This window comes from Lacticaseibacillus baoqingensis (assembly GCF_003946165.1).
Classification (GTDB): Bacteria; Bacillota; Bacilli; order Lactobacillales; family Lactobacillaceae; genus Lacticaseibacillus; species Lacticaseibacillus baoqingensis.
In genome coordinates, this window is record NZ_RHOI01000021.1 from 1 (window position 1) to 48,827 (window position 48,827).

The 48,827-nt window shown below is 49.3% G+C and carries 41 protein-coding genes and 1 other RNA gene; 5 read left to right on the forward strand and 37 right to left on the reverse strand.

Going from position 1 to position 48,827, the window contains the following annotated elements; genetic code table 11:
• Window positions 1-275: 275 nt before the first annotated feature.
• Complete coding sequence (locus tag EKM91_RS09070; protein WP_125753046.1) at window positions 276-479, forward strand: hypothetical protein; 204 nt, start codon at window positions 276-278, stop codon at window positions 477-479.
• Between the two features lie 187 nt (window positions 480-666).
• On the opposite strand, the gene EKM91_RS09075 is transcribed toward EKM91_RS09070, so the two are convergent.
• From EKM91_RS09075 to EKM91_RS09140, 15 genes are all read right to left on the reverse strand, one after another.
• Window positions 667-1,263 (reverse strand): hypothetical protein, encoded by a 597-nt coding sequence (locus EKM91_RS09075; RefSeq protein ID WP_125753049.1) that lies wholly within the window; start codon window positions 1,261-1,263, stop codon window positions 667-669.
• A gap of 30 nt (window positions 1,264-1,293) precedes the next feature.
• Window positions 1,294-1,737 carry a MarR family winged helix-turn-helix transcriptional regulator gene (locus tag EKM91_RS09080; RefSeq protein ID WP_164508520.1) on the reverse strand — a complete coding sequence of 148 codons (444 nt, stop codon included), beginning with the start codon at window positions 1,735-1,737 and terminating at the stop codon, window positions 1,294-1,296.
• Between the two features lie 16 nt (window positions 1,738-1,753).
• Window positions 1,754-2,728 (reverse strand): amidohydrolase family protein, encoded by a 975-nt coding sequence (locus tag EKM91_RS09085; RefSeq protein WP_125753055.1) that lies wholly within the window; start codon window positions 2,726-2,728, stop codon window positions 1,754-1,756.
• An 82-nt stretch (window positions 2,729-2,810) separates the two neighbouring features.
• Complete coding sequence (locus EKM91_RS09090) at window positions 2,811-3,686, reverse strand: SDR family NAD(P)-dependent oxidoreductase (RefSeq protein WP_125753058.1); 876 nt, start codon at window positions 3,684-3,686, stop codon at window positions 2,811-2,813.
• A 162-nt stretch (window positions 3,687-3,848) separates the two neighbouring features.
• Window positions 3,849-5,033 carry an RNA-guided endonuclease InsQ/TnpB family protein gene (locus EKM91_RS09095; RefSeq protein ID WP_125753061.1) on the reverse strand — a complete coding sequence of 395 codons (1,185 nt, stop codon included), beginning with the start codon at window positions 5,031-5,033 and terminating at the stop codon, window positions 3,849-3,851.
• Between the two features lie 736 nt (window positions 5,034-5,769).
• The gene (locus EKM91_RS09100) at window positions 5,770-6,579 is read right to left on the reverse strand and encodes a DUF2399 domain-containing protein (protein ID WP_125753063.1); all 810 of its coding nucleotides are present in this window, start codon (window positions 6,577-6,579) and stop codon (window positions 5,770-5,772) included.
• A gap of 832 nt (window positions 6,580-7,411) precedes the next feature.
• Window positions 7,412-7,852, reverse strand: a complete 441-nt coding sequence (locus tag EKM91_RS09105) for a MarR family winged helix-turn-helix transcriptional regulator (RefSeq protein ID WP_125753066.1) — start codon at window positions 7,850-7,852, stop codon at window positions 7,412-7,414.
• 12 nt (window positions 7,853-7,864) lie between these two features.
• Window positions 7,865-8,620 (reverse strand): ABC transporter permease, encoded by a 756-nt coding sequence (locus EKM91_RS09110; RefSeq protein WP_125753069.1) that lies wholly within the window; start codon window positions 8,618-8,620, stop codon window positions 7,865-7,867.
• Window positions 8,613-9,521, reverse strand: coding sequence for an ABC transporter ATP-binding protein (locus EKM91_RS09115; protein WP_125753072.1), 909 nt, complete (start codon window positions 9,519-9,521; stop codon window positions 8,613-8,615). The genes EKM91_RS09110 and EKM91_RS09115 overlap by 8 nt, the downstream gene beginning before the upstream one ends.
• Window positions 9,518-9,652 (reverse strand): hypothetical protein, encoded by a 135-nt coding sequence (locus EKM91_RS14185; protein WP_274379981.1) that lies wholly within the window; start codon window positions 9,650-9,652, stop codon window positions 9,518-9,520. The genes EKM91_RS09115 and EKM91_RS14185 overlap by 4 nt, the downstream gene beginning before the upstream one ends.
• Window positions 9,653-10,045: 393 nt before the next feature.
• Entirely contained in the window at window positions 10,046-11,245 is a 1,200-nt protein-coding gene (locus EKM91_RS09120; RefSeq protein ID WP_125753075.1) for an MFS transporter, read from the reverse strand.
• Window positions 11,246-11,616: 371 nt separating this feature from the next.
• Window positions 11,617-12,753 carry a THUMP domain-containing class I SAM-dependent RNA methyltransferase gene (locus EKM91_RS09125; protein WP_125753078.1) on the reverse strand — a complete coding sequence of 379 codons (1,137 nt, stop codon included), beginning with the start codon at window positions 12,751-12,753 and terminating at the stop codon, window positions 11,617-11,619.
• Window positions 12,754-12,833: 80 nt separating this feature from the next.
• An RNA gene (gene rnpB / locus EKM91_RS09130) (RNase P RNA component class B) lies at window positions 12,834-13,193 on the reverse strand.
• Window positions 13,194-13,205: 12 nt separating this feature from the next.
• Window positions 13,206-13,607, reverse strand: coding sequence for a cell division regulator GpsB (gene gpsB, locus EKM91_RS09135; protein WP_125753081.1), 402 nt, complete (start codon window positions 13,605-13,607; stop codon window positions 13,206-13,208).
• A 55-nt stretch (window positions 13,608-13,662) separates the two neighbouring features.
• Entirely contained in the window at window positions 13,663-14,232 is a 570-nt protein-coding gene (locus EKM91_RS09140; RefSeq protein WP_125753084.1) for an SLOG family protein, read from the reverse strand.
• 78 nt (window positions 14,233-14,310) lie between these two features.
• On the opposite strand from EKM91_RS09140, the gene recU reads away from it, so the two are divergent.
• Together recU and EKM91_RS09150 are read left to right on the forward strand one after the other, a co-directional pair.
• Window positions 14,311-14,925 carry a Holliday junction resolvase RecU gene (recU, locus tag EKM91_RS09145; RefSeq protein WP_125753087.1) on the forward strand — a complete coding sequence of 205 codons (615 nt, stop codon included), beginning with the start codon at window positions 14,311-14,313 and terminating at the stop codon, window positions 14,923-14,925.
• Window positions 14,918-17,242 (forward strand): PBP1A family penicillin-binding protein, encoded by a 2,325-nt coding sequence (locus EKM91_RS09150; RefSeq protein WP_125753090.1) that lies wholly within the window; start codon window positions 14,918-14,920, stop codon window positions 17,240-17,242. Before recU ends, EKM91_RS09150 begins: the two co-directional genes overlap by 8 nt.
• Before the next feature lie 1,129 nt (window positions 17,243-18,371).
• On the opposite strand, the gene EKM91_RS09155 is transcribed toward EKM91_RS09150, so the two are convergent.
• From EKM91_RS09155 to parE, 7 genes are all read right to left on the reverse strand, one after another.
• Complete coding sequence (locus tag EKM91_RS09155) at window positions 18,372-19,298, reverse strand: manganese-dependent inorganic pyrophosphatase (protein ID WP_125753093.1); 927 nt, start codon at window positions 19,296-19,298, stop codon at window positions 18,372-18,374.
• Between the two features lie 47 nt (window positions 19,299-19,345).
• Window positions 19,346-20,314, reverse strand: coding sequence for a LysR family transcriptional regulator (locus EKM91_RS09160; protein ID WP_125753096.1), 969 nt, complete (start codon window positions 20,312-20,314; stop codon window positions 19,346-19,348).
• 100 nt (window positions 20,315-20,414) lie between these two features.
• Window positions 20,415-21,248 carry a pyruvate formate-lyase-activating protein gene (gene pflA, locus EKM91_RS09165; protein WP_125753099.1) on the reverse strand — a complete coding sequence of 278 codons (834 nt, stop codon included), beginning with the start codon at window positions 21,246-21,248 and terminating at the stop codon, window positions 20,415-20,417.
• Window positions 21,249-21,361: 113 nt separating this feature from the next.
• The gene (pflB, locus tag EKM91_RS09170; protein ID WP_125753102.1) at window positions 21,362-23,623 is read right to left on the reverse strand and encodes a formate C-acetyltransferase; all 2,262 of its coding nucleotides are present in this window, start codon (window positions 23,621-23,623) and stop codon (window positions 21,362-21,364) included.
• 327 nt (window positions 23,624-23,950) lie between these two features.
• Window positions 23,951-25,120: a 2-isopropylmalate synthase gene (locus EKM91_RS09175; RefSeq protein WP_125753105.1), complete on the reverse strand. Its 1,170-nt coding sequence runs from the start codon at window positions 25,118-25,120 to the stop codon at window positions 23,951-23,953.
• Window positions 25,121-25,564: 444 nt separating this feature from the next.
• The gene (gene parC / locus EKM91_RS09180; protein WP_125753108.1) at window positions 25,565-28,015 is read right to left on the reverse strand and encodes a DNA topoisomerase IV subunit A; all 2,451 of its coding nucleotides are present in this window, start codon (window positions 28,013-28,015) and stop codon (window positions 25,565-25,567) included.
• 3 nt (window positions 28,016-28,018) lie between these two features.
• Window positions 28,019-30,031, reverse strand: coding sequence for a DNA topoisomerase IV subunit B (parE, locus tag EKM91_RS09185; protein WP_125753111.1), 2,013 nt, complete (start codon window positions 30,029-30,031; stop codon window positions 28,019-28,021).
• Window positions 30,032-30,200: 169 nt separating this feature from the next.
• Here parE and plsY point away from each other — a divergent pair, with 169 nt between their 5' ends.
• Window positions 30,201-30,824 carry a glycerol-3-phosphate 1-O-acyltransferase PlsY gene (gene plsY, locus EKM91_RS09190; protein ID WP_125753114.1) on the forward strand — a complete coding sequence of 208 codons (624 nt, stop codon included), beginning with the start codon at window positions 30,201-30,203 and terminating at the stop codon, window positions 30,822-30,824.
• Between the two features lie 218 nt (window positions 30,825-31,042).
• Here the strand turns inward: plsY and EKM91_RS09195 are convergent, their stop codons facing one another.
• The 12 genes from EKM91_RS09195 to EKM91_RS09250 all read right to left on the reverse strand — a co-directional run bounded on the left by EKM91_RS09195 (window position 31,043) and on the right by EKM91_RS09250 (window position 44,868).
• Entirely contained in the window at window positions 31,043-31,924 is an 882-nt protein-coding gene (locus tag EKM91_RS09195; RefSeq protein ID WP_125753117.1) for an aldose 1-epimerase family protein, read from the reverse strand.
• Window positions 31,925-31,946: 22 nt separating this feature from the next.
• On the reverse strand, window positions 31,947-33,347 hold the full coding sequence (gene hslU / locus EKM91_RS09200; RefSeq protein ID WP_379896497.1) for an ATP-dependent protease ATPase subunit HslU: 1,401 nt from the start codon (window positions 33,345-33,347) through the stop codon (window positions 31,947-31,949).
• A gap of 283 nt (window positions 33,348-33,630) precedes the next feature.
• On the reverse strand, window positions 33,631-34,155 hold the full coding sequence (hslV, locus tag EKM91_RS09205; protein WP_125753123.1) for an ATP-dependent protease subunit HslV: 525 nt from the start codon (window positions 34,153-34,155) through the stop codon (window positions 33,631-33,633).
• Window positions 34,156-34,231: 76 nt separating this feature from the next.
• On the reverse strand, window positions 34,232-35,128 hold the full coding sequence (gene xerC / locus EKM91_RS09210) for a tyrosine recombinase XerC (protein ID WP_125753126.1): 897 nt from the start codon (window positions 35,126-35,128) through the stop codon (window positions 34,232-34,234).
• Window positions 35,129-35,189: 61 nt separating this feature from the next.
• Window positions 35,190-36,518: a methylenetetrahydrofolate--tRNA-(uracil(54)-C(5))-methyltransferase (FADH(2)-oxidizing) TrmFO gene (gene trmFO, locus EKM91_RS09215; RefSeq protein WP_125753129.1), complete on the reverse strand. Its 1,329-nt coding sequence runs from the start codon at window positions 36,516-36,518 to the stop codon at window positions 35,190-35,192.
• 528 nt (window positions 36,519-37,046) lie between these two features.
• Window positions 37,047-39,128 (reverse strand): type I DNA topoisomerase, encoded by a 2,082-nt coding sequence (topA, locus tag EKM91_RS09220; protein ID WP_125753132.1) that lies wholly within the window; start codon window positions 39,126-39,128, stop codon window positions 37,047-37,049.
• 177 nt (window positions 39,129-39,305) lie between these two features.
• A complete protein-coding gene (gene dprA / locus EKM91_RS09225; RefSeq protein WP_125753135.1) occupies window positions 39,306-40,145 on the reverse strand; it encodes a DNA-processing protein DprA in 840 nt (279 codons plus the stop codon).
• A 38-nt stretch (window positions 40,146-40,183) separates the two neighbouring features.
• On the reverse strand, window positions 40,184-40,945 hold the full coding sequence (locus tag EKM91_RS09230; protein WP_125753139.1) for a ribonuclease HII: 762 nt from the start codon (window positions 40,943-40,945) through the stop codon (window positions 40,184-40,186).
• Window positions 40,926-41,792: a ribosome biogenesis GTPase YlqF gene (gene ylqF / locus EKM91_RS09235; protein ID WP_125753142.1), complete on the reverse strand. Its 867-nt coding sequence runs from the start codon at window positions 41,790-41,792 to the stop codon at window positions 40,926-40,928. The genes EKM91_RS09230 and ylqF overlap by 20 nt, the downstream gene beginning before the upstream one ends.
• Before the next feature lie 136 nt (window positions 41,793-41,928).
• Window positions 41,929-43,188: a tyrosine-type recombinase/integrase gene (locus tag EKM91_RS09240; RefSeq protein WP_125753145.1), complete on the reverse strand. Its 1,260-nt coding sequence runs from the start codon at window positions 43,186-43,188 to the stop codon at window positions 41,929-41,931.
• Between the two features lie 88 nt (window positions 43,189-43,276).
• Window positions 43,277-43,528 carry a DNA-binding protein gene (locus EKM91_RS09245; RefSeq protein ID WP_125753148.1) on the reverse strand — a complete coding sequence of 84 codons (252 nt, stop codon included), beginning with the start codon at window positions 43,526-43,528 and terminating at the stop codon, window positions 43,277-43,279.
• Between the two features lie 119 nt (window positions 43,529-43,647).
• The gene (locus EKM91_RS09250; RefSeq protein ID WP_053069018.1) at window positions 43,648-44,868 is read right to left on the reverse strand and encodes a replication initiation factor domain-containing protein; all 1,221 of its coding nucleotides are present in this window, start codon (window positions 44,866-44,868) and stop codon (window positions 43,648-43,650) included.
• Between the two features lie 433 nt (window positions 44,869-45,301).
• Here EKM91_RS09250 and EKM91_RS09255 point away from each other — a divergent pair, with 433 nt between their 5' ends.
• Window positions 45,302-45,856, forward strand: coding sequence for a helix-turn-helix transcriptional regulator (locus EKM91_RS09255; protein WP_003678446.1), 555 nt, complete (start codon window positions 45,302-45,304; stop codon window positions 45,854-45,856).
• 24 nt (window positions 45,857-45,880) lie between these two features.
• Here EKM91_RS09255 and EKM91_RS09260 read toward each other — a convergent pair whose 3' ends face one another.
• The 3 genes from EKM91_RS09260 to EKM91_RS09270 all read right to left on the reverse strand — a co-directional run bounded on the left by EKM91_RS09260 (window position 45,881) and on the right by EKM91_RS09270 (window position 48,615).
• Window positions 45,881-46,495, reverse strand: coding sequence for a CadD family cadmium resistance transporter (locus EKM91_RS09260; RefSeq protein WP_003678449.1), 615 nt, complete (start codon window positions 46,493-46,495; stop codon window positions 45,881-45,883).
• A gap of 1 nt (window position 46,496) precedes the next feature.
• Window positions 46,497-46,865, reverse strand: a complete 369-nt coding sequence (locus tag EKM91_RS09265; protein ID WP_003678450.1) for an ArsR/SmtB family transcription factor — start codon at window positions 46,863-46,865, stop codon at window positions 46,497-46,499.
• 349 nt (window positions 46,866-47,214) lie between these two features.
• Window positions 47,215-48,615, reverse strand: a complete 1,401-nt coding sequence (locus tag EKM91_RS09270) for an FAD-dependent oxidoreductase (RefSeq protein WP_125753151.1) — start codon at window positions 48,613-48,615, stop codon at window positions 47,215-47,217.
• Between the last annotated feature and the right edge of the window lie 212 nt (window positions 48,616-48,827).

A 48,827-nucleotide genomic window follows, 5' to 3' on the forward strand; every position in this document is an offset into this window, starting at 1 on the left:
GAAGACATACTGCGACACCAGCTGGCAGCCCAATGCAAACTGGCGCATCGTTTCTTGTAACAACAGCGCATCCTCTGAAGTAAGTGTGATGCGCAGCTTTAGGGTGACGGCTTGTTTCATGGCTATCCCTCCACAGAAATTATAACAAACATACGTTCTCGTGCAAAGATGCTAAATCAAGAAAGGAGAAGCAGGTACAGGACAGCATTCCTCCCCTAATTAAAATCAGGTGTTTCCTGCTAAAACACTATCATGAACCAGAAATTGCCGGCCCGTTGCCTTCAGACCCACCAGAATCTGATGTCGATATCCTCCTAACCGAGTTTATCAATAACGCAGAAGTTTACATGGCGAATCCGGATATTCCCGTTGGGGCGATTTTATCTGGAGAAGAAGCGGATCTCTTTGCGGATGATCTTGGTACCAAGATCATCCAGAAGACTGGCCGGATGAATGAGCAGTGCTTGATCAGCCAGTGACACTTTTTCCATGTTGCAAAATTGTCTCTGCGATAAAAACAGCAAAGCTTTTTTACTGCTGATCAAAAGCATACGACAAAGGCCCTTCCCAACAAAATTCAATGTTGGCAAGGGCCTTTTTTAGCCGAACCAATAGTGCTGCTCACAACCTGGGGCTCGCCCAGTCTATGGATTCAACATAGTCAGCTCACGCGACGGGCCACGGGGCTGGCAGCTGTGGTCCCAACCCGCGATGGGCCAGGATCCAGTCATCCCCGTTCCACATTTCAGTTTCCTGGCGATCAGTGTCAAAATCCCAAAGGTTCTGTCGTTCGAACTCGATGATCTGGCCAGTCGGACCGAATCCGACCCACTCATAGCTGCCTGCGACGACAGTGTTCATATATTTGGCCCACTCGACCGGCACTGTCACCGTCTGCCCTGCCGCGTTTACATAAGTTCGCGTCAGCCCCGTCAAAAGGCGCAACGGGGACAACTGTTTCCGATATTGCGGCGCCACTTGCTGCCAGATGCGCTCTGCTGCGGCAAAGGCCTCCTTTTCCTTGGGCAGCGGCCCGCTCAAGGGTGACGTTAACGCGTTGTAGGAAATCAACGCATCGTCTTCGCCGGATATCACGGTCACATGTTCGCGATTCAAGGCTTCTTGCGGCAATTCGGCCGGTTGATAACGACGTAAATGCACTGGTTGGCCATTGCGAAAAACGCGCTTGTCAACTACAAGTTGATAGCCTGTTGGTATGGTCAGATCCGGGTAGTGATGCTGATTGATCACTAATTCTGGCATTTGTTTCACTTCCTTGCTGATTGGTTCTGATTAAGGGGTATCCAACTGTGCGATTTGGTGCAACACCGCCATAAAGTCAGGCTGAGACCCCTGACCAGCCGCGGTCGCCAGACACTCATGCAAGACTGCTTCTTGCTGATCCAAGGCAGCTTTGACTTGGGGATACAACGCTGCACCTGCTGCCGTCAAAAACAGCTCATACCGCCGGCCATCAGTACGCGACTGCTGCTTAACCACGAGGCCTAAAGCGACCAGCCGTGAAATTTCCCGATTCACATTGCTTTGATGTCGCGTATCTGCTTGGACGAGTTGATCTTGTGTGACGCCTGGATTATCGTGCAATTTCAGCACAAAAAAGTACTGACTGCTGCTGACCCCAAGCGGCTTTAATCGGCGATCCAGCATGCGCAGCGCGGTGTTTGAAGCGAGGTGCAATTGCTTGATGATGGTTTGATCGTTTTGATCTGGAATCATGGCGGCCTCCTCAAGATCAGAGCAAGTTAAACACGGTTTCAGCCGTGCCATGCGCGATCGCTTCACGCTGGGCATCAGTGAGGTCCGCTTGTTCCAAGAATTGACGCGTCTGCTCGCCAGCTTGAACATACGGAAAGTCCTCTGACCACATGATGTGATCAGCGCCCATTTCCTTGAGCACCAGCTGCATCTGCGGAGCAGTGTACATCCCCGATGGTGACAAGTAGACTTGGCGCTTGTAATAGTCTGAGTACTTCAGGGGCAAGTCCGAGATCATCCCGCCAAAGCCGTCAATGCGTTCCAAGAACATCGGCATGAATTCGCCCCAGTGCCCGGAGGCAATTTTAACATGCGGGTATTTTTCAAACACGCCAGCCGTCAGCAGCCGCAGCATTTGAATGCCTTGTTCCATGTGCCAACCCCACATCGCACCAGCCATCATAGTCGCGCTAAGCGCGTTGTAGGCCTTGCTGTCATACAGCATGGCTTTTTGGTCGTTGGTGATCACGCCAGGGTGTAGGTACAACGTGGTGCCCAGCCGGTCTGCCGCAGCAAAAATCGGTTCAAAGCGCGGGTCGTCCAAGAACTGGCCGTTGACGCTGCCGGAGATGATCCCGCCTTTCAAGCCAAGTTTGGTCACGGCATACTCGAGTGTTTGTGCCGCCTGGTCAGGCGTGTTCACCGGCAAGGTCGCCAGCCCGGCAAAGCGCGTTGGGTACTGACTAATGTTTTCCGCCAGCGTTTCGTTTTGGGCGTGCGCCCCATCAACGGCGTACTGATCAGGCAGGACTTGCGCCGAGTTGCCTGCGTCGGAAATCACTTGCATGTCGATGCCGTGCTGGTCCATATAAGCGACCTTCTTAGCAAAATCGACCAGGTCCGGCCGCAACTGATCCTGGCGCGGATTATTGTTCTTCACTTCAGAGTACTGCTTGAATTCCTTGATATTTTGGTCGGTATCGTAATGCTCTTCAACGGTAATAAGTTTCATTGATAATTGCTCCTGTCATTTGAGTTCACCACACGGCCTTAATTTGCATGCGACCGCATAGATTGGGGTAAAAAACATCGGGCTAATTGGCCAGCCCGACTGCCTTCATGCTGAAGTCCCACAGCTCTTTTTGAGCCTGTTCATCATAAGACAGCTTCGACGAATCAACAGGCCGGTCGCTGCGCCGGTCAAAATACTGAACCGGGCCAGCGGCGAACTGCGCGGCCGTCATCAAATCAGTGATCATTTTGGCGGAATCTTTGGCGGTGCCGATCAAGTTGGCAAAACGCGCCTTCATTGCCGGGGTGAAACGAGATTTATCCTTGGAAAGGCCGGTTTCGACCATCAATCCGGGATTGACCGTATTCACCGCAATACCCCGCCCGGCAGCATTTAACTGCCGCTTGAGCGCATAGGCGAACATGATCATGCAGAGTTTAGAAAAGGAATAACTCAGCGGGTCGATCGCAGCATCACGGCCGACATATGCCAATGCCTCTGCCCCAGGCCAGGCCACACCGGCTAACGGCGCGTCGTGGCGCTCGCTGGTGACCGTCACAATACGCCCATCATCTGTCATCAGTGGCAAGAGCAGCTGCGTGAGCAGAAAATGGCCGAGGTAATTCGTCTCAAAAATATTATTGAACCCATCGGCAGTTGTAGCCACCGTACGGCCAGCAATCCCAGCGTTGCAAATCAACCCAGCCAGCGGCAAGCCCAACTGTTTGAACGCCGCCACAAAGCTGCGAACACTGGCTAGCGAAGAGGTGTCCAGCGCTAGACACACAAGCTGCGCCGCTGGTACGGCCTGCAAGATCTCATCGCGCGCCGCATTGGCTTTCGTCAGATTGCGGCAAGCCATGATCACTTGATAATCAGACGGCAGCGCAACCAGCTGCTTCGTCGTTTCAAACCCAAGACCGGAGTTAGCCCCAGTCACGATAACGGTTTTTGTCATTGATAAGTCTGCTATATAAAATGTGGAAGAATGTCTAATGACACTAGTAAAGGATTATATTTTTCCTTTCATAGTTGTACATTCATTATTTTATTCGGTCCCGTTAACACCAGTATGCTTACGTCGGTAGTCACCTTGCAACATTGACTGGCTCTTGAACCTTTAGGACATAGCCTGCCCCTGAGCATATTGAATCAAGTTCTGTACGGCATTCTCGTCACGCTCAAGTTGAGCACCACAGCCGTAACAATGAAACTCGTGATGTTTCGTGCCGTGAAGGACATTACCAGCTAAGGTCAGTTTATCGTCGCCGGTTTTCACTAACCCACAACGACTGCACCGCTGTGTGCTAGGGTAGAACCGATCAACTATAATCAGCTGGCGGCCGTACCATTGCGCCTTGTCCTTCATCAGCATTCTGAAACGTCCAAACAACGAGCGATGTAAATTCTTCGCCAATTGCTTGTTCATCTGCATGTGCTTGACGTCCAAGTCCTCAATGGTAAGCGTGCCATTGGTTTTCACCAACATCGTCGTAAACTTCTGCAAGAGGTCGTTTTGAATCCGTGTCACTTTCTGATAGGTCCGCTGCAACTTGGTTTTCGTTGCGCGATAGTTGTTAGAACGAAAGTGTTTGGGATTCGCTAGACGTTTGCGGGCGAGTCGCCGTTGGTACAAGGACACGCGGTTGTACAAACTGACCAATTGCTCGGTCAATACGCGGACTGCAGAAATTGCCTCACCATCGTTATAAACGTATTTGCCAACATTGGCATCAACGCCACATACGTGTTGGCTTGCCGGCAACAGCTCAGGCTGACTGACATCGATACTTAGGCAAACATAATAGCCATCAGCTTCTTTGACAACAGTGGCAAGTTTAACACTCCCTGGCCAGCGTAGTTTCTCAGCCAAGCGGATATCGTACCATCGATCACGATAGCCATGCGGTTTATCCAACCGCAGCTTACCATTAACAATGGTTGCCCGATCAGTTTTAAAACTGCAGCGACTGCGCCTCTTCGACTTAAATCGTGGCTTACGATGGTCTGGCATCTCAGGGTTAAAGAAATTCGCCCAGGCATGCGCTAGGTCATTTACTGCCAATTGCAAGATCCGTGCTGAACGACTGTATTGCCAGTCTGCTTTGTTGTTAACTAACTCATTGCGGACTTGACGTTCGTTAGGCCGCGCCGTCTTATCTGCCAAAACGACTGACGCGTCATACAGCTCATTCCACGTGGCAAGCGCCAGATTGTAACAATAGCGGCGATAATCGCATGCTTGAGCCAATACGCGGCGCATCGTCGCGTTCGGGTAGCACCGGATCTTGTGCGTTCTCAACATGTTTTCACCTCCAACTTGCTTATAGATATCATAGCAAATTAAGATAAGGAGACCCTGTCGAGACATGATGAAAACCGTCATCATCTGTCCATGCATCAGTCAGCGATTTTTCACGAGTTTATCATTTCGCAGCACTTGGTCATCCTGCCTTCCACTTGATTACCGCAGAACGACTAATTACTACAAATTAACACAGTATTCTACGTTATTGATTACTGTTAATAACCTCCTTTGACTGCGCTGATCAGTCGCGCAAACGCCCCTTGAGTCGGGATGCCCAACGGTTGCGGGGCTGTGATTGATCAGCGGTGCGCACCCGCCTTTTCGAACTGAAACAGTGTACCACATTTTATATGCGTATGCATACTTTTCCTCAGATTACTTTGGCTCACGCGCTTTTGGCTCTGCAGCTCTATGAGGAAAAGACCCCGAGCAGCCCAAACCTGCGAATGCTCAGGGCAAAAGCCGTGAAAATGCCTGCCCGGCTTGGACGCTTTAAGTAAAAAACCAGGCACTGGCGGCCGCATAAACTTTTACGACCGTTTCAGGCTTGTCATCACCTGGCAACTCGGCACTGCTTTTGGGACCCAGTGCGGGCCAATACATCGCACCAACCTCGTGTTAAGAAGCCAGCTCTTGCAGTCGAGCTTGGAGGACTGGCCTGAGGCCATCGGGACTAGTTCATTCGTGACAAAAAAATTCATCGCGCGGCGGCGATGAATTTTTTTGTGCGTCCTCACTGAATAAGCCACTGGTCAATTAACACTTCATACTCCCCCAGCAGCTGTTCTTGCTCAACAAATCCGGCATTGACTCGCAATGTTTGCAGCTCCGCTTGATAAACACTCGCCGTCAACTTGACTGCACGAAAGCGGCTGGCAGGGGTACTTTGCTTATAAAGCACTACCCAGTCACGGACGTTATCTGGAGTCTGAATCGCCGTTACCACAGCCGCTGACGTATGCTGCAACAAGCCTAGAAAATGATCAGCCATTTGCAGCCCCCGACTGTCCAGGTCTCCCAGGTAAGTCAGCGCTACCCCACGAGCTTCGAGTTGTTGGATGATGGCTACATAGGCACTGGTGAACCCGTTGCCAGCCTGCAAGATCAGCGGCCAGTCAGGATGCAATTCATGGAGTAAAATAAACGTCCCGTTGTTTTCGATGACCACTGCACGCTGCGTTAATAGCGGCGCTTGCAGCATCGCATTGATCTGCCAAGGATTGATCGTGATCGGCTGTGGCAGATCCGTTTGAAAAATGTTTGCGATGGTGATGGTCGACCCGATCAGCTGTGCGGTGACCTCGTTAAGGGCCTTTGACCCCAGCGCGTGCAGCAATACCCAGCGATAATAAGCAAATAGCGGCGGATCAACGGTTGAATCGCTCAGCGCATGTGCGGTCAAGCCCAAGTCTACGGCCTGTTGACTGCGCGGCGGCAATGGCTGCCCACTGGCAATTTGCTCAAATAACGGCGTCAGCAGCGCCGCATTCGCCGGCGCCTGACGTCCAGTTGCTTGCGAATATTGTGCTTGATAATCAATCATTCGGCACCGCCTTTTGCCAAACCACTGCCGGGGTCACTTGGTTTTCATGAAGTGACCCCGGGACATACTTTGAGCTCAGAAAAGAAGCAGTCAACTTGAGTTTCCAGTCAAAGACCCTCATCAACGATATTTATAGTTGATGAGGGTCTTTTGTTAGAGCTGACGGGCTAACGAGCGGGACCCAAATCGAGGCTGATTGGGATAGTCGCGTATTTTGGACTATCTAAGGCCGGGATATCGACACCTTTAGCCCCTATTTAGGCGCCCGTTGTGCCCAGTATTGGAAGTACCCTTGCTTTATGCTAACTGAATGCCGTTAAATCAACGGTTCCTACGATCACATACGTGTTAAATAATACTGTTAGGAAACTATGGGAGCGAATTGGGGACTACGCGGAGGCGATACATATCTTAAGCAAGATCGCGGATAAACAACGGTTTTCCCAACAAACAATCTTAATGGTGTGATCTGTACTACCAAAAAATGAATCCTTTGGCCGGTTTGTTGATTATCGTCAGATATAGACCTTGTCTCTCTGCTTCTGATCATACGACAAAACACAAAAACGGCTTCCCATAAAAAAGAGCAGTGTGTCACCATGCAAACAGATCGTGAATTTAGACAATAGGTTTTGCTGAACTTGGGCGGCCATCACTTAGCTAGGCAACGACAGGACGCCACTAATGAGCCTATCTCGCAAACAGCGACTTTTCGACCATACGTGAGTGGCTTAGAGAGCTTGGAGGTACGTCGATTAATTGGTTGTAAGGTTCTAACGTCTGAGACACTGACAGCACTCGGCACAAGAAATCAAAAAAACGTCTTACACGCTCAAGCATCTTCATTTTCCAAATATTGCCAAAGCTTGGAACCAATCTTCGCCAGCAGTGCAAGTTCCTCTGGGGTAAATAAAGCCACAATTTGCTGATTTGCGGACTCATTTTGCGCTTGAATCAAGCTTGCAACTTCATGTCCTTGTGATGTCAATTCAACCTTATATTTAAATTCCAGCTCGCCTTGTGAACGTTTCTGAACATATTTTTTATCAATAAGCTTAGAAATTGCTCGAGAGGTATTGGCCTTGTCAAAGCCCAGAAAATCCGACAGCTCCTTTAACGTCATACCTTCATTGTGCTCCAGCAGTGCCATCAAATAAAGCAGATGTAGCTTACTCAGTCCGTACTGCTTCAGCAACACCTCATTGGCACTATCCAATCTTTTTTTGAGCTTATTGATCATCACCGGGAGCATGATCGCACTCATCTCAGCCATACTATCGTCTCCTTACAGCGGCAGGTCCTTCTTCAGAAACCGCATAATCCCTACCACATATAGTACCAGACCAACGCCAAGCAATGTCGCCGTATCCGCGATAATGTTGTTCCCAGCAATGATATCGGTGGGATTAAACAACGTGTTGAGGGTAAAGTACTTGAAGATCTCGAAGTCGCTGCCAAAACCGGCAATGACATTGAACAGAAAGAAGACCACCGGTATGCCCACGCAAATTGTCAGCGCACTGCCAGTCTTATTGAACCAGCAAGAGGCAAAAAACGAGATTCCGCTAATGGCAAACATGAAACAAAACATGACCCCATTGATGGCCCAAAACGCCCCGTAATCTAGCTTACCTGGCGATATGATGGCATTTGCGGCGCTGCCGACAAGACTCAGCACCAGGATCATCGCTAATAGCGAGGCTACGTAGAAGACGACCTTCGTTAAAATGACTTCCCGGCGGTTCACCGGCGTGTTGAGCGTGTAACTCAAATCGCCGCGATCAACCTCCGTCACTACCAGCCGGATCCCCGTAGCGATCGCGTACACCAGGATCAGCATGAGTCCCATGATGTCGTAAAAAGCACCGGCATAAATCGTGATCAGATCAGTCCCGCCAGGACTACCAGGGAGGTTGAGACTCGGGTTGACCTTCGCCAAATAGGCGACCATACAGGCGAAAAAGCAGACGATCACAGTCATTAGCAGCCATAGCGGATAATTCTTTCTAACGCTCTGCTTGAAAATTGCGATGTTAAACATTGGCGTGATCCTCCGATCCGTAATACTGCATGAAGTGCTGCTCAAGGCTGTACTTAATCTCTGTCAAGGCAAGCACATGCAGTGAGGCCAACGCCTGTAGCAATTGGTTAAGCTGTGAATCCGCCAGCTTGATCCGAACCGTGGTTGGGGCATGGTCAACCAGCTGCACGTCAAATGGTCCTGCAGCCAGCCTGGTTGCATCGTCAACGCTGGCAAACTTGATTTCAAAGGTTTTCCGCTTGGCATGTTTGATTTCATCCATCACGACGGTATCCACGATCTGTCCCTGCCTGATGATGGCAACGCGGTCACACGTCTTCTCGATTTCCTCAAACATGTGGCTAGACATGAAAATGCTCTTTCCGCGGGCCTTCTCGCTGTTGATCAACGCGATGAAGCGCGACTGCATCAGCGGGTCCAGCCCGCTGGTCGGTTCATCTAAAATAATGATCTCAGGGTCATGCATAAACGCTGTCACTAAGGCGATCTTCTGTTTCATGCCTTTGCTCATCCGCTTCAGCTCGCCTCTGGCATCGATCTCAAACATGGCGATCAACTCCCTGGCACGATCCAGCGATTGCATTTGCCGCAGCGCAGAGATCTGTTCCAAAAACTCGTAGCCGGTCAAATGCTCTGGAAAGGCAATCTCACCAGGCACGTAACCGATGTGACGCTGGATCTCCTTAGGCTGGGTCCAACAATCCAGCCCCAAAATTGAACAGCTCCCCGTCTGCGGCTTAGAAAAACCCAGCAGGTGCCGAATCACCGTGGTCTTACCGGCCCCGTTTGGTCCTAGAAAGCCAAATACCTCGCCTTGCCTAGTCTCAAACGACAGATCAAAGACGCCTCGATGTTCACCGTAGTCTTTCGTCAAATGACTCACGCTGATGATGGGCTTCATTTCATGCCCCCTAACGCCATAGGCAAAATGATCAGGGCCAGCACGACCACGCCAATGACGATCTCGATGATCAGCCGCTTCTTACCGCCTGGCTGCTTAGCGCCACGCTTCTCTTCTTTATCAAACTTCATCGTATTTCTCCCTTGCACGAATTGTGTTGAGCACTCAACAGAAATGAGTATATCGTTATTGTGTTGAGTAGTCAACAAAAACGCAAGGCTACGATTGCCTGCACCCGATAAAGTTAATAGAAACAATTCGTGGTATCGTTTTCTATGAGCACATCACTTCTACCAATTTCTCTGGTTACAACTTTCAGCCAGGAATTTAACAGATCAACAAAATTCATTGACTCCTTTGTTGTAAATAGAAGGCATCCATCCTTATTGTCGAGGATGGATGCCTTGATTGATATTTTGCTAACCTGTTGGCGATAAGCGGCTGAGGTGGCTGCCTGTATCACCCATTGATTGGGTAATGCAAAACCCTCATCCAACGCGAATCGTGATGAGGGTTTGCATTCTTTAATTTAAGTGTGCGTGCAATTCAGTCTTTTTTTTTTCACCCATTGCAATAAGGTGGTTTAGTATTACGAGCATCGTTAATGCGACTAACGCATAACCAGCCGCTGCAAAGCTGATCCAACCAACTCCTAAAGCCCCGACTAGCAACGATGCGGTAGCAGACCCTAGTGAGGTGCCAAAGTTAAAAAATATCGAACTCAGCGAAGATGCTAATAGCGTTGACTGGGGGTAGTCCTGCTCGGCAACATCCATGAAGTGAAGCTGAATGGACGCGCTAAACAAGGTGATCAACATGGTGATCGCAATCAGCATGACGAAGCCAGTGAATTTACTCATCGTGACCAAAGGCAGCAGGGTCAAAATCACCACATCTGCCACATAATACTTTGGCATTCGCTTCAAACCGCCGCGGCGTGCAATCGTGCCAGAGAATCGGTTGCTCAATACACTGGCGATGCCAAGGACAAATAGCAGAAGGTTGATGTGCTGGGTATCAAAGCCTAACACTGTGGTCAGCAATGGCCGGATGTACGTATAATACCCATACTGCGTGGCGGCGGTGAACAGGACCACTGCGATCCCAACGTAAATCCGCGAATCCTTAAGCAGACTTAACTGCTTTAACATGGCGCCTTGAACCTGCATAATGTGGTGGGGCAAAAGCCAACTCAGCAGCCCAATCGTGAGCAATGAGATGAGCGATACTGCAAAGAAGGCGTCGCGCCAATCGTAATGTGTGCTGATGATGGTGCCGATCGGGACGCCAATGACAGAGGCAATGCTGAATCCGGCATAGATCCAGGAAATCAGATTCGCCCGTTGATCTTTAGGCGCGATTTGATTGGCAAAGGTCATGATAATCGAGATGATGGCCCCCGAGACACTGGCGGCGATCACCCGTGACGCGATCATCATCCAATAGGTCGCTGCCAGCCCACTAAGCGTGTTGCCGACTAAGAAGACAACCATTAGCACCAGCAGTGTTTTATAGCGGTTATACTTGCTGGTCAGCATCGTGATGATTGGCGTGCTGATGGCATAGACAGTAGCGAAGATCGTGACTAAGTATCCGACCATTGCAATTGAGACACGCAAATGGCTGGCAATGTCGGGCAGGATACCAACCACCATAAATTCGTTGCACCCTGACATAAAAGCGACCAAAACAAATACAAATGCTTGCAGACGATATTTATTCAAAAAAATTCTCCTTTACGGATATTGTTCTTACTTACCACCTCCCATCAAATTTGAAGCGTTGATTTTTTTGCATTGTTTGATTGTCATGATTGTGTCCTCCGAGCTGAATGTACCAAATACGATGTAATTGTACCACTCCTAGGAGATCACCTGCCCTCACACACGGTTGGCTAATATTTTCATAACGCCGTCCAAGTGACTTTTCAGCGAATTAATCTCAGTGATTGATTGGCCGCGTCGGCAACCGGTTTGTACCATCGCAGGCTAAATCACGAGTAAAAAAAAGCCGCATCAACGTTGAATGTCGTTGATGGGCTCTCTTTTTGGAATAGCAAAGCTTTTGTGTGCACTGTTTCGACAACTTTGATCTGTTATTTTTGCTTGGGCGCCCGCTGTGCCCAAAACTGGAAGTAATCCGTCCGCAGCGCCCCGTTATATAACTTGCGGCGCTTGGTGGCCTTGCTGCCATAAGCTTTTTCAAAGCCTAAGTCAGCAGTCAAGATGTATTTGCTCCAGCCAGTCAGCGGCGCGTAGGTCTCGCCCATTTCGCGGTAAAGCTTGCGAGCGGCTTCAAGTTCGCCCAGCCGCTTCCCGTATGGTGGATTGGCAACGATGACCCCGCGCGGTTTGTCGGTTTTGAAGTCTTTGACGGCCAGCTGTTTGAAGCTGATGTCATTGCCCAAGCCGGCTTGCTTGGCGTTTTCCTGGGCGATCTCGATCATTTCTTGGTTGATATCATAGCCGGAGATGTCGAGTTCGACATCCCAATCGGCCGCATCCATCGCGTCGTCTTTGACTTTTTGCAAGATCTCCGGATCGATGAAGCGGAAGTCTTCAAAGGCAAAGTGGCGTTGTAGTCCTGGGGCGATATGGTGGCCGATCAACGCGGCTTCGATCGGCAGCGTCCCGGAACCAGTCGTCGGGTCGACAAACGGCATGTCAGGATGCCAATTCGTCAACATCACCAATGCGGCGGCGAAATTTTCCTTCAACGGCGCATCCCCTTTGGCCACCCGATAACCGCGTTTGAACAGACTGGAGCCGGTGGTATCGATGGTCAATGTGGCGATATCTTTGAGGATCGAGACTTCAAGCGGATAAGTCGCCCCAGTTTCTGGCAAACGGCCGCGGCGATGATAAACTTCACTGAGCTTTGAAACGATCGCTTTTTTGGTGATCGATTGCACGTCGGGCTCAGAATGCAGGGTTGAGCGCACCGAGCGGCCAGCCACCGGAAACGCTGCATCCATTGGCAAATAATGATCCCATGGCAAGGCCTTGACGCCTTCAAACAGATCATCAAAAGTGGTGGCCTTGAATTGGCCTAAGACGATCTTGATGCGATCGGCCGTGCGCAGCCAAACATTGGCTGTGGCGATGGCGGTTTCGTCTCCTTGAAAATAGACTTTCCCATTTTCGCTGCGGGTCTCATACCCCAAATCCTTTAATTCGCGCGCGACTAAAGCTTCTAAGCCAGCAGCCATATGAGCGACTAATTGATATTGCATGTTTTCTCCTCGTTATTCAAATTACTGTCATTATACCAAAAAACGACCCGGGTTGCCCCGGGCCGTGCCTGTTTGTAAACCTCTATAAGCCATGTTTTGTTCCAGCTCACCTTCAGGCAGGTGAGCCTTCAGTAATCATCTATCTCAGCTTTCACTGTTGAGGGCATCAGTTCAAATTCCCTAGCCCTTGCGCCCCTACCAAAGTTTGGGTTACTCGCTCGCGGGGTTTACCCGTTCCAATCCTAACGTTTCCATCAGGCGTCGTCTCTGTGGCACTATTCAGGCTGACTCACGCATGCCGAAGTTTAGCGCTTTTAGCCGCCGTTACCGTTGCCGGTACCCAGGCTTATTGGGCCTGGCACGAACACTACAAGCATCGCAGCTTGTGCGGGCATGGACTTTCCTCACCAGACAGGTGCCTGGCGCGATTACTCAAGGTTTACAAATGATCATTAATATTGGTCGATCCCACGCCCGGTCGCACCGTTAGAAGGTTGGCTATTGCCACCATCAGACAGCTTGCTGCCAAAGACATGCCGTTCCAGATTGCTCAAGCGCTTCAAAATGTCATAGTTAGTGACATTGGCACTGGGCTGTTGCGGCGTCTGAGACGCGACGTTTTTAGAAACGTTGAGCTGTTTGGTCAGTTCGTCGACACGACTGAACAAGCGGGTATTCTCTTCATTCAAGCGATCGATTTCAGCTGTAAAGCTTTCATAATCGCGAATGATACCATCGAGGAACTCATCGACCTCATCGGGATCATATCCACGGACCTTGTTCTTGAAATTCTTATCCAGAATATCCTTTGGACCGTATTGGATCTTGAAAGTTGACTCGCTCTTGCTATCCATTACCGAACACCTCGTCATTCAAAAGCACAGGATATATTCATCATACCATATGCACCTAATTTTGAAAATCACTATTTTCAGCTTCGGCTAACTCGCGCCCAACGTCTTCAAGATCAGGCATCGTTACCGTGCGCACGGCATAATCGCGCCGGTTAGCTTCTGCTTGGGCTGCTTTGTAGGCATATTGCGGCTTGCCTGGAAAATCTTGGTCGTAATAAAATAACGCTCCATCCGTATGCTGGGCCATAAACCGATTATACCCTGACAGCTGCGCCGGCTGCGTGTACGGCTGGGTGCTGGTTTCGCGGGCAAAATCAACTTGACTGCGCCGCTTGGCCAAGCGCTCTTGATTCTCTGCTTGCCATTGATGCCCAAATTCAGCATACGGCAACATCATGGCAATTTGCAACTCAGGATAATCGGCTTTCAATCCTAGTGCTACTTCGATCCCCCACTGCTCTATGCCTAGTTCGCCGCCGGTGATCAGCCATTGCATTCCTTCATCTAAGGCTTGTTGGAGTTGGATTTTTAAACTATATTTAAGGACTTTCAGCTTCGGGTCATGATCGCCGTAAACGTTCAGTTCCCAGGCCCGATAACCGCTGAGCCACAATCTTTCCCGCATGTTCACCCCACCTTTCTCACAGCCGCATTAGGGGTTTTGCCCACAACTTGGTATAATGTTGGCTAGGAGTGTGATCCGATGCCAATACATTATCCTAATGGTAAGCCATACCAAGCCAAGGCGCAAACCGCACCGGCTGCCGTCGAATATGGCGGTCGCGGCATGACGCTGGAACAAGCGCTTAACCAAAGCAACGACTATTACTTACAGACGCATCAAGCAGTGGTGTACAAAAAGCCCACCCCGATCCAGATCGTCAAGGTCGATTACCCTCAGCGCAGCCAAGCTGTCATTAAAGAAGCGTATTTCAAAACACCGTCGACCACAGACTACAATGGCGTTTATCGCGGTTATTATTTGGACTTTGAAGCCAAAGAAACCAAGAATAAAACCAGCTTCCCGCTGAAAAATTTTCATCCGCATCAGATCCGGCATTTTGCCGACTGTCTGGGTCAATCCGGGGTGTGCTTTGTCGTGATGCGCTTTGTCACCTTGAAGCGCCTGTTCGTTTATCCCGCTAGCGACTTGATCGATGATTGGCAAGCCGCACAAACGACTGGCCGCAAATCGATCACGCTGACGAAGATCAAAGCTGACGGGTTCGAATTGCAACCCAAGCTTCAACCGCCGATCCCGTATCTGCATGGCGTCGACTGGTTAATTCAAACAAAGGTAGGAATCTCTCATGAGTAAAGCAGCCCCTTCTCGGGTAGCGCAGCGCCGCAAGCGTGCGCCTAAATCGAATCGCCCTAAGCGTTGGGTCACCGTGTTGAAATGGTTAGCGATCGCGTTTGTCGTTGCCTTTTTAGCGGGGATCGCCTTATTTGCTTGGTACGCCAAAGATGCCCCGAAAGTCAGCGAATCAGTGCTTCAAAGCGGTGGCAGCTCGATCATCTATGATGCCAAAGGCACCGAGCTGACATCTTTAGGCGTGGAAAATCGCGTGTACGTGACTGCCAATGAGATTCCCCAATCGCTTAAAGACGCAGTGGTATCGATCGAAGACCGGCGTTTTTATAAGGAAAAATTCGGGGTCGACCCGATCCGGATCGCCGGCGCCTTCGTCAACAACGTCACCGGTAAAAGCGATGGCTTGCAAGGCGGTTCGACTTTGACGCAGCAATTGATCAAGCTGTCGGTGTTTTCCACCAAAGCCAGCGACCAAACCATCAAGCGTAAGGCTCAAGAAGCTTGGCTGGCGATGCAAGTCGAACAAAAATACTCTAAGTCGCAAATTCTTGAATATTACATCAACAAGGTCTGGATGGACAACAACCAATACGGGATGGCCACCGCAGCCAAGTACTACTTCAGCAAAGAGCTCAAGGATCTGACCTTGCCGCAAACTGCCTTGCTTGCTGGGATGCCGCAGTCACCTGCCGGCTATGATCCTTACACGCATCCGCAAGCGGCTAAAGAACGCCGCGACGCCGTGATCTCGGCGATGCAGCGCGACAACAAGATCACCGCCGCGCAAGCAACCAGCGCTAAGGCGACGCCGATCAACAGCGGCTTAGTGCCGCAAAAAACCACCACTGCAATCAGTACCAATGATAAGGTGATCGACTCTTACCTCACCTCAGTCATCGCCGAAGTCAAAAAGAAGATGGCCGTCAATCCGTACACCGCCAACCTCAAGATCTACACCAACGTTGATATGGATGCGCAAAAGAAACTTTACGACATCGTCAATACCAACAACTCGGTTTACTTCCCAGACAACAAAATGCAAACTGCCGTCACGATGACCGATCCCAATACTGGGCGCGTTATCGCCCAAATCGGCGGTCGCAAAACGGGTGATGTGCGCTTAGGCTTCAACCGCGCCACCCGCAACACCCGTAGTAATGGATCGACGATGAAACCGATGATGGATTACGGTCCAGCGATCGAATACCTGAACTACTCGACTTATGAACAACTGATGGACACGCCATACACTTATGGCGGTACTGATAAGCAGCTGTACGACTGGGATAAACAATATCAAGGCCGCATCTCGATGCGCAAAGCTTTAGTCGGTTCTCGTAACGTTCCGGCGATCCGCACCTTGGAAACTGTCGGCGTTTCTCGAGCCTTGAACTTCCTTAAAGGCTTAGGGATCACGTTGCCAAAAGATCAACAATTCCTTTCCAACGGGATCGGCGCGGCAGTCACCACTGAACAAGAAGCCGGCGCATATGGTGCGTTTGCTAATGGCGGGACCTATTACAAACCGTATTACATCAACAAAGTCGTCGCAAGTGACGGCACCGTTACCACCTTCAAGGCTACCGGCGCGCGAGCAATGAAGTCCAGTACCGCCTATATGATCACAGACATGCTCAAAGGCGTTTTGACCAGTGCTGAAGGGACTGGGACCGCGGCAAAAGTCAGCGGCCTTTATGAAGCTGGGAAAACCGGGACCACCGACTATTCCGACGCCGAACTGGCAGCTAACCCAGCACTCAGCGGCACCGGGATCTCAAAAGATTCATGGTTCACCGGCTACACCAAACAACGTGTGATCTCTGTTTGGACCGGGTACGACAAAGCCACCACTGCCGGCCTCAATTATGATCAACAAGAAATCGCCCAGAAGATCTACAAGACCTTGATGGCCTATGAATATAACAACGACTCAAATCTCAGCAACTCGGATTGGACCAAGCCAAGTTCGGTCTTAGTCGAACACATCTTGGCTGGCAGCAACCCAGGTACGGCACTGACCGGCTCGACAGCAGGCACGACGCGCGAATTGTATGTGCGCGGGTATGGACCAAGTTCCAAGACTGCCGCACCAGATGCTGAATCAGCCAGCTCCAGTGCTTCCAGCACCACTTCGACCAGCTCCAGCTCAAGTACCGTCAGCTCGAGTTCCAGCAGCATCATCAGCTCCTCAAGCTCCAGCATCGAAAGTGTCATTGAAAGTTCCAGCGCGGCGACGAGTTCTGCTTCCAGTGCCCCAGCTCCGGCTGAGTCTGCAAGCAGCGCGACGGAATCAGCGCAACCTTCACCACCGCAACGCTAGCACGTTAAAAGGGCGTCCACCATTTGATTTGGTGGACGCCTTTTTTTGCGGTTTACGCAGGGGTTATGCTTCTGGGAAATACCATACCGGTGCGGTCTGACAGAGGCTTGAGAAGCCGTATGCCGCATGATGTAAACGCGATCACCCAAGGCAACGGGGGTGCGTGCTAACCAGTCGCGCCGTCCGCCGGCTGTGCCGACTGCCGTCACACCTAATTAGCCCGACCCCCTAAATGCGCCTTGGTTCACGCTCTGATTAAACGCGATCACCCAAGCAACGGGGTCGCGGGTAAGTCATCCCAGTCACGTCGCGTGCCGCGACGCACCCAGGCTGCCTTATCCACACCCCTATGCCCGCTTGGGTTCACGCTCTGCTTTAAACGCGATCACCCAAGCAACGGGGTCGCGGGTAAGTCATCCCAGTCACGTCGCGTACCGCGACGCACCCAGGCTGCCTTACCCACACCCCTAAGTGCGCTTGGGTTCACGCTCTACACGACAAAGACACGTCGGGTTTCCCGCTGACGTGTCCTGGCGGTTCACCTGTTTGGCAGGTGCGCGGTTTGCCGAGCCGCGAATGGCTTTATGCCAAGGTTTAATTACGTTGCCCGTTGCGATTAGCGGGGCTTTTGCAGGTCGCCTTCCTGATGAGGGTTTAGCTCACCTGGTTGGCGACGTTATCTCCACACGTCAGGCCAGTGCCCAAAAAAGTTCTGGGCCATCTTAAGGGTCTACCCTTTAGCGTTTGCGAGGTCCGGTTACCCGGCAGGAGTCCCCGCTGTTAAAGAACGGAAAAACGTATGATGTGTACCAGCACCATATCCGTTCCCATGATCGTGAGGTCAGTATACCATGTTTTTCCGATAATGGAACCCCTTTTTCAAATTATTTTTGCGTTTGATCTAATCATAGACCAATATCCTTGATCTGCCGCCATTTGGCCAACGAAAGTTATTTTTTCACATATACCAAAACAATTTAATTATATAAAATCGCCGCAACCATCAACTACTATATACAAGGATCCGCACCAAGTTGGCAAGCGCTGCGGCACTGACCATCCTCGAGTCCTTTGCCAAGAAATCAAAAAACCGCCACGGTCTAGCGACCGTGACGGTTTGATCAGGAGCTTAAGCTTCAAAAGCCGCCTGTAATGGTGGTACCACTTGCTTCTTGCGGGAAACGACTCCTGGCAATGCTAAGCGGCCATTGGCATCAAATTTCGCGTTGAATGCCGCTTCCAGCTTGTCTTTGCCTTCACCAAACGCTAACCCGGTAGAGTTAGAGTTCAAGATATCTGTCGCCACTAATAAGAACAGATCATAGCCATTCTTTTCAGCTTCTGCTTTCAAGTTAGCTTCAATATCTGCTTGACGAGCGTAGATCTCTTCAAGGTCGACCACGTTGACTTGGCCGATGCGGACGGTTTTGCCACCCATGTCAAAGGACTTGGCATCGCCTTGGGTAATATCAAGATCGGACTTCGCCGCCAAGTTGGTCCCGGCTTTGAGCATCTTCAAACCATAATCTTCCAGATCGATCCCGGCGATCTTAGCCAATTCTGGTAAGATCTTGCGTTCCAGATCTGTGGTGGTTGGGCTCTTCAACAGCAATGTATCAGACACAATCCCAGACAACATCAATCCTGCGAGTTGGGCAGAAATGGTGAAACCTTTTTCTTGGAACATCTCATAAATGATCGAGTTCGTGCTGCCCACTGGTTCTGCGCGAATGAACAATGGTGCAGCCGTTTCAAAATTAGCAAAGCGATGATGATCAACTACGGTCAAAATCGTTGAATCAGCGCGATCAGCAACGGATTGTTGCGCTTCGTTATGATCGACCAGCATCACATCTGCACCGTTAGCGGCGTCGATGACGCGCGGTGCCGCTTGCTTGAAGAAATCCAAAGCGAACTTGGTTTCATCATTGAGACTGCCTAAAGCAACCGCCTCTACATCGGTGTTGCCAGATTGGCGCTGGAATTCCGCCCAGCTCATGGCACTGGTGACGGCATCCGTATCAGGATTTTGGTGTCCAAAAATCAAAGTGGTCATTAGTCTGATTACTCCTTTAGTTGATTGCGCCGCGATTTGCGAACGCTTTACTCATTAAGTGTAACACGGTTCTGCGCGACCCGCGACAAGTAATCTTGATCTAGGAAATATTCGTCGAATGCGTGCAAAAATTGCGCCACGCGCGGGATCTCATCTTTGCCTTTGCGATAAACAAACGCCAACTCAAAATTGATCGCAGGCTCAAAAGCCACCGCATGCGCATGGATCTGATCATGATGGGCCTGATAGAAACTATTCGGCAGTGCCGTGTTTACACCAGTGTGATTCAAAAATTGCGTCAGCTGATAAGGCGTGGTGAATTGGGCGACGGCATGCGGGTAATCGACCATGCGGTTCTTATAGGCTTCTTTGAGTAAATGGCTCAAGAAATAATCTTCTGGATAAGTCACCCAAGGCGAATGCAAGGTGTCTTTGAAATGCACTCGCTTACGGTTTGCCAGCTGGTCATCATGATGCAAAAAGACCAGCTGCTCGTCGATGATCTTCTTGGAAGCATATGGCTTCCAGTTTTTGATCGTATCGTCTGGCAAGTACATGATCGCCAAATCGACTTGGTTATTCTCCAGCTTCTCCCAGATCTCATGGCGGGTCATCATGCGCAGCGCCACTTCCACATCAGGATTTTGCTTGTAGTAATCAGCGATGAATGCCGTAAACGCAGAGTCTTCAACTGACGCCAACAACGCGATCTGGATCTTGCCAGTGGTGGCATCAGTGGATTGTTGGATCTGATCAGTGGCTTGATTCAACACGTCATAGATCTGATGGGTCGCTTTTAACATCGTGCGTCCAGCATCAGACAAGTGCAATTTCTTGCCCACAGAATAAAATAATGGCGCCCCGACCGTGCGCTCAAGCTTCTTGATCTGTTGGGTCAATGCCGGCTGCGTGATGCCTAGTAATTGCGCGGCTTGCGTGTAGTTCATGGTGTCGGCGAGTTGCAGGAAATACGTCAGCGTCTTGGACGAAAAAATGCTTTCTTGCTTGGTCTTCATGGCGAACTCCTTTATTTATCCTTCTCTCACCCAATAATAAGTTAAATTAAAAAAAGAAGCAACTGAAAAGTTGCTTCTTTCTTATAGTAGAGCTAAGAAATTACTTTGTTGGCTTCCAAGTCTTGTAACCGTTATAGTCCGCGGTGTGCAAGAGCTTTTCAGCGTTGCGGATGCGGTCTGGCGTTGGTGGCTCGATGCCATCCAGCGGATAAGCGATCCCTAATTCGTTATACTTTTTAACGCCTAAAGTATGGTATGGCAATACTTCGACTTTTTGGACGTTATTCAAGGTCTTGATGTAATCGCCTAATTCAGTCAGGTAATTATCATAATCGGTCCGCTCAGGGACTAAGACATGGCGGATCCACATGTCACAGTTGTTAGCCGACATCCACTGGATCATATCCAAGATGTTTTCATTACCAAACCCTGTCAGCTTCTTATGCTCAGCAGAGTTGATGTGCTTGATGTCAACCAAAGAAATATCGGTCACTGCCATCAACTTCTTGAACTGGCTAAACCAAGGTTCGTCGCGTGTGAACGGGTTGCCTGAAGTATCCAAGCAAGTTGAAATACCGCGTTGCTTGGCTTTAGTGAACAAGTCCAACAAGAAATCGATTTGGACCAATGATTCCCCACCAGAGCATGTGATGCCACCGGTGTCACCCCAAAACGCTTTGTAGCGTTGGGCATCGTCTAAGACCTGATCAGCAGTCATTTCATCACCGACACCAATATTCCAAGTGTCAGGGTTGTGACAATACTGACAGCGCATCCGACAGCCTTGCAAGAAGACGGTAAAACGGATGCCAGGACCATCAACGGCGCCAAAGCTTTCGACGGAGTGGACGTATCCTTTGATAGGACCTTGCGCTTCAACAGCAGCTTGATCAACGACATTGACTGGTGCATCGGTGTTGTCGAATAGTTTCATGGTTATTCCCCCTATTGCGATTCTGCCTAAAAGCGAGAAGCAACTTCTCGCCTTTAGGCAAAACGGGAGCCACATGGGCTCCCGCTGCATGACTGTGTGGTCGTTAAACCAGATTACATTTCTTCGAAGAAGGTCCGGGAAATGACATCGTCTTGTTGTTCCTTGGTCAGATCTGCGAAGTATACGCAGTAGCCAGAAACACGAACGGTCAATGTAGGATATTCTTCTGGGTGCTTTTGCGCATCGATCAAAGTCTCCTTGTTGAAGACGTTGATGTTCAAATGCATCCCGTTGTTTTCCATATAACCATCGATCATGTTGACCAGAGTATCCTTGCGGGTCTCGTCATCGTGACCAAGGGTGTTAGGGGTAACGCCAAAGGTGTTGGAAATCCCATCAGTTGCATAGTGATAAGGGATCTTCGCGGTGGACATCAAGGATGCCAAAGCACCGTTCTTTTCAGCACCGTAAGCTGGGTTAGCACCAGGTGAGAATGGTTCGCCCTTTTGACGGCCATTAGGTGTAGTACCAGTGTTCTTACCATAAACGACGTTAGACGTGATGGTCAAAACAGAGGTAGACAGCTTAGCGTTGTGATACAGATGATGTGTGTTCATCTTGCCGTAGAACCACTTGATGAGCCACTTAGCAATGTTGTCGGCACGATCATCGTTGTTCCCATAGCGAGGATAGTCGTCGTTTTCAACTTCGAAGTCAACGGCAACACCCTTTTCATCACGAACTGGGTGAACCTTGCCATACTTGATGGCAGAGATGGAATCAACCGCATGGGAGAAACCAGAGATCCCGGTTGCAAAGGTGTAATCGAGGTTGGTGTTCTTCAATGCCAATTGTGCAGATTCGTAGTAGTACTTGTCGTGCATGTAGTGGATCGCATTCAAAGCGTTGACATACACGTCAGCCAGCCAGTCAGCTTGCTTGGAGAACTTCTTCATGAATTCATCATAGTCGATGACGTCAGAAGTAATCGGTTCGGTTTCAGGACCAACTTGGGTTTCACCAATTTCGTCCATGCCACCGTTGATCGCGTATAAGATGGCCTTAGCCAAGTTAGCACGGGCACCGAAGAATTGAACCCCGTCAGCGATCGGTTGTGCAGATACACAGCAAGCAATGCCGTAGTAGTCTGTGCCCCATTCGGTCCGCATCAGATCATCGTTTTCGTACTGGATGGTCGAACTGGAAATGGAAACTTCAGTTGCATAACGCTTGAAACCTTCAGGCAATGCGGAAGACCACAACAAGGTGATGTTTGGTTCTGGTGCAGCGCCCATGTTGTCGAGGGTCTTCAAGAAGCGGAAGGCCGTCTTGGTGATATGATGACGACCGTCAAAGCCGACACCGCCTAAGGACAAGGTTGCCCAGATCGGGTCGCCAGAGAACAGATCGTTGTATTCGGTCGTCCGGATGAAGCGAACCATCCGCAACTTCATAACCAAATGGTCGATCAATTCTTGGGCTTGTTCTTCGTTGATCACACCGCGCTTCATATCGCGTTCGATGAAGGCATCGATCGTGGTATCGATACGGCCAACAGACATCGCAGCCCCGTTTTGGGTCTTAACTGCAGCCAAGTAGCCGAAGTAGATCCATTGGATAGCTTCTTGCGCGTTAGTTGCCGGCTTGGAAATGTCGTAGCCATAAGAAGCAGCCATCTTCTTGATGTCGTTCAAAGCCTTGTATTGATCGTTGATCTGTTCACGCAGACGGATCACATCGTCGGTCATTTCGCCGTCGCCAGTGTGTTCGAAATCGTAGAACTTGTCAGCCATCAACTTGTCGATCCCATAAATCGCGATCCGTGGGAAGTCGGCAACGATACGGCCACGGGCGTATGCATCTGGAAGACCGGTAACGATCTTGTAGTGACGCGCCTTGCGCATATCCGGGGTATAAACATCGAAGACCCCTTGGTTATGTGTCTTATGATATTCAGTGAAGATCTTGTGCATTTCTGGATCTGGCTTGTAGCCGTATGCTTCCAAAGCATCTTCAGCCATGCGGATACCACCAAATGGCATGAACGCACGCTTGAATGGCTTGTCAGTTTGGATCCCAACGATCTTTTCAAGATCCTTGTTCAAGTAGCCAGGGCCATGACTGGTGATCGTTGCGACAACCTTTGTATCAGCGTCGAGGACACCACCGTTAGCACGTTCTTGCTTCTTCAGGTTCAAAACCTGATTGTTCAAGATCGTTGTTGCTTCAGTAGGACCGGCGAGAAAACTCTCGTCCCCATTGTATTGGGTCAGGTTGTTTTGGATGAAGTCACGGACATCAACCTCGTCTTGCCATCGTCCACCATTGAAACCTTCCCAGTAATCTTTGAGCTGGGACTTGTCTAGCTGTTTCATCTGAAATGCCTCCTAAAATGTGATTACCATGTCACAGATTTTACATTCTTAGTATAACACGTCACATGGATCTTGCAAGCACTTTCTTTAGCTTAATATCAATTATTCGATTTCTTTTCACCGCATGGGGTGAAACCGGTTTTCCGTTTGGTTCTTCACAGAATAAAAGGTACACAAGCGCTGTGAAACCGAATCTGTTCCACGAAAGGTATTAATACAGTTTTGCGTTTTTTGTACCAGTACACAGACCCTTGCAAAATGATATAGTCTCATGAAAAGGCTGTCATAGCGCGAAAAAGACGCCCTAGGATCGGACGCCTTTTGGTCTTATGCACGCTTTTGCTGTTGTGTCTTGTACGTATTCATAATATCAATCATATCTGCTTCAGAAACCAGGTCGGTGCGATCGGCCACGTTTTTGAAGATCGGGAAGATCACCTTCATCATATTACGGTCAACAGTGTACCCCATTTCATTGAACTTGTTCATGACCGCATGCGACCCGGACAGCTTGCCCAGCGGCAGCCGTGAGTGCATTCCTACAGATTCTGGGGTGAGGATCTCGTAAGTCTGGTGGTTCTTTAAAAAGCCGTCTTGATGGATCCCTGATTCATGCGAGAACGCATTGGCGCCCACGATCGGCTTATTTGGCCCTACGGCGATGCCAGAAGCGTTTTCCACGATTTCAGACATATGCTTGGTGCGCTTCATTTGGATCCCAGTTTCGGCGTTATAGTAATCACCACGCACCGCGATGGCCGCCGCCACTTCGATCAAATCGACATTGCCGGCGCGCTCGCCTAACCCATTGACGGTGCCTTGGATTTGAGTGGCACCATTTTTGATCGCCGCCATCGCGTTGGCCATCGCCATGCCCAGGTCATTGTGGGTATGCGCAGCCCATTCGATGTCATCGAAGTGCTTGATGTGCGCCTTCAGGTTGGCAAAAATCGCCCCGAATTCTTCCGGATCATCATACCCGACCGTATCCGGAATGTTGATGCAATTGGCCCCAGCATCGATCGCCGCTTGCACCGCTTCCACTAAGAAGTCTGGTTCTGTGCGGGAAGCATCTTCTGGCGAGAATTCAATGAAGTCGACTTTGGACTTGGCATAAGCCACATCACTGCGGATGGCAGCGATCATTTCTGCTTTGCTCATGTGTAATTTGTATTCACGGTGGATCGGGCTGGTGGCGATGAAGGTGTGCAGCATTTGATGCGGTGCCGGGGCGATTGCTTCGGCCACAGCATCGATGTCTTTGCGTACCAGCCTTGCCAAGCCGGTGACGGTGGTTTTCTTGATGGTCTTGGCAATGGCATTGACGGCTTTGAAGTCTTCAGGGCTGGCAATTGGGAAACCGGCTTCAATATAGTCGACACCCCATTCTTCTAGGGCCTTTGCGATCGCAACTTTTTGTTCAACATTGAAGTTGACCCCAATGGTTTGTTCCCCGTCACGCAGCGTGGTATCGAAAAATTTAACTTGTTTCTTCATATTAAAACCCTCCAGATAGATTGTGTCTTATGTAGAAAAACAAAAAAGAGGCTAACTAAGCGTCTTAAGACGCCTTGCTAGCCCCATGGAATGACTAGCCATCGCTTGGTTAACGATGGCATTGCAGCCATCGCTTAGTCGATGGCCGCATCCAAAAATGCCGCGATCGACTAAAGCAACAATCGATCACGCAACAACGCGGAAGCAACTAACATTGATCGGCTAATAATGACTTGATTCATGATAATGACCTCCACTTGTTTGATGAGTCTTAGATTAAATGATTCTCACAATAATGTCAATAGTTTTAACCAATTTCTTTTCAAAACGCCAGACAATTGTGCAAAAGTGCGTTGCGGTTGGTCTTCCGCCGCCAAAAAAACCGCAGCGTGACAACTGTCACACTGCGGTTTCACGCCGCATCTTCCAGGTACCCCGCTGATGTTATTGGGCGTCCGGGATATCTAAAACTGTTTCTGGGTGCACATAAACTGGCGTGCCTTGGGTTTCCACATCGATCACAAACGAGCCATTTGAGTAGCGATCCCCATCTGGGCTTGCATTCGGATCAAGCGGGATCACGGTATCGCTATCAGTGAGCACCTGCAAGGTCGTGTTGGCATCGACTTGCGTCATCGCCACGATCCGATGCGGATTCTTCTTCAACTCGCGCAAGATCATCAAGCCGCGCCGGGCGCGGGTGCTGATGCCCATTTCTTTAAGCTTCATTTTCTTAAAGGCGCCGCGTTGGGTCAAGATCGCTACTTCAGTCGCTTCTGGATCTGCCGCTAAGATGAAGCTGACCACGCGATCGCCGTCTTTGAGATCAACGCTCTTCACGCCAGTCGCGCGGGCACCGATCACGGACACTTCTGCCAATGGGAACTGTAAGCCATAGGCATGGTTGGTCGCCGCAAAGACGGTGAGCTTGTCAGCGGCCGCAACAAAATACGCATTGGTGACGAAGGCGTCTTTGGCTTTGAGTTTCATCCCCACCATCGCGCGGCTCTTATAGTTGCGCTGCGGCTGCATGTCGGCCAAAGCCGTTTGTTTGATATAACCGTCGCTTGACCCTAAGACAAAATGACCCGTCGCAGACAAGTCGTCGAACCCAAAAGCAGCGATCACTTGCTCATCAGTGCTGATCCCGACCGTTTGACTGAGATGCTCGCCGGCGTCTTTCCAGCGCGTGTCGGTGATCTCATGGACTGGTCGGTAAATGACGTTGCCTTTGTTGGTGAAAATGTACAAGTGCTGCAAGGTGCCCATTTCCGCCTTATAAATGGCAAAGTCATTGTCCTTCAACCCATTGTCTTCGGCGTCCACCGCTTGATAACTGCGCAAGGAACTGCGCTTCAAGTAGCCATCGCGCGACACTAAGACCATCACTTGTTCATCAGCCACAGTGACAGTCGTATCGACTTCTAAGGCCTCGATTTCAGCTTGAATGCTGGATTTGCGGTCATCGCCATAGGTTTTGGCGATCGCCGCCAATTCCTTTTCGATCACTTGATCGCGCACTGTAGGGTCATTTAGGATCTGGTGGTAGCCGGCGATTGCTTTAGCCAATTGGGCAGCTTCTGCTTCTAAGGCCGTGATATCCGTATTGGTCAAGCGATACAGCTGCAAGGAAACGATCGCTTCAGCTTGTGCTTCCGAAAAGTCATAGGCGGCCACCAAGTTGTGCTTGGCATCCCCTTTGTCTTTACTACCGCGAATGGTTTTGATCACTTGATCTAAAATCGAGATCATCTTGATCAAGCCTTCAACGATGTGCTGACGCGCGGCGGCTCTTTTCAAATCGTATTCGGTGCGCCGAGTGATCACATTGCGCCGGTGGGCGACATAAGCTTCCAGCATCGGCTTTAAGCCCAGCTGCTTAGGCTTCATATCGGCAATAGCAACCATGTTGAAGTTATACGAGATCTGCAAATCGGTGTTCTTGAAGAGATACGTTAAGATGCCATCAGCATTGGCTTCTTTTTTCAGTTCAATGACCACGCTTAAGCCGAAGCGATCAGATTCATCGCGCACTTCAGCGATCCCATCGACTTTTTTGGCGACGCGCAATTCATCGATCTTCTTGACCAAGTCCGCCTTGTTGACTTCATAAGGCAGCTCAGTGACCACGATCTGCTGCTTGCCGCCGCGGATCTCTTCAGTATGGGTCCTAGAGCGCACCACGATCTTGCCGCGGCCGGTTTCATAGGCTTTTTGGATCCCTTCGACGCCTTGAATGATCCCGCCAGTGGGAAAATCCGGGCCTTGGACGAATTTCATCAACTGCGCCAAGTCAGCGTCCGGATGCTTCAGCAGATATAAGATCGCATTGATCACTTCCCGCAAGTTATGCGGCGGGATATCCGTGGCATAACCTGCCGAGATCCCAGTGGCACCATTGACCAAGAGATTCGGAAAGGCCGCTGGCAATACCGTCGGCTCTTGCGCCGTGTCATCGAAGTTCAACACCATATCCACGGTGTCTTTGTCGATGTCTTTGAGCATTTCACCAGCGATCTTTGCCAACCGCGCTTCGGTGTAACGCATCGCAGCTGGCGGATCGCCATCCATCGACCCGTTGTTGCCGTGCATTTCGATCAGCGGTGCGCGTAATTTCCAGTCTTGGCTAAGCCGCACCATGGCTTCATAAATCGAGCTGTCGCCATGCGGGTGATAATTCCCCATGACATTCCCAACAGATTTAGCCGACTTGCGAAACCCATGATCATAGGTGTTGCCATCTTGATTCATGGCAAACAAGATCCGGCGCTGCACCGGCTTAAGGCCGTCACGGACGTCAGGTAACGCACGTTCTTGGATGATGTATTTCGAATAGCGGCCAAAACGCTCACCCATCACCTGCTCCAGGGTCATTTCTTGTATCTGATTTGCCATGGCCTATTTTTTCCCCTTTCGCAGTTGTTGTTTGATCTTCGCCGCCCCAAATTGCATGTTTGCATGGTCAACGGTTTTGGTTTCCAGGATGCTGCCATCGTCATCCAAGTCGAATTCGACATTGTTTTCGATCCATTCCCGCCGCGGTTCGACGCGATCGCCCATCAAAGTCGTCACGCGTCGTTCGGCTAAGGCCCCATCTTCCACCCGTACCCGGATCAACGTCCGCGTTTCTGGGTTCATAGTGGTTTCCCACAGCTGGTCAGCATTCATTTCCCCTAACCCTTTGAACCGAGTCAAGGTGTAGCCTTTGCCCATTTTTTTGGTTTCAGCTTCCAACTCTTCATCCGTCCAGGCATAGGCGATCTTCACGTTGGCCCCTTTGCCTTTTTGCAGGCGATACAGCGGCGGCAAGGCGATATAGACCTTCCCTGCGTCCATTAACGGCCGCATATAGCGATAGAAAAAGGTCAACAGCAAGACTTGGATATGCGCCCCATCGGTATCGGCATCGGTCATGATGATGACTTTGTCGTAATTGGCCGCCTCCACGTCAAACTCTGCCCCCACACCAGCGCCGATGGTATAGATCATCGTGTTGATCTCGGCGTTTTTGGTGATGTCGGCTAACTTGGCCTTTTGAGTGTTCAAAACCTTCCCGCGCAACGGCAAAATGGCTTGGAACTTCCGGTCGCGCCCTTGCTTGGCGGAACCACCAGCAGAATCCCCCTCGACCAGGTACAATTCGTTTTTCTTCGCATTTTTCGATTGTGCCGGGGTCAGTTTGCCGGATAACAAGCTGGAGTCTTTCTTCTTGCGCTTGCCATGCCGGGAATCATCCCGGGCACGCCGGGCAGCTTCGCGGGCTTCACGGGCTTTGATGGCTTTGCGCACCAGCTCTTGAGCGGCTTCGCCATTTTCCATCAAATAAAAGCTCAGTTGCTCATAGATCACTGAATCAACGACCGAACGCGCTTGTTGGGTGCCAAGTTTGCCTTTGGTTTGGCCTTCAAACTGCAAGATCTCTTCTGGGATCCGCACGGCTAATACACCGGCTAAGCCTTCGCGCACATCTGAGCCTTCGAGGTTTTTGTCTTTATCTTTCAACAAGTTGACTTTGCGGGCAAAATCGTTGAACGCCCGCGTCATCGCGCTGCGCAAGCCGACTTCATGGGTACCGCCGTCGCCAGTGCGCACGTTGTTGACAAAGCTGATCAAATTTTCTGAATAACCGTCATTATATTGGCCGGCAAAATCCACGACGATACCGTCTTTGGTGCCTTCAAAATTAAACACCGGAGATAATGTGTCGCGGTCTTCATTCAGATACTTGACGAAGCTGACCAGTCCATCTGGGTAATGGTATGCTTCAGATCGGTCGGTGCGCTCGTCAGTCAAGGTGATCGTGATGTCTTTTAATAAAAACGCTGATTCCCGCAAGCGTTCCGCCAGCGTATCAAAGTGATAGGTTGTGGTGGTAAAGATCGTCGGATCTGGCTTGAAGGTAATCGTGGTGCCATTAGGTTCGTTGACCTTGCCTAACTTGACCAAGGTGCCGTCTGGATGGCCGCCATCGATGAAGTGTTCTTCAAATGCATGCTTATCCCGCACCACGCGCACCGTTAACGACTCGCTTAGCGCATTGACGACACTGGAGCCGACCCCATGCAAACCACCGGAGGTCTTATAGGAATTCTGATCGAATTTCCCCCCAGCATGCAACACCGTCAAGATCACTTCGATCGTTGGCTTGCCAGACGGGTGCATCCCCGTTGGCATCCCCCGACCATGGTCTTGCACGGTGATCGAGTTGTCGGCGTGGATCGTCACCGCGATGACGTCACCATATCCGGCCAACGCTTCATCTACGGCGTTGTCGACGATTTCATAAACCAGATGATGCAAGCCGCGGGTATCCGTAGAGCCAATATACATCCCTGGCCGCTTCCGCACGGCTTCTAGACCGTGCAGGACTTGGATCGATGAATCCGTATAAGCTGAACCTTGCGTATCCATTCAATTCTCCCTCTCAAAAAAAGCATTATCTCTAGAGTACACCTTGATACCACGCGATTAAAAGCGCAACTTTGCGCACGCCGTGGTCAAACAACCCCAACTATTTTACGCGTTGTCGCCACACCCGTCAAAAAATGCTACAATACAGCTACTGAAAGGAGTGGCACGTTTGCGATTAGCCTTAAGCTTTATCTTGGCTTACTTGATCGGCTCGATCCCCAGTGGGGTCTGGGTCGGCCAGTGGTTCTTCCACCAAGACATCCGTCAAGCTGGAAGCCACAACATCGGCACCACCAACGCCTACCGCGTCTTGGGCCCGGTTGGCGGCACCATTGTTTTGATCATGGACATCCTCAAAGGCACCTTGGGCGCAAGCCTGCCGATACTTTTGGGGATCCCGCAGCACTGGCTGGTTTTGATCGTGGGCTTAGCCGCCGTGGCTGGTCACACATTTTCGATCTTTATCGGCTTCAAAGGCGGCAAGGCCGTCGCCACCAGCGCCGGGATCTGCTTGGCGTATGACTGGCACTTCTTCTTGATCGCCTGCGCTGTGTTCCTCAGCTTGGTCTTATTGACCAGCATGGTCAGCGTGGCATCAACCTTAGGTATGGGAATCATCACGGTGTGGAGCTTGTTTTATCACGACTGGCTGTTGACCGCCGTTGCGACTTGCTTGTGGGTGGTCTTCTTGGTCCGCCACAAAGACAACTTCGCCCGCATCAAAGCCGGCACCGAAAACATGGTGCCCTTTGGCTTAGGCCAGTATTTGCGACAGCGACGACTCCAACATTGATCGATCCAACATACGACCCAGCATAAATTCAACCTGCGAGTGAACTCGCGGCATCAACAAGGGCGTGCGACCAATTGTCGCACGCCCTTTGTTTGGTTGGAATTTATCGTCGAGCTGCGGGGCGCAACGGCATTGCGTCTAAGCCATCCCGGTCACGGTGCGTGCCGCACCCAGGCTACCTTAGTCTCATGCCTAAAACCGCAGAGCTCCGCTTTGGTTTAGAAGATCGCGATGCTGTAGCTGTGGTCGAAGACGGCACCGGGTTCTAAGCGATTGATGCCTAGCTTGCGCGTTAAATCACCGTCAGCGTCGATCGGATCGGCGATGCCCCACCAAGGTTCGATGCAGACAAAATCCCCAGTGGTAGGATACGGGCTCCAAACGCCTAAAAATGGCGCATCTGGAATCGTCACTTCAACCCCATGCCGCGTTTTTTCAGACCGGATCGAAAAAATCGTTTGGCCTTTGAGTTCATAGATGATCGCATCGTTTTTGAACAGCGCATGACTCAATTGTTGGTTGACGTCTGTGGCAGCTAAGGTGCGGTGAACATAATCGATCCCTTCGCCAGCTTTTAACGGAATAGTGACCCGCGACTTGCGCGGCTTGAATTCAAGATAGTAATCATCAAATTCGGTGTCGTCTGTCAAGGGCACGTTAAACCCAGGATGGCCGCCAATACCAAAGTACAGCGGGGCTTGGGTATCCGGGTTGATGACGTTGTAATTCACGCTGACCGCATTATTTTCCAAGGTATAAGTCAACGTCAATTTGAAAGCAAACGGATACTGCTGATGGGTCTGCTCATCATCGGTCAACACGAAGCTGATCGCGGTGGCCGAAACGTTTTCTGCCGTGAATTCGCGATCACGCGCAAAACCGTGTTGGGTCATGTGATACGTCTGCCCAGCATAGGTATACTGATCATCCTTCAAGGCCCCAACGATCGGAAATAGCACTGGCGCATGCCGCTTCCACACAGCGGGATCGGCTTGCCAGTTATATTCTTGTCCAGTGTGGTTGTTGATGATGCTGGTGATCTCAGCGCCTTTAGGCTCGATGGTCACCGTCAAAAAATCGTTTTGCAATGTATACGCCATGCTGAAAACTTCCTTTACGTGATTAAAGTATGAACCGCGTCATGTCCTTATCTGCCGCGATCTCGCCGATTTTATCTTGCACATATTTAGCCGTAATGGTGATGTCGCCCATTTGCATGTCAGGGCCTTCATACAAGATATCTTCCAACAACTTCTCCAAGATCGTGGCCAAACGCCGCGCCCCGATGTTGTCGGTGTCGCGATTGACACGAATGGCGATCTGCGCGATTTCTTCGATGGCTTCTTTGGTGAAAGTGACATGCACCCCATCGGCGCCGATCAACGCCATATACTGCTTGACTAAAGCGTTGTCCGGTTCCGTCAGAATACGCACGAAATCGGTTTCTGTCAAGTCGTTCAGTTCAACGCGAATCGGGAAACGTCCTTGTAATTCTGGGATCAAGTCAGATGGCTTAGCGGTCGCAAACGCCCCTGAGCCGATGAACAAGACATGATCGGTGTTTAACGGCCCGTATTTGGTGTTGACTTGTGAGCCTTCAACGATTGGCAAAATATCGCGCTGGACCCCGTCACGAGAGACTTCTCCGGCGGTTTTCTTGTCGCCGGAAGCGATCTTGTCGATTTCGTCGATGAAAATGATCCCGTTGTTTTCAGCCGCTTGAATCGCATCATGATAAATATCGGCGTGATTGACCAACTTATCAGATTCTTCTTTGATGAAGACTTCACGAGCTTCTTTAACCGTCATGGTCCGCTGCACGCGCTTTTGCGGCATCAGGTTGCCAAGCATCTCACCCATGTCGATGCCCATTTGGCCGTACATGTCATTCATGCCGGAGCCTTTTTTCTCATCGGCAACCGTCACCGTCAATTCGCGGTCTTCCAACAGCCCTTTTTCCAGTTGTTCCGCCACCGACAAGCGCTGGTTGCGAATGTCATCGGTGACCTCTTCATCTTCTTTAGGCGCTTGCGGCAGATTGCCATTTTGCAAACCTTGCAACATGCTCATCATGTCTGCCATCGGGTTGCCGTTTTTCTTTTCTTTCTTGATGGCCGGCACCAGCAGCTTGACTAAGCGCTTGTCCGCTTCTCGCCGAGCACGCGCCCGGACATTGGCAAATTGTTTTTGCTCTTCCATCGCTACTGCCACGTCTGCCAAATCGCGCACCATGGATTCCACATCGCGGCCAACGTAGCCGACTTCGGTGAATTTGGTTGCTTCGACTTTGACAAATGGCGCGTTGACCACATTTGCCAGCCGCCGTGCAATTTCGGTTTTACCGACACCGGTAGGCCCGATCATCAGCAAGTTTTTCGGCGTGATCTCTTTTTGCATCTTATCAGACAGCTGCATCCGGCGGTACCGGTTGTACAACGCCACCGCCACGGCGCGCTTGGCGTCATCTTGGCCGATCACATAACTATCGAGTTCTTGAACGATTTCTTTTGGGGTTTTAACCATATGGACCTCCATGGATCATCTGGATTTTTTTGAATGGGTTTCGTCGAGCTGCGCAAAGCAACGGGGTCGCAGATAAGTCATCGCACCACGCTATGGCTGTCGCCATAACGCGTCACGCTGCCTTATCCTCACCCCTAAAATCGCTTTGCTCCGCTTTGGGGTTATTCGTCGAGCTGCGCATGCCAACGCGATGGCGTCTAAGCCATCCCGGTCACGGTGCGTGCCGCACCGCGCCCAGACTGCCTTACCCACATCGCTAAACCCGGCATGCTCCGCTTTGGGGTTATTTAAAGCTTTCGACGATGATGTTGTGGTTGGTGAAGATGTCGATACTGCCGGCGATGTCGATCGCGGCTTTGGCGATGTCTTCTGCAGCCATGTCGGTGTGTTGGATCATGGCCATGGCCGCGGCTTGGGCGTAGTTGCCGCCAGAGCCGATGGCGACCACGTCTTCGTCTGGTTCGATCACTTCGCCATTGCCAGAAACCAATAAGAGATCATGCTCGTCCATGACGATCATCATCGCTTCCAGTTTTTGTAAAGTCTGATCTTTACGCCAGTCTTGCGCTAATGCCACAGCAGAACGCCGCAGGTTGCCAGCATGCGCTTCCAGCTTTTTTTCAAACCAATCTTGTAACGTGAAGGCATCAGCGACCCCGCCAGCAAAGCCGATCACGACTTTGTTGTTGAAGATCCGGCGCACTTTTTGCGCGTTGCCTTTCATGATCACTTTTTCGCCTAAGGTCACTTGGCCATCGCCGGCAATAGCGGTGCGGCCGTTTTTACGTACTGCTGCAATTGTTGTCATTAATAAGGCTCCTTTTTAAATTAAAGCATGTCCCTAGTTTAACGTGACAAGGTGTCATAGGCATCAGCCTTGGGTCCTAATTATGCTTTGGATAATACTTCATATAGTCAGTTTTAAGGTGTTCGGTGGTCATATGCGTATAGATCTGAGTCGTCGATAAGCTCGCGTGTCCCAATAGGGCCTGCACCGAGCGCAAGTCGGCACCATGATCAAGCAGATGGGTAGCAAAAGAATGCCGTAACATATGGGGATGGATGCCGCTGGTCAGGCTGGTTTTTTTCACCAGTTGATCTAATAAGTACTCGATCCCCCTTGGCGTGATCGGGCGGCCATGTTGATTGACGAAGACGCGATCATGATTTTGATCCAACTTGGCCATCAAGGTTTGGCGGCCGTCGCCAAGATATGTGTGCAAGGCTTGCTTGCAATAGCTGCCAAAGGGCACATAGCGATCCTTGTTGCCTTTCCCATGGACTAATAATAACTCGAGATCAAAATCGATCTGGCTCAAGGTCAAATTGGCACATTCGCTGACCCGGATCCCAGTACCATAAAGCACTTCCAGTACTGCACGATTACGTTGATCTAACGGGGTCGGCCCATCGACCACCGCAAACAGCTCTTGGATCTCTTGTTCATAAAAAAATTGAGGCAAGTGATGGTGGCTCTTGCGCGTTTCGACCAGTTCAAAGGGGTTGACCTTGGCTTGGCCGATGCGGATCAAATACCGATAAAAGCTCCTCAAGCTGCTCATTTTGCGCGCGACTGAGCTGCGTGCCAATTGCTGATCCGCCAGATGCGTCAAATACGTTGAGACATCTAAGTGATCGACGGCTTGAAAACTTGTGAAGCCGCCGTTTGCTCGCAAAAACGCCACAAAGGCATTGATGTCTTCCTCGTAAGCCTTTTTGGTCTCTGGCGAATAGTGCCGCTCAACCAACAAATACTGGAGAAATGCCGTCACATCTTGCATCTGCTCACCTCCATTAAAACCTTACCATACTTTATTACGCGTCACAAAAAAACCACTCAGGCTAAGCCTGGGTGGTGGTTTGCGCTTGCATTTCAGCAGCTTGAAAGGCACTTAATGTGGCCAATGCCCGCTCTGCGATCGCCGTATTGCGTTCAAGTTTGTTTTTCACCCGTTGGGGCAAGCCTGGCATGATACCAAAATTGGCATTCATCGGCTGAAAATGCCGCCCATCGGTATGGGTAATGTAATTGGCCATTGCCCCGATTTGTGTGGCTTTGGGAAAAATCAGCGGGGTTTGGCCTAAGGCTTGCCGCGCCGCATTCAACCCGGCAACCAACCCGCTGGCCGCAGATTCAACATAACCTTCCACACCGGTCATTTGCCCGGCAAAGAACAACCCCTCACGCTGTTTAGACGCGTAACTGGCTTCAAGAACTTGCGGCGAATTCATGTAAGTATTGCGGTGCATCACGCCATAGCGGACGAATTCGACATTTTCCAACCCTGGGATCATTCGGAAAACGCGCTTTTGCTCGCCCCACTTCAAATGCGTCTGAAAGCCCACCAGATTAAACAAACTGGCTGCGGCGTTATCTTGGCGCAGCTGCACGACTGCATATGGATCTTTGCCGGTACCCGGATCCGCCAATCCCACTGGCTTCAGCGGGCCAAACAGCATCGTTTTGATCCCGCGTTGGGCCATCACTTCGATCGGCATGCACCCTTCAAAGACTTCCAGTTTTTCAAAATCATGGCCTGCAGCCACTTCGGCATGCACCAGCGCCTCATGAAACGCCATGAACTGTTCTTTGTCCATCGGGCAATTCAGGTAAGCCGCTTCGCCTTTATCGTAGCGGGATTTCTTGTACACCACCGAGTCGTCGATGGTGTTGGCGTCGATGATCGGCGCGGCAGCGTCAAAAAAGTGCAAGCCTTCTGCGCCATTCAACGCCGCGATCCGCTTGGCCAACCCCGCCGCCGTCAGCGGGCCAGTGGCGACCACGGTGATGCCATCAGGAAAATCGGTCAATACTTCATTCACGACGGTGATCCGGGGATGCTGGCGGACTTTTTGGGTGACCAACTCGCTAAAAGGCTCGCGATCAACCGCCAACGCCCCGCCTGCTGGCACCGCCGTCGCATCGGCACAAGCCATGATCACAGAATTCAATTGGCGCATTTCGGCTTTTAATAAACCAACGGCATTGCTGAGCTGGTTGGCACGCAAGGAATTCGTGCACACCAGCTCAGCAAAGTTGGCCGTATGGTGAGCAGGTGTCGTCGCCACCGGACGCATTTCATAAAGGGTCACATCAACACCGGCATTGGCGATTTGCCACGCGGCTTCACTACCGGCTAAACCGGCGCCAATCACGTTCACTGTGGGCATAGTCATTCCTCCATCGCGCCATAATAGCGCTTTCTTATTGGGCCAAAAACACGGGGCGCACCGGTATTAGCGGTGGTCCCTGTGTTTGCGGAAATTGAATGGTTGGGGTTGATGATTTGTTGAGGGGCGTTGCGCTCTAAGTGCGGCTAGCTGCGCTTAGGGTTATTCGTGGAGCTCCGCTAGCCAACGGGGCCGCAGATAAGCGATCCCGACGCGGTACGGCTGCGCCGCACCGAGCCAGGCTCGCTTATCTTCACCCCTAAGTACGGCTAGCTGCGCTTAGGGTTTCTCGTCGAGCTCCGCTCCGCAACGGCATTGCGCATAAGTCGTCTCGGTCACGACGCGTGCCGCGCCGCACCCAAGCCGCCTTATGCCCATGCCTAAACCCGCGGTGCTGCGCTCTGGGTTTTCGTCGAGCTCCGCTAACCAACGGGGCCGCAGACAAGCGATCCCGACGCGGTACGGCTGCGCCGCACCGAGCCAGGCTCGCTTGTCTTCACCCCTAAGTACGGCTAGCTGCGCTCTGGGTTATTTTTGTGCGGCTTCTTTGTAGTCGCCGTTGGGACAGATGACTTGTTTGCCGCCGCGGGCCTTTTTTTCGACCAAGTAATGACCGCACTTCGGGCAGTCGCGGCCAACGGGTTTGTCCCAAGAAACGAAATCACAATCTGGGTACCGATCGCAACCGTAGAAGATCCGGTTCTTTTTGCTCTTGCGTTCGACGATCTGGCCTTTGTGACACTGCGGGCACAAAACGCCGATTTCCTTCACGATTGCCTTAGTGTTGCGGCAATCAGGGAAGCGCGAGCAGGCGTAAAACTTGCCGTAGCGGCCAAGTTTGATCACCATTGGCGCACCGCAGATGTCACAGTCAAACCCAGCTGGTTCATCTTTGATCTGGATCTTTTCGATGCCTTCTTCGGCATGGGCGAGTTCCTTTTCAAAGGGATGGTAGAACTGGTCGATGACCTTGACCCAAGGCATTTTGCCTTCTTCGATACTGTCCAATTCGCCTTCGACTGTCGCGGTGAATTTGATATCCACGATATCTGGGAAGAATTCGCAGATCAAGTCGTTGACGATCTCGCCGAGCTCTGTGGGTTCAAACCGCCGCGCGTTGAGCTTGACGTAGTAGCGTTTTTGGATCGTTTCGATCGTTGGCGCATACGTTGACGGCCGCCCAACCCCATTTTCTTCCAAGGCTTTGACCAGGTTCGCTTCTGAATAGCGAGCTGGCGGCTGGGTAAAATGCTGTGCCGGATCGGTTTTGACTAAATTCACCTGATCGCCAACGACCAGGTCTGGTAACAGGTTGTCTTTTTCATCTTGATCCCGACTGGAAACATACAGCTTGGTGAAACCTGGGAACTTGGTTTGGCTCCCATTGGCGCGGAAAATGGCGCCATTTTGTTCGATTGTCATCGCCACGGTATCGATCACTGCCGGCGTCATTTCGCTGGCGACAAAGCGGCTCCAGATCAAGCGGTAAAGCTTCATCTGGTCTTTGTCCAAGACCTTCTCTAAGCTTTCTGGCGTACGCAAGGTGCTCGTCGGCCGGATCGCTTCATGGGCGTCTTGGGCGCCTTCTTGCAGCTTGCCTTGCCGGATCTTGACAGCGGCATAGGCTTCGCCATATTGCTCGTGAATGAACTTCGACGTTTCCGTCTTGGCCACGTTAGAAACTCGCGTGGAGTCCGTCCGCATATAGGTGATCAACCCTACGGTGCCGAGCTTGCCGCCAAGGTTGATCCCTTCGTACAGCTGCTGGGCCAACATCATGGTTTTGCGCGTGCGGAAGTTCAACTTGCGGTTGGCTTCTTGTTGCAAAGAACTGGTCGTAAAAGGCGCTGCTGGGTAGCGTTTGCGTTCCTTTTTAACCACTTTGGTGATGTCAAATGGGCCTTTGCGGTCGATGCCTTTTAACACCTGTTGCACGGCGTCGTTGTTCTTCAACGCCAGCTTCTTGCCATTCATCCCATAAAAACTGGCCGCAAACTTCTTGCCGGTGCCTTTTTTAAATTCGGCATCTAACGTCCAATATTCTTCTGGAACAAAGGCGCGGATCGCATTTTCCCGATCAATGATCAGCTTCAAGGCGATACTTTGCACCCGGCCGGCAGAAAGGCCTTTTTTGACCTTCTTCCATAACAACGGCGAGATCGAATACCCTACCAACCGGTCCAACACCCGGCGTGCTTGCTGGGCATCTACCAGGTTCATGTCGATGGAACGGGGCGTTTTGAACGCATTTTTAACGGCGTCTTTGGTAATTTCATTGAACACCACGCGGTTTTTGCCTGCTGGATCCAAATCCAAAATATGGCTGACATGCCACGCGATGGCTTCTCCTTCACGGTCCGGATCGGCTGCGAGGTAGATGTGTTCAGCTTTTTTAGCATTCTTTTTGAGATCCTTGATCACATCGCCTTTGCCGCGGATCGAAATATATTTCGGCTGATAATTATGCTCGAAATCGATCCCCATTTGACTCTTTGGCAAATCGCGAATGTGCCCTAAGGACGCGACGACCTTATAATTGCGGCCGAGGTATTTTTCAATGGTTTTAGCTTTTGCTGGCGATTCCACGATGACCAAATTCTTGGCGGTCATGTTCGCCCTCCTTTCGTTGAGCGGGCTGCTCGAAAACAACAGCTATCATATTCTAAGGCTTTCAGCTTTGTCAAATGACGAAGTGAAAAATGGACCCTGCCTTACTGGCTGAATTCGCCTTTTACCACTGCTGCTTCGCTAAACAGTATCACCCACCCACCGCATTTACGCAACCGACTAAGGGTAATATTGCATTTCTTCTATTATATCAGACCCGCGCAGCACCGGTTTGGCGCCGGCTTGGATCAACGCATTCGTCCCGACTCCTAATGGTACATCCACCCGATTCGGCACGGCAAACACCTCGCGATTCGCCTGCAACGCCAAATTCGCGGTGATCAAGCTGCCAGAATGTGCTGCAGCTTCAGTGACCAACACCCCGTGGGCCAACCCCGCGATCAAGCGATTGCGCGCCACGAAGCGATACGGCATCGGCTTGACGCCATAAGGATATTCACTGATCACTAAACCGGCTTTGGCAATGCGCTGTTGCAAGTCGCGGTTGGCTTGCGGATACACTTGGTCTAAGCCGTTAGCTAACACTGCCACAGTCGGCCATCCTTGCGCCAGCGCAAACTCATGTGCCAGCGTATCAGCACCAGCAGCTAACCCGCTGACCACCGTCATGGGCATCAATCCCGGTCGCAGCCAAGCCAGTGCTTTGCGCGTATAAGCCCCTGCGTGCCGCGCCCCAACGATCGCCAAGCATAAGCGCGTCAACAAGTGCCAATTGCCTTGATAAAATAACACCGCCGGCGGCTGAAAACTTTCTGCCAGCCGTGGCGGATAAGCGGCATCCAAGCGGGTCACGAATGGTCCCATGCCCCAGACTTGACGCGCTTGGGCTTGCAGCGCGGGATCGCGCCAAAGTGCCCGCTGTTCTGGCGTTAGCCAAGCCAGATCCAGCTCGTCGCTGCCAGCGTGGTGTTGCAGTTGTTCCCAAGCAGCATTGTTAGTCGCATAGCTTTTGGTATAGGTGGCAAGATGCCAATAAAATAAAAAATCGCGTACTTGCATAAGCTCCCTCCTCGGTACTCATACATTACGCGATTTTACTACTGCATTGCTGCTTTTCGTACTGGTGCAAAACTCATGCGATGGATCGGGGTGACGCCATGCGCAGCCAGCCCGGCTAAATGCTTCTTGGTCCCATATCCCATGTTATCGGCGAAGTCGTATCCCGGATAGCAATTGGCATACATCAGCATCAGCCGATCCCGCACCACCTTGGCAACAATACTGGCCGCTGCGATGGAAATACTGTTGGCATCCCCTTTGATCAGCTTGCGCTGCGGATATGGCCCAGGTACGGTCATGGCATCGACCAATAAGCAGTCAGGCGCCACGCGCAATCCCGCCGCTGCCCGCCCCATTGCCAGTTCAGTGGCATGGTAGATGTTTTCGCGATCGATCTCATCATTATCGGCCACGCCAATACTGACGGCGACAGCCTGACTCACGATTTGCGGAAACAACTGCGCTCGTTTGTGCGGCGTTAGTTGCTTAGAATCGTTCACTGGCAAGGCAAAATCATGCGGCAAGATCACCGCGGCGGTCACCACCGGGCCGGCAAGCGGCCCACGACCAACTTCATCGATACCGGCAATGTGTGGGTATTTTGCCCACAATTCCCGCTCATAGCGACTGCGATATGCCAGCTCTAGTGCCTCAGTTTCTGCTTCAGCTTGTTGCCGCTGATACCGGGCCAAAAGCTGCTGGGCGCCGACGCGCGGATCTTGTGCTAAGGCTTGCAACACAGATTCAGCCACCGGTGGTTCAGCTAATCGGGCCTTGAGCTCACTCAGCGTCTGCGTCATTGGCGTCATCTCCTGGCACTTCTAGCGTGAAGCGACCAAACTTGCCTTGCCGCGCATCGAAAATGATCCGCTCCGCCATCCGATTGTAATTGTCAGCAAAGCCATTTTTCTGGCTCAAATGGATCATTAAATCGCCGTCTGATAAGGCTAAGTCTTGCGCATTCAACCCATATGCGCGACGGAAGGCTTCTTGATAATGTTCCCGGAAAAATTGCAGCCCATACATCCCCACAACATCTTCTGAATACACGGAATCAGCGATCGCCCCGGTCAGCGCCAGCTTCTTGCCGATCAAGTCATCATCGAACTTCGGCCATAAGATCCCTGGCGTATCCAGCAGCTGCAAGGTTTCATCTGCCTTGAGCCATTGCTGATTTTTCGTCACGCCAGGCCGGTTGCCGGTAACGGCGACGTTTTTTTTGATCAAGCGGTTCAAGATCGTCGACTTGCCGACATTGGGGATGCCAATACACATTGCGCGGATCGCTGGATTGCGGATCCCGCGTGACTTTTGCTTGGTGATCTTTGCCGCCATCAAGCGCTTGCCCAAAGTTGGGATCTGATTGAGCCGCTTAGCATGCTGCGCATCAATGGCGATAGCCTCATAGCCGAGGCCTTGATAATATGTGACCCATTGCTTAGTTTTCTCTGGGTCAGCCAAGTCTTGTTTATTCAACACCATAATGCGCGGCTTAGCGCCGATGATCTCATTCATCATCGGGTTGCGGCTGGCCTCCGGGGTGCGCGCATCGACGATTTCTAAGACAAAATCGACTTGCTTGAGTTTTTCTTGGACTTGGTTGCGTGCTTTGGCCATGTGGCCGGGGAACCATTGAATAGTTGCCATAGTGTATATCCCCTTTCGTAGCAAGGCTTTCAAGCTCTTGCTCTGATAAATTTTCTTAATGGTACCACTTTTGTGCCATGTGTCCCGTTGCTGGTACCATATTATTAGCATTTTAGCGGTAATAGCTGAACTTTGTTTACACCGGTTGAAGACTAATACCAACCTTCCTAGCGAACGTATCAATTACTTCAACCGACTTTTCTTGTGAATGTGAAAGGCGGTGCGTATAGCCATCAGTCGTCCGTTCTTCAACGTGACCGACTCGCTCTTGCACTTCTTTCAACGTTACAGAGGAATCATCACGCAAGACGGAGATATGAATGTGTCGGAAACTATGTGGCACTGGATTTTTCGTCCATTTGAAGCCATAGCGTTTTTCACAATTCTTTTCCAAGTCTGCTTTAATTCTGCCAAGTACTTCACGAAAACTATGTGACGTGATCGGTGAACCGTACTCGGTCCGAAAAATCACTTGAAATTCATGAAAAGCATCACTCGGTAATTCCTTCATCCGCCTATCAAATACGGCATTACGGTGTATCGCACGCTTCAATGCAGCAATCGCAAAATCAGGTAACTGCTCCACCCGTTCGCCAGCAACCGTTTTGACGGTATCTTCGTAGTACTCATCAACCCGTAAGTCATGTGATTGCATGGAACTAGAAATCGTAACTGTTTTTTTAGCAAAATCGATCTTATCAGATGTTAACCCTGATGCTTCACCAATTCGGCAACCTGTTGCAATCATAAATAGTGCCAGATCATAGTACGCCGGATTGCGGCGTTGTGCCAATTCAGTGAACAAGACTTTGACCTCACGCGAATCAAGAAACTTACTTTCCAAGCGATCCTTCCGCTCGATTTTTTCAGTCGTTGTCGCTTTTAAATGCAGAACGGCTGTCGGTGAAGCTGGAATGATGTTATATAGCACCGCATGGTCGAAAAGTTTATTGAAAGTTGATTTGATGTGTTGTATGGTGGCAAAACTAGCGCTGTATTTTTCGCGATAGTCTTGCAAACATTTATTGACTAACATAGGCGTGATGTTTTTTACCAAAATATCGTCTGCAATAATTTGATTCAACCGCCTAATAACAAGCGCCTCGCGCTTAATTGTCATTGGTTTAACAGACTGTTTCCACAAATCAAACCAATCTTCGCGTAAATCTTTGAACGTCCATTTTTGAACGCGCTCATCAAGTGCTTGAGCTCGCTGTGAAGTTAGCTCTTCGATCTTTTCATCAAGTTCTCGCGCCGCTTGTGCTTTACCTCTTTGAGAATTAGACTTAAAACTTACTGAGGCCCGTTTCCGTTTGCCAGTTAAGGGGTCAATATAATTCTCGAAAGCGCGATAAGTTGAAGTTCCGTCAGCGAGTACTCTTTTTTGAAAATGCATAATTTTATCCTCCAATTCAAATTAATAAACAGGAAAGATAAAATGAGATTAAATAGCTATTTCATTTTACCATGTCCCGGCGGTGTTGTCAGACGCTTCGGATGTAATGATGCTGTTTCCAAAACAAGAATTCTTGAAAGGTCGCAAAGTTGATCAATACAATTTTGTGTGTAGGATTAATAACGCCCTGACGAAAAGTAGCGTCATTACGCATTTCCGACAACCACCGATTTAATGTATAAATATTTAGACCCTCATAGCGTTTCAACAATGCTTGCTTGGTTCCCCATTCCGCTTTACCGGCGGAGTCGCCACTATATGGTACACTTGTATTTTCCATTTTTTCACTTCCTAATTTCTAGATGAAGTGAGATAATAATCGTAGATAGATTGCTTATTTTATCTATTTTAAGGTGTAACTACTTGCTTTGGTCGGCGTAGTTGCATCTTTTTATTATCTCAATCGCCATTATGTTTGGGTTGCTGAATCATTATTTCTTCGGGACTAGCCAACATTTGTTGAATCATCACTTGTTGATTTTCACTTAACTTGGCCTCAGCAATGATCGTCATTAGAGTATCCTCGCTTTTAGCCGAATCAATTGCCATTAACATTTTTAAACTTGGCGCCACTTGTTTCTTGATCCATTGAATAGTTTGGTCTAAAGTGACCGGTTCCGGCGAAACGGCCAAACGTAACTTATCGGCATATTTACCAATAAACTGTGCCCACCGATCGTCCAACGGCCATTTTGACGTTGGCTTGTTGGCAATCGGCTTCACAAAACGCAAGTAATTATTGATAATACCGAACACGGTTCGCTGCGGGTTGCGATAGGCCAATAGATCGGCGACCGTTTGCTCAGCCCGTTCGTCAAACACACGAATCTCAAATCGATTCTTGATTTTGGTCTCCGCCAACGCTTTACCTAATTTAAAATATTGCTCAATATCTTTCTGATAAATACAAAAATAAATTGCACTTTTACGTGAGCCAAAATAGAGACTTTCTCCTTTTAAATTGTCTTTGTCGCGGACAAAGTATTTACACTCCCTGAACTTTGTAATGTATTCATGACGCATACTCTTTTTAATCAAGTAATGAACCGGGAGCACATCTAAATAATCATTGATGGCTAGATCAATGCGTTTAACTACGCCATCAAGGGCCAGTGCCTGCCGTAAAAAGTCATACCAGCTCTGTTCACTGGCCACTAAAATGCCTTCCAGTTCGCGACAACCTTTCCCCTTCAACTCAATCAATGAACCGCGATTATCGTCTTCCGGTGAAACAAAAATTTCCATATCGCCATGCCGAAATTTTCCACTGTAGCCATAACGGCCATAAGGTTCATAAACAAAATAAATCGGCTTGATGCAGAAAAGTGCCACGATCAATTCGTCAACATCATGGGTTGGAAATCTGATCCGGACATAGTCAAAACAAATGTTTAATGCAGTGATGCCACTCAGTTCGCGAAAGGCTGCGGTTAATCGTTGGCGCATGGCCTCAGTTAATGGTCGCTTACTGTTCAATAGTTGATTGAGATAAGAACGACTGATGCCCATTGACTTAGCTAGCTGACTTTGCTTAATTTTTTTATCCTCCAACTGTTGCCAAAAAATATTAAGCCAATCAGCTTGGACCTGGTAATCAATTAGAGTTAAATCTTCATTCAAGTACGCTCACCTCCAAAATTTGCAATTCTTAGTCACGGTTAACAGCAACTTTGTTGCTTGAATACCTAGAAATTGGCATTTCTTGCTGCTGGATTAATTAACCGTTTATACTTTCTACCCCCCTATTAGAACTTGGGGGTTGAGGCGGCCGGCTAAAGCCGACCGCCGCTCACGCTAGCGGCTTTCGCGTTGCACGCCGCGCGTGGCGGCGGCTAATCTTTTTTCCTCCTTTATTCTGTTTTCAAGGAACGATTATGATCAATGCCAGCAAAAATTTGTAAGAATATTTCACTTGGCTTAGATCATATAAACATGATAACGTAGGCCTTTAGAGCTGGTCAATCACCTTATGCCACCTACTCAAAGACCGTGAGTAGTCGTTGTAGTTGTCTACTTTAAGTAACTAAGTTAAGATAATCATGAGGTGATGATAATGATCGAAAACTTTGGTCAAAACATAAAAAGATTGCGGCAAAAACACCAGATCACGCAAGAAGACTTAGCCATTGCCATCGAAGTTCAAAAACAAGCAATTTCAAATATTGAACGCGGTAAAAGTTATCCTAGTTTTGAAAACTTGGACCGAATTGCCAGATTTTTCAATGTTTCCGCCGTCGACTTATTTGGCACACCGGCTGAAATTGAAATCAGTAGCACTACTGCTATTCTTGATCGCATTGATGAATATACTGACAAAACTGAGCACCTCTTTCGCTTAATGCACCGCATAGATGATTTCTCACCGCGTCAAATTGATGGTCTTAGTGATCAAGTTCATGAAATTATGAGCTATTTTCAACCCTACACAAAAATCAATGAAGATGGTACCCCAGAGACTGATAACAATGATCGACCGATCGTCCGCCAATCAAAATATCGGCAATTACCAATTAAAGAAATCAATGCCTTATACAATAAAATCAATACCATCAATGCTTATCACCAAACGCAAAAAAATCACCTTCAAAAGAAGATGATCAATGAATGATAAAAAATATCGACTACTGCTTAATTAAAATAATAGCTGCATAATATGCCTAATAGTGTCACTTTCAAGAATGATCATGATGCCTAAACCAATATAAATAATGGCCATGATCCAATCACCAAAACGATCAAGAAAGTTCTTTACAAAATTCACTTGTGAGAACTTATCACCAAGGAAAACTAAAAAATAAATACAAATGGTAAAAACAAACAGCGTTACGATTAGCTGTACCAGTGATAATGATACGAAGTAAGGAACAAAAAGGCCAATATTATCCGCACCACAAGAAGCTACCGTAATTAAAGCCACCGTTGCAATTAAATTCTTATTTTTACGCGCTTCAATTTTCTGATCAACTTCTGCGGCTTCATCTTCTTTGCTAAATATATATTTGATTCCAAAGGCAATGGGAATCAACCCTAAAAAACCTAGTAACCATTTGGCGGGTACGTAATGGAGAATAAATGCAAAAAACAAACTAATTCCAATGAGCGTATATGAGCCTAAGAACTGACCAATATAAATTTGTCGGCGATGCTTTGTTGAACGATATTTTGAAAAAAGTAACATTAAAATAACTAATAAGTCGATTGCAGTTGATGTATAAAGAATAATACTCGTTATAATTGTCCTGATCATTTTATTTTCCCCCACCAGCATTGATTTTTCCGGCATCTTCAGCTAAACACCATGCCCGTTCTAATAAAATTGCCGTACATTCATCAATGATCTGATATTCAATGAAGTTGCCATTACGCTTCGCTTTAACTATCTTTTGATCTACTAGACGTTGTAACTGGTTTGAGATGGCTTGGACCTTCATATTTAGTGATGTAGCAATCTCACTAACGGCCATATCTGGTTCACGCGTTAAGCAATGTAAAATTCTTAGCCGCGTATTATTTGCGAGTACTTTAAAAAGTAAAGCAATGTCAGCGGCTTGATTCTCATTTAACAATGCCCGATCAGCCAAATCTGGTTTACCCGGACAACAGTCTACTTGTATCATTAGATCACTCCTCGTTTATTAATCTATTACATTATATCATGTAATAGTGTTGTCCCCAATTTAATTTGAATCAAAAAATAGAGTAGCTCCTATAGCCACTCTATCTGACATTAACCACTATTCATATTCACTAGTTAAATTAAAACTAAGATACAGGTCTTAGTTTTAATTTAATCTACCAGAAGATGCCAAAGTTTCGTTACTATCATTTTGCGCCATTTTAATTCTTTCAATATAAATAGCCGCCAATCATTGTCCTCAGAGTAATCTGGTAATCATATAAAAACAGATAGTAGAAAGCTTAATTAATAATGAAGTGAAGTTGTTCCTTCAGTTATAAATTAATTCCTTAGCGTTTCGCATTCTGTTGTTCCCAGTTCTGTGCTGCGATTTGTACTGCATCCCAAGGTGATCCAACTGGTGGTGAATAGGATAAGTCTAGGTCGCTAATTTCGGCTACTGTCATATCATTAAAAATTGCCGTAGCAAAAATATCACTGCGTTTAGCAACTTCACTACCGTAATGACCAATTAACTGCACGCCTAAAAGCCGGCCACTTTTTTGATCACCAGTAATTCTGATCTTAATTTTTTGAGCACCGGGAAAATAAGCCTTATGGTCATCAACATCAGTTTTTACCGTGAAAGGATTAAACCCTGCCTGGATAGCCTCACTTGTCAATAACCCTGTCCGTACAACAACTAAATCAAATGCCTTTAAAACTTGTGTCCCCAGGCTACCTTTAAAGGCACGTTGAATTCCAGCAATATTAAAACCAGCAATTCTTCCTTGTTTATGTGCAGTCGTACCTAATGGCAAGTAGGTTTCACCTAATAAATGATGTCTTGTTTCCACCAAATCGCCGGCCGCCCATATATCAGGTAATGAGGTCTGCATATATTGATCAACCTCGATGGCCCCGGCAATTCCAGTTTCAGCACCTACCTTGACCAGTAGCTCATTATTTGGTTGAACACCAACAACGATTAAGACTAAATCATACGTAGAAGATTGTGTCTTTTGATGCTCATTTAAGCCAACAACTTCCACGTTGCTACCAGTTTCATTAATTTCTGAAACGGTTAAACCAGTAATAACATTGACGGCATTAGCAGACAACTTTTGATGAATAATTCGGCCTAAATCAGCATCAACCGTGGAAAGTATTTCTGAACCTCGTTGAAAAATAGTGACGTCTAAATGCCGTTTTCTTAAAGCCTCCGCCATTTCGATTCCGATATAACCAGACCCAACAATTGCGACCTTCCGAACACTATCTGTAGCTATATTTCTTTCAATCGCAAAGTAATCTGCCATTGTATGCAAAATACGAACTTTACTATCTTGCTGTTGAGCTTGCGCCAGGTCCACACCTTTAATACCCGATAGTTTTGGTCTAGCCCCTGTTGCTACAACCAAGTGGTCATAATGATAAGTTTTTAATTCGCCTGTAAGCGCATGTGCTACGACTTCATGTCGTTGCGGTTCAATTTTATCTGCAATCATGTTCATTTGAAATTCAATACCAGTCGAAGTCAATTCTTGTAAATTACGATGAGCTAGCAAGTGCCAATCCGGCACTTCTCCGCTGACTGCATAAGGTATTCCACAAATTGATAAATTTGGGTACTCATCTGCTAATAATATCTGAACTTTTAATTCAGGTTTAAGTTCTTTAGCCTTTAAGGCCGCCGAAATTCCGGCGTCACTGCCGCCGATAATTAATAATTTTTCCGTTTCATTTGCCATTTAATTAATTCCTTTCACCGTTGTTAGCGAACAAATGCACGACTTAAATCCTGATGTAGATAATCTGAAAACTCTTGGAAGGTTGGATAATCTCTTTGTTTAAAAATTATACCGTTAACCATAGTAATTGGTAATCGCAAATTGCAAGAACAAGTTAGCCACCCCATGGCACGACACCGTGAGATGAACTGTTATCTTTGATGAGTTGAGTT

Coding starts and splice junctions, on each gene's coding strand:
- EKM91_RS09085 (WP_125753055.1), bottom strand. CDS start 2,728: ATGAAACTTATTACCGTTGAAGAGCATTACGATACCGACCAAAATATC.
- xerC (WP_125753126.1), bottom strand. CDS start 35,128: ATGCAAGATGTGACGGCATTTCTCCAGTATTTGTTGGTTGAGCGGCAC.
- EKM91_RS09155 (WP_125753093.1), bottom strand. CDS start 19,298: ATGACCACTTTGATTTTTGGACACCAAAATCCTGATACGGATGCCGTC.
- topA (WP_125753132.1), bottom strand. CDS start 39,128: ATGACCGCCAAGAATTTGGTCATCGTGGAATCGCCAGCAAAAGCTAAA.
- pflB (WP_125753102.1), bottom strand. CDS start 23,623: ATGAAACAGCTAGACAAGTCCCAGCTCAAAGATTACTGGGAAGGTTTC.
- EKM91_RS09075 (WP_125753049.1), bottom strand. CDS start 1,263: ATGCCAGAATTAGTGATCAATCAGCATCACTACCCGGATCTGACCATA.
- EKM91_RS09115 (WP_125753072.1), bottom strand. CDS start 9,521: ATGAAGCCCATCATCAGCGTGAGTCATTTGACGAAAGACTACGGTGAA.
- EKM91_RS09175 (WP_125753105.1), bottom strand. CDS start 25,120: ATGAAGAAACAAGTTAAATTTTTCGATACCACGCTGCGTGACGGGGAA.
- gpsB (WP_125753081.1), bottom strand. CDS start 13,607: ATGGATAGCAAGAGCGAGTCAACTTTCAAGATCCAATACGGTCCAAAG.
- EKM91_RS09080 (WP_164508520.1), bottom strand. CDS start 1,737: ATGATTCCAGATCAAAACGATCAAACCATCATCAAGCAATTGCACCTC.
- EKM91_RS09110 (WP_125753069.1), bottom strand. CDS start 8,620: ATGTTTAACATCGCAATTTTCAAGCAGAGCGTTAGAAAGAATTATCCG.
- parE (WP_125753111.1), bottom strand. CDS start 30,031: ATGGATACGCAAGGTTCAGCTTATACGGATTCATCGATCCAAGTCCTG.
- EKM91_RS09230 (WP_125753139.1), bottom strand. CDS start 40,945: ATGACGCAGACGCTGAGTGAGCTCAAGGCCCGATTAGCTGAACCACCG.
- EKM91_RS14185 (WP_274379981.1), bottom strand. CDS start 9,652: ATGAAGTTTGATAAAGAAGAGAAGCGTGGCGCTAAGCAGCCAGGCGGT.
- EKM91_RS09195 (WP_125753117.1), bottom strand. CDS start 31,924: ATGGCGTATACATTGCAAAACGATTTTTTGACGGTGACCATCGAGCCT.
- parC (WP_125753108.1), bottom strand. CDS start 28,015: ATGGCAAATCAGATACAAGAAATGACCCTGGAGCAGGTGATGGGTGAG.
- EKM91_RS09255 (WP_003678446.1), top strand. CDS start 45,302: ATGATCGAAAACTTTGGTCAAAACATAAAAAGATTGCGGCAAAAACAC.
- EKM91_RS09095 (WP_125753061.1), bottom strand. CDS start 5,033: ATGTTGAGAACGCACAAGATCCGGTGCTACCCGAACGCGACGATGCGC.
- EKM91_RS09090 (WP_125753058.1), bottom strand. CDS start 3,686: ATGACAAAAACCGTTATCGTGACTGGGGCTAACTCCGGTCTTGGGTTT.
- hslV (WP_125753123.1), bottom strand. CDS start 34,155: ATGACAACAATTGCAGCAGTACGTAAAAACGGCCGCACCGCTATTGCC.
- EKM91_RS09240 (WP_125753145.1), bottom strand. CDS start 43,188: ATGCATTTTCAAAAAAGAGTACTCGCTGACGGAACTTCAACTTATCGC.
- EKM91_RS09160 (WP_125753096.1), bottom strand. CDS start 20,314: ATGAAGACCAAGCAAGAAAGCATTTTTTCGTCCAAGACGCTGACGTAT.
- EKM91_RS09100 (WP_125753063.1), bottom strand. CDS start 6,579: ATGATTGATTATCAAGCACAATATTCGCAAGCAACTGGACGTCAGGCG.
- pflA (WP_125753099.1), bottom strand. CDS start 21,248: ATGAAACTATTCGACAACACCGATGCACCAGTCAATGTCGTTGATCAA.
- EKM91_RS09140 (WP_125753084.1), bottom strand. CDS start 14,232: ATGCGGGAAAGATTGTGGCTCAGCGGTTATCGGGCCTGGGAACTGAAC.
- ylqF (WP_125753142.1), bottom strand. CDS start 41,792: ATGGCAACTATTCAATGGTTCCCCGGCCACATGGCCAAAGCACGCAAC.
- EKM91_RS09270 (WP_125753151.1), bottom strand. CDS start 48,615: ATGGCAAATGAAACGGAAAAATTATTAATTATCGGCGGCAGTGACGCC.
- EKM91_RS09260 (WP_003678449.1), bottom strand. CDS start 46,495: ATGATCAGGACAATTATAACGAGTATTATTCTTTATACATCAACTGCA.
- dprA (WP_125753135.1), bottom strand. CDS start 40,145: ATGCAAGTACGCGATTTTTTATTTTATTGGCATCTTGCCACCTATACC.
- EKM91_RS09105 (WP_125753066.1), bottom strand. CDS start 7,852: ATGGCTGAGATGAGTGCGATCATGCTCCCGGTGATGATCAATAAGCTC.
- recU (WP_125753087.1), top strand. CDS start 14,311: ATGCCAATACATTATCCTAATGGTAAGCCATACCAAGCCAAGGCGCAA.
- EKM91_RS09265 (WP_003678450.1), bottom strand. CDS start 46,865: ATGATACAAGTAGACTGTTGTCCGGGTAAACCAGATTTGGCTGATCGG.
- hslU (WP_379896497.1), bottom strand. CDS start 33,347: ATGGTTAAAACCCCAAAAGAAATCGTTCAAGAACTCGATAGTTATGTG.
- trmFO (WP_125753129.1), bottom strand. CDS start 36,518: ATGCCCACAGTGAACGTGATTGGCGCCGGTTTAGCCGGTAGTGAAGCC.
- EKM91_RS09245 (WP_125753148.1), bottom strand. CDS start 43,528: ATGGAAAATACAAGTGTACCATATAGTGGCGACTCCGCCGGTAAAGCG.
- EKM91_RS09150 (WP_125753090.1), top strand. CDS start 14,918: ATGAGTAAAGCAGCCCCTTCTCGGGTAGCGCAGCGCCGCAAGCGTGCG.
- EKM91_RS09125 (WP_125753078.1), bottom strand. CDS start 12,753: ATGCAATATCAATTAGTCGCTCATATGGCTGCTGGCTTAGAAGCTTTA.